The organism is Enterobacter cloacae complex sp. P13B (assembly GCF_014895915.1).
Classification (GTDB): Bacteria; Pseudomonadota; Gammaproteobacteria; order Enterobacterales; family Enterobacteriaceae; genus Enterobacter; species Enterobacter bugandensis.
Genome location: NZ_JADBQN010000017.1, coordinates 1 through 57,671, shown reverse-complemented (window position 1 = coordinate 57,671; position 57,671 = coordinate 1). Strand labels below are relative to the sequence as shown.

Sequence of the window (57,671 nt, the reverse complement as noted above, 5' to 3'; positions counted from 1 at the left end):
GCGTCCGATACGGAAGGCGCAGGCGAAATGTTCCGCGTCTCGACGCTGGACATGGAAAACCTGCCGCGCACGCCGGAAGGTAAAGTCGACTACGACAAAGACTTCTTTGGTAAAGAAGCCTTCCTGACGGTATCCGGCCAGCTCAACGGCGAAACCTACGCCTGTGCGCTGTCTAAGATCTATACCTTCGGCCCAACCTTCCGCGCCGAAAACTCCAACACCAGCCGCCACCTGGCGGAGTTCTGGATGCTGGAGCCGGAAGTGGCGTTTGCCGATCTGAATGACGTTGCAGGTCTCGCAGAAGCGATGCTGAAGTACGTCTTCAAAGCGGTGCTGGAAGAGCGTCCTGACGACATGAAGTTCTTCGCCGAACGCGTAGACAGCGATGCTGTGGCGCGTCTGGAGCGTTTCGTCTCTGCCGACTTTGCACAGGTGGACTATACCGACGCGGTAGCGATCCTCGAGAAATGCGGTGAGAAGTTTGAGAACCCGGTTTACTGGGGCGTCGATCTGGCGTCTGAGCACGAACGCTATCTCGCCGAGAAACATTTCAAAGCGCCGGTTGTCGTTAAAAACTACCCGAAAGACATTAAGGCCTTCTATATGCGCCTTAACGAAGACGGGAAAACCGTGGCAGCGATGGACGTACTGGCGCCGGGCATCGGTGAAATCATTGGTGGTTCTCAGCGTGAAGAGCGTCTGGACGTGCTTGACGCGCGCATGGCAGAGATGGGGCTCAACCCTGCGGACTACAGCTGGTATCGCGATCTGCGCCGTTATGGCACCGTTCCGCACGCTGGGTTCGGTCTGGGCTTCGAGCGTCTGATCGCCTACGTGACCGGCGTGCAGAACGTACGTGACGTGATTCCTTTCCCACGTACGCCACGTAACGCCAGTTTCTGAATTACAAAACTATCAATGGCCAGCGCAAGCTGGCCATTATTTTATTCTGTCGTGTCAGTTTTTGTCAGCGTAAAGTCAGCGTTTTTAAACCACTACCCCGTCACAACCACTACCTGTTACGTTTTGTTTCCGCGAAATATCCAGCCACAAAAAATAAACCCTGATCTTATTGCGCTTTTTACATCCTGAAGTAATAGCACAAATTTCAACCAATTTTTCAGCCATCCAGAAGTCTTTATTGGGTCATAAGAAAAAACGAGTCGTTTAACATTCGTTTATAGGAATTGCCTTTATTCAAATTAAACATAAGGAATTCATATATATAGGAAAAGAGCTGCTGCTTAATTCACTAGGGCACTCTGAAATTTGAGATGGTTCACAAAGTTCCTGAATTTACACATTTAGTTACACATATTTTCTTTCTGTAACTTAATCTTGAGAATTGTAGCACTTTCAGGCTAGCGAAACGCTTCGGTGAATGGAAAGATGCCTGTCAGATACATAAAGACACCTAACTCTCATCAATAGTTCCGGAAATATTTATTGACAGAATTTATTGACGGCAGTGGCGAGTGTCATAAAAAAACCAATGAGGGTAATAAATAATGATGAAGCGCAATATTCTGGCAGTGGTAATCCCTGCCCTGCTGGTAGCCGGTGCAGCAAACGCTGCAGAAATCTATAACAAGAACGGCAACAAACTGGACTTCTACGGGAAAGTTAACGCCGAGCACGATTTTGTGACCTCTGGCGATGACACTAACAACAACGACGCAACTTACGCGCAGATCGGTTTTAAAGGCGAAACCCAGATCAACGATCAGCTGACCGGTTACGGCCAGTGGGAATACCGCTTCATGGCTAACCAGGCTGAGAACACCGCTCAGGCTAACAAAAACCGTCTGGCCTTTGCGGGCCTGAAAGCGGGCGATGCTGGCAGCATCGACTACGGTCGTAACTACGGTATCGTTTACGACGTAGAATCTTACACCGATATGGCGCCGTCCTTCTCCGGGATGACCTGGGGCGGTAACTACGTTGATAACTTCATGACCAGCCGCAGCACCGGCCTGCTGACCTACCGTAACACCGACTTCTTCGGTCTGGTTGACGGTCTGAGCATGGGCGTACAGTACCAGGGCAAAAACGACCGTACTGACGTTAAAACCTCCAACGGTGACGGCGTAGGTTACTCTCTGGGTTACGATTTTGGCGAAGGCTTCGGTGCAATCGCATCTTACAGCAACGCAAACCGTACTCTGAATCAGAAAGCTGACGGCCTGGGCGATAAAGCTGAAGCATGGGGCGTGGGTCTGAAATACGACGCCAACAACATCTACCTGGCAACCACCTATGCTGAAACCCGTAACACCACCCGTACCGGTTCCAGCGGCGATGCTGGTTTTGCTAACAAAACGCAGAACTTCGAAGTGGTTGCTCAGTACCAGTTCGACTTCGGCCTGCGTCCGGCAATCTCTTACGTGCAGACCAAAGGTAAAGACCTGGTTGGCGTAACCAATGCTAACGGCACCTTCTCAGGCGGCGATGCAGACCTGGCTAAATTCATCCAGGTTGGCGCGACTTACTACTTCAACAAAAACTTCAACGTGTGGGCTGACTACTACATCAACCTGCTGGACAAAGACACCGACTACGCGAAAGTGGTTGGCGGTCTGAACGGCAACGACGATATGGCTGCTGTGGGTGTAACCTACCAGTTCTAATCAGAACACCACGTTGTTATATGCATAATGAACAGGGCTTCGGCCCTGTTTTTTTATGCCTGACAGAAAATAATGGCGACTTTTGAAAAGCCGCACGCTTTTCGTCGCAAACGGTTGGCATTTTGTAAATCTCCCGTTAACCTGATAGCGGATTTCACTTCTGTAATCACAATGGAACTTCGTCATGTTTGAGAACATTACCGCCGCTCCTGCCGACCCTATTCTGGGCCTGGCCGATCTGTTTCGTGCCGACGACCGCCCTGGCAAAATCAACCTGGGTATTGGTGTATATAAAGATGAAACCGGCAAAACTCCGGTACTGACCAGCGTTAAGAAAGCGGAGCAGTATCTGCTGGAAAATGAAACCACCAAAAACTACCTCGGTATTGATGGTATCCCTGAATTTGGTCGCTGCACCCAGGAGCTGCTGTTCGGTAAAGGCAGCGCAATTGTGAGTGACAAACGTGCGCGCACGGCGCAGACCCCTGGCGGTACCGGCGCGCTGCGCGTGGCAGCGGATTTCCTTGCGAAAAACACCTCTGTGAAGCGCGTATGGGTGAGCAATCCAAGCTGGCCGAACCACAAGAGCGTCTTTAACTCTGCGGGCCTGGAAGTGCGTGAATACGCTTACTACGACGCGGCCAATCACTCTCTGGACTTTGACGGCCTGCTGGCAAGCCTGAGCGAAGCGCAGGCGGGTGACGTGGTGCTGTTCCACGGCTGCTGCCATAACCCAACCGGTATCGATCCAACGCTTGAGCAGTGGGAACACCTGGCGAAGCTGTCTGTAGAAAAAGGCTGGCTGCCGCTGTTTGACTTTGCTTACCAGGGCTTCGCCCGCGGTCTGGAAGAAGATGCTGAAGGCCTGCGCGCGTTCGCCGCCGTGCATCAGGAGCTGATCGTTGCAAGCTCCTACTCCAAGAACTTCGGTCTGTACAATGAGCGTGTAGGCGCCTGTACGCTGGTTGCGGCTAACGATGAGACTGCCGATCGCGCTTTCAGCCAGATGAAGTCCGTTATCCGCGCTAACTACTCTAACCCGCCGGCACACGGTGCGTCTGTCGTTGCGACCATTCTGAGCAACGATGCGCTGCGCGCGATTTGGGAACAAGAGCTGAACGATATGCGTCAGCGTATCCAGCGCATGCGCCTGCTGTTTGTGAACACCCTGGCTGAGAAAGGCGCTGACCGCGACTTCAGCTTCATCATCAAACAGAACGGTATGTTCTCGTTCAGCGGCCTGACCAAAGAGCAGGTTCTGCGTCTGCGTGAAGAGTTTGGCGTATACGCCGTAGCCTCTGGCCGCGTAAACGTTGCAGGCATGACCCCTGACAACATGGCGCCACTGTGCGAAGCGATTGTCGCCGTCCTGTAATTTGCGCCCACAAAAAAGCCTGCGTTAAGCAGGCTTTTTTTATGCTGGTTACCAGACAGGCATTTCATCCTGAAGGAACGGGTTATGGAGCCGTTCATAGCCCAGCGTCGACATCGGACCGTGTCCAGGGATAAACGTTACGTCATCACCCAGCGGCAATAACTTCTGTTTAATCGACTGAATCAGCTGCCCGTGATCGCCGCGCGGAAAATCGCTGCGTCCTACGCCACCTTTGAAAATCACATCGCCGGAAATCAGCAGACGGGACTGGTCGTCAAAGAAGACGATATGGCCTGGCGTATGCCCAGGACAATGCAACACCTGTAAAGTCACATTCCCTACGTTAACGCGCTCTCCTTCGTTCAGCCAGCGATCGGGCGTCAATGGCAGACACTCATCAAGGCCAAACATGCGGCTTTGGGCGGGTAACCCCTGCAGCCAGAACTCATCTTCTTTTTCCGGGCCAATAATCGGCACACCGTAGTGTTTAGCCAGTTCAGCCGCTGCGCCTACGTGGTCGAGGTGACCATGCGTCAGCAAAATCTGCATCAGCGTCACGCCGCTTGCTGCGACTTCCTGCTTGATTTTCTCAGCGTCACCGCCGGGATCGACAAGCGCGGCCAGTTTGGTTTGCTCGCACCAGATTAATGAACAGTTCTGGGAGAACGCGGTAACCGGAATAATACGATAGTTCATACTGCTCCTGTATTTCGTTATTACCAGTGCCGAACCGGCCCGGTATCAATATGCACAAAGTTGCTGCTGGGGTAATATCCTACACCACCCGCGCGCATAGATAACGCGGCTTTGCGAATATTGGCTAACGAAACGCCTTCAATGTGGAAATCCATTGCCTGTCCCTTCGTGTGGTAGCTTTTTTTCGCTACCCCACGGCTATGGGCGCGCAGTTCATTGTTGGTATCGATTGAGCGATAACCAGAAATAAGCTGCACCGGCTTGCTGGTGCCCAGCAGGCCCTGAAGGCGGAAAAGCTGATCAAACAGTCCTGGGTCGATGGCTTTTACTTTATTCGCGCGGAAATCACGGAAAAAATGGTTGAGTCTTGCTAATTCATCCTGAATATAGCCTCTGCCATCGAAAAACTCCGCTTTTAGCGATTCACCGGTGTGAAGATTGCTGAGCGTTAAAACGCGCGGACGAGGTGTCGAGAGGGTGGCAAATGCTGGCGTCGGTAAGATGGCCGCTGCGCCAAGCGCAACACCACCTAACGCCAGCAGCTTGCGGCGATTAGCGTCAAATTTGTCCATGATAATCAGGTCTACAGGTCAAGGAAATCGTAATATGCTTAGCGCACGAAGGGCACCTTAACTGGCAAAACAGGGTACGTCAAGGCGCCCAACCCCAGTGAATACGCGGCTTACAGCGATATTGGCCCCGATTCACCATAACTTACGACAATCATTTTTCCCGAACTACTTCATTTACCTGATTAATTGTTCCGCTTTTGGCAAAATTTGTGCGCCGGATCGCGCGGTGAGATCATAATTGTAAATATCTGTACGGTACTGCGTGCGACCGTCTTCACCCACAAACGCTGTCAGATAATAAAGATTAACCGGAATGTTGTGGCGAATATTTACGTAGCGCGTATCACCCTGCTTCAGGGCGTCAGAAATACGCGTATCGTTCCAGCCCGCATCCTGCAGCAGCATGTTAGCCAACTCCGAGGCTTTATTCACGCGCACGCAGCCTGAACTCAGTGCCCGGGTATCTTTCTGGAACAAATTGTGGTTCGGCGTATCGTGCAGATAGATAGCATCTGAACTTGGCATGTTGAATTTATAGCGCCCCAGCGAGTTATGCGCTCCGGGAGCCTGCTGGAAGCGGAACGGCAGGTTGGAGGCCGTGATCGTCGACCAGTCGACCATGTAAGGATCGATCGCCTCTTTACTGTTCCAGCCACGCATGACCGTATAGCCGTGACGTTCCAGATAACCCGGATCGTTCCAGACCTTAGGCAGAATGTCCTTACGCGCCAGCGTCGGCGGCACGTTCCACGGCGGATTAACCACCACATTATTTAACGCACTGCTCATCATCGGCGTTTTGCGGTCCGGGCGCCCGACAATCACGCGCGAGGCCAGCTTCTCGCTACCATCCTGATAATAAACCAGTGAATAGGCCGGGATATTGACCATAATGCCGGTAGACAGCGTGCCCGGCAGCAAACGCAAACGCTGAATATTAAGCGCCAGCACCCCGGCCCGCTGCGCAGGCGATACGTTAAGCCAGTCACGCGTTGAGGGTCCAATGACGCCATCGGCTCCCAGCCCCTGAGCGGCCTGGAACTGTTTAACCGCAGCAACCAGCTCGCGATCGTAAGCCTCGGGCTTATTGCTCAGGGTAGTGGCCTTGTTCTCTTTTATGGGCGCTGACGGGCTGACCACCGCGCTTTGCGGATCGTCGCCCGGCAGGGCAATCTTCGGCCCGCTATCAAGAATACCGGAGCGTTTAAGGATCTCGCGCAGGGCTGGCACATCGCTGCTCCACTGACCCGGACGCAGCGTTGCGGTCCCCCGCATTTGCGGCCATGGACGCGAGTCCCCCACCAGCGCGAGGAGCGACTGGTGCATCGTGGCATACTGTGGATGCGCCGGCGCGAGGCTGGCAATGAAGCGCGGCAGGTCGCCGTTATCCAGCGCTAATTGCCACTGGTTAATCACCGACAGGGCTGGCGTCGCCAGCTTATAGGGCCTATCGCTGTACAGCCAGCGGTTGCCATCGACCGGAATACCCGCCACAAACTGCAGGTAGCCCATCATGGCATCGGAAAGGACCACGTCCCGCGCCTGACCGGTGACGGCAGGATCGGTTAACAGCTCAACCCACTTCGTAAACTGCGGCTGGAATCCCGCAATCGCCACTTCCGCCAGCTGTTGCTGGAAGGCGCGCACGGCTTCACGATTTTCCCACATGGGTTTCATATCACGGGCAGCATAAAGCAGCGTGAGCTGATTGATATAGGCAGGCGTGTAGCCTGAAGGCAGGCCTGTCTGGAGCTGCTGGCTGAGCGATTCAACGTCGATGCCTTCCGGCAGCGGCTTAATCCCGGCCATGATGGCCGTTGCCGTAGACTGTTCCAGCGGCTGAGACAATGACGTCGGCTGCGCGCCTGTCGTTGCGGTGCTGTCAGTCGGCACAATTTCAGGCTCGTCGGCCTGGGCGGTTAACAGTGGAGCAAACATCACTGCCAGACATAAACTCAGCGCTGACAGCTGACGACCACATTCTTTCTTTAGCAACATCCCTTGCCCCCTGTTTTCACGACATGCCCATCACGGTGGGGCTTTCTTTTATTATAGGTAGACGACAACTCTGTTGCCTTACCTTATGTAAAGAAGTTTAAAGATAACGCAGCCCTGAACACAAGTTAAGAGAATAAAAAAAGCGGCGCTTCTGCGCCGCTCTTTGTAACAAAACGCCTCAGGAAGCGTCTGCCGTGGTTTCCGGCAATGATTCCGGCGGCTGCGGCGCAAACCCACGCAGCCCGACAACGTGCACGTGTTCGCTGTTCTGGAACACTTTACGCACCAGCTTATAGGTGGTGCCTTTTTCAGGGCTGATGTTTTCCGGTGCCGCAATGATGAGCTGCATATCGAGACGTTCGCAAAGCTCAAACAGCGTGGCAATCGAGCGGGCATCAAGACGCGCCGCTTCATCGAGGAACAGCAGTCGGCATGGGGAGATGTCTTTCCCGCGCAGGCGGCGCGCTTCATCTTCCCAGCTCTGCACCACCATCACCAGAATCGACATCCCGGTACCAATAGCTTCACCGGTCGACAGCGCTCCGGATTCCGCACGCAGCCAGCCGTCTGAACCACGGTTTACCTCAACTTCCATTTCCAGGTAGTTACGATAGTCCAGCAGCTCTTCACCGATGGTTTGCGGCGTACGCTGGCCCATATCAATCTGCGGATTCAGGCGCTGATACAGCTTCGCCAGCGCTTCGGAGAAGGTCAGACGGTTGCTGTTGAACAGATCCTGATGCTGCTCGTGCTGCTCAGAGAGCACTTCCAGCAGCGTCGCGTGGGCTTCACGTACGTTGACGTTAAGACGCACGCTGTTGACCTGACCAAACGAGACGCTCTGCAGCCCCTGGTTCAGCTGGCGGATACGGTTCTGCTCGCGCTGAATGGTTTTGCGAATGATATTCGCCACGCTGCGGGAGCTGATCGCCAGCTTCTGCTCGCGGGAGGTCAACTCTTCCGTCAGACGACCCAGCTCGATTTCCATCTGTTCGATGGCTTCGACCGGATCGTCGGTACGGATAATGTCCTGACGAATACGCTCGCGCAGGTGCTGATAAACCGCAACGAAGAACTGAATTTTACGTTCAGGACGTTTCGGATCCTCTGACATGCGCAGCACATCGCGCAGGTGTTCGTTATCCGCCACCGCCAGACGCAGCGCACCCAGCGCCTTATCCGACATCGAACGCAGCTCATCGGCAGAAAGGTATGCCAGCTCGCGACGGTGCAGGCGACGTTCAACGTTGTTGTCTTTCACCATCCGCATCACAGCGCACCAGCCCGCTTTCGCCGTCACGACCTGCTCGCGCATTTCATGATAGTCGCGCTCCAGCTTGCGCAGGCGGCGGGTCAGGTTATCCATTTCCGCTTCGCAGAAGGTGAGCGCTTTTTCCAGCTGATTACGACGCGCGCGGTTATTGCTGAGCTGGCTATGCAGCTCATCACGACGAATGCGCGCGCGCTCTTCCGCCCCGCTGTCGGCACGAACGCCAATGTCCTGCAGCTCTTTCTGCAGGTCGTTTAACAGCTCTTTCTTGGTGTCGAAGGAGCTTTTCAGCGAAGCCAGCACCTGGTTGTACTGGTTCAGCTGAGCGGAGTGGCTGCGCATCGCTTCGCGAGCGCGGGTACGTTCCACTTCCGCCTGCTCAAGGCGCTGGCGCAGTTTTTCATTCAGGTCGCTGTTACCGCTCAGCATTTCAGCCGAATCGGAGTAGCCGAAGTGCGCACGACGCTGCACCACTTCCGTCAGGGCAAACGCCTGCTGACGCGCTTCGCGCTGCACCTGCTGCGACCAGACATAATCTTCTTTTAACTGCTCGAACTGTTCCGGGTCGCTCTGCAGTACAGACACGACGGGCTCCAGCTTCGCCAGCTGGTTGCCGTGCTGCTGCACGAAACGCGCGGCTTCCTGGGCTTCATCCAGACGTTCCTGGATCTCATCCACGCGGTCGGCCAGCGTGTCATCCGCCAGCAGGTTCAGGCGCGGCAGAATGCGGTTAAGGGCAGCGACGCCCTCTTTCGCCTGTTCGAACTGGACGCGGCTCTGCTGGTTGTCACTTTCATGACTGGCAATCGCGCGCTCCAGCTCGCCACGGCGGGTGTTGAGCTTGCGGATTTCCGCTTCCGGGTCGGCTTCAAACGCCACGCCCAGATGGCTGCCGATAAAGCGGCTGAACGCCTGGTGCAGACGCTGGGTTTTCTGTACGTCAAACGACAGAGTGGCAAAGCGTTCAGACAGCGTTTCACGCTCGGCGTGGAGACTCTCGATGCGGCTTTCGCGCGCGGCGCGGCCAAACAGCGGCAGCTCCGGGAAGCGGGAGTAACGCCACTGGCGATCGGCGATTTTCACTACCACCGCTTTTTCCAGCTCGTCAACGCTGAAAACGCTGTCATCGAACGACTGCGGATCCCCTTCGATCAGATAGAGATCTTCCGGGCAATCTTCCAGCCCTGCGAGCTGCTGAGAAATCAGCGACAGATCCGGCACCACAATTGCGTTGCGGGATGGACCGTACAGCGCGGAGAAGTACGGCGCATCGTCCAGGCCAACGTCATCGTAAATCTCAGACAGCAGTACGCCGCCAAAACGCTCGGCTAAGGTGTTCAGACGCGGATCTTCTGACCCGCCCGGCTGGCTTAAGCGCTCGATTTCTTCATCGACGTCACGCTTGCGGGCACCCACTTCGTCACGTTCAACAATGGCTTCGCGCTCGCGCTCCAGCAGCTGTTGCAGGTATTCGGTCACCTGCTGGCTGGATTCGAACTGCTCGCCGCACTGTTCGCTGAGCTGGTTCAGGCTGCTTTGCGCTGCCAGCCAGACCGGCGCACGCTGCAGGAGCGCCTTCGAACGGGACTGAAGCTGCTCCAGCTCCTGACGCAGCGTCATACGCTGTTCGCTGGCATTTGATACGGTATCGGACAGGGCCGCAATACGCGCTTCCAGCTCCTGATGCAGGGCCTCAAGCTCGTCGAAATCGTAATGTTTACCCTGACGCTTGCAGAACTCGGCCAGCAGACGCTCGGCTTCCTGCTGCTCGCGCAGACGCTGTTCCAGCTCGTTCAGGCGCATACGCAGCGGCTGCACCTGCTCGGCCAGATGGCGCTGGTTGACGCCGTCGCGCAGCAATTCACGGGCAACGTCCCAGGCTTCGCTACGCGCCAGCGGGCCGTTAATCGCAACTACCAGCTGATAAGCCTGTTCAAACTGGCTGTGCGCCGTTTGCGCGACGCTCATTTTCTGTTCAAGCGAGAGCAGTTTCTCGGTGGCTTCCTGCTCTTTGGCCTGGAAGGTGTCCAGCCACTCGTCGGCACTGTCCGGCGTCAGATCCGGCAGATGACACAGCTCTTTCGCACGCTGTAGCGCCTGCAGCGCCTGGTTGTACTGAATCGCACGCGTCTGCTGCACGTCCAGCGCCTGCTGGTAGTCCGCAAGCTGGCTTTTCAGCTCGTCCACTTCCAGCTCGGCGGCTTCGGCGCGGGCTTCGTTCTCTTCCTGCATCTCGGCGGCTTCGGCCACCACTTCATTCTGCTCTTCGAGACGAATTTGCAACTCATCGAGGTCCGCTTCGTAGCGTTCGATCTTTTCCTGCTGACGCAGCGCGGTCTGCACCAGGTTCAGGTGATCGCTGGCGGCCTGGTAGTCGGCTTCCAGATCGCCTTCGGCACCGTTGTGCTCACCCAGCTCGCGCGCCATTTCGACGTGCTTGTACTGCTCGGCCACCAGCTGTTTACGGGAGGTAAACAGCTCGCGGCGATATTCTAATGCCTGATCGAGATGGACGCGGCGCTCGTTGGCGTGGCGCATGTAGTCCGCCGCCACGTAGTTGGTCGCTTCACTGATCAGGTGTTTAAACAGGTCGCGGTCAGACTGGGTAACGCGAATCGCTTCCAGCGTCATGCGGTTTTCACGCAGTGCCGCCTCCATGTCCTGGAAGGCCTTACGCACGCCGCTGTTTTCCGGCAGCAGATAGTCACGCAGGGAACGGGTAATGGCGCTGGAGATACCGCCGTACAGGGACGCTTCGATCAGACGGTAGTATTTACTACGGTCTGAAGCGGTGCGCAGACGGCGCGCTACAACGCCCAGATCGAACATCAGGGAGTGGTAGTCGGTAATGGAGTTGAACTGCTTAAACTGCACCCCTTCGATGGCTTCAAGCTTGTCCTTCAGCTCCTGCAGCGTCAGGACGCGCGCCTGGCGTTCATTCAGCGTTTCCGTCAGCAGCGCGGTCGGCTGTACGGAGGTTGGCAGCCCCTGAATGGCGAACGGTTTGATATCCACTTTACGGTCGCGGCCGGCAACCTGTTGCAGACGTACGCCCACCACCACGCGCTGGTGACGAGAGTTGATGACGTCCAGCACGGAATAACAGACGCCCGCTTTCAGCTTACCGTGCAGGCCTTTATCGCGGGAGCCGCTTGTCGCGCCCGCTTCGGTGGTGTTACGGAAGTGAAGCAGCGTCAGGTCGGGGATCAGCGCCGTTACAAACGCCGCCATGGTGGTGGATTTACCTGCCCCGTTACCACCGGAGAGAGTCGTGACCAGCTCATCCAGATCGAAGGTTCGGGCAAAGAAGCCGTTCCAGTTAATCAGCGTCAGTGAGCGAAATTTACCGCGTTCAATCATTACTCTTCCTCCCCGCTATCCGGCAGATTCTCTTCATGCTCATCATTGAGCTGCAAATGGTTTTCCACCGGCATCGCTTCACCGTCGCGGATCATGCGAAGCTGCGCTTCACGCGCATCATCGCCCGCACGAACGTCGGCGCCGAAGCGGAAGACCGATTCCGTGATGCGGAATTTGCTGCTGTCGTGGCCCATAAACCAGACCATCCCCAGACGGCGCAGACGGTTCAGGGAAGAGCGAACCTTTTCCTGTAATTTCTGACGGTCAAGATCCGACCCCGTCGAACGGTTATTCACCAGCTTAAGCAGTTTGCTCTCATCCGCCAGCGTCAGCAGTTCATCGTACAGCTCCTGCTGGGTGAAGATGCCTTCATTTGCCAGGCGTTCCGGGCTGAGGTAGAGATAGCAAAGAATTTTGCCAACCATCATGTCCAGCTCGGAGAGCACGGAGCGCGGGATCAGGGTCGTGGAACGCGGGCGCAGATAGAAAAAGCCTTCCGGCGCGCGGATAAGCTCCACGTTATAGCGGGCGTAAAACTCTTCCAGGTACTCTTGGAAGTCCATCAAAAAGGCGTGATTATCCAGCTCGTCCAGGCCAATGTGACGACCGGCACGCAGCTGGCTGTCCAGCGCCGGAAATAACGGATTCGCCAGCGCCTGTGCCAGCTTAACTGGCATCACTTGTTCAATATTTGTCAATGACATGCGCCTGTACCTTGGCTCCGTAATCGTTAATTGGCTGCCACTTCGGCGGCAGTCCGGTGAAGTCTGCTTGCGCGATACCCAGGCGCACCGCCTGGTCTACCACAATGCGGGCAACGTCGAAGTGGCGCGCGCGCGGATATTGCGCCAGATAGTCGCGCACCACGAGCCCAAGATCCAGCGGCGCTTGTCTGGTTTTGTAGACGGCGAGCTGTTCTTCGATCATCGCCGCAAGTTGCTCACGAATTTCGTTGAATTCTTCGTACTCCAGATCCGGCGGCAGTTCACCGGTGACCTCTTCATCGCGCAGCGCCATCTCTTCGTCGCGCATATCCAACAGACGATCGGCATTGGCATAGGTCAGCGCCCACGGTGCATCAAAGTAGGTCTGTAACGACTGACGAAGACGCTGAGCAAAGACGCGGTTTTTATCCATATCAATCGCGGTACGGATAAATTTATGCACGTGGCGGTCATAGCCGATCCACAGATCGATCGACTGCTGGCCCCAGCTAATAATGCGGTCAAGTTTGCTCTGCAGATCAAACACCAGACGGTCGATAAAATGCAGATCGTCGTGCGCCAGGGTCGCATCCTGGATGCGCAGCAGGTTGGCCTGCAGCTTGTCCCCTGCGGCCTCCAGCGTATCCTGCAGCTCACGCAGCGTACCGGAGGTTTCTGACAATAAAAGTTCACAGCTGGAAATGGCCGCACGCCAGTCTTTGTTCAGCAGCTGCGCGATATCATCTTTCACCTGCTGCTGCTGCTCGTCCATCAGACGCTGAGTGAGATCGATACTGTCGAAAATCTCGGCCACCGAGTATTTCAGCGGCGCGTAAACGTTGCGGTGCCAGTGGAATTCGTCACCGTTTTCATCGGCCGCGTCGGCGGCACGTTTAAGCTCACCCGCCACGATCGAGAGCTGCATGGAGAGACGCAGCGTGGAAAATTCGCGCTGGCGAATGTAGTAGTCGGTGATGCCGATGCCCAGCGGCGTCAGGCGATAGATGGCGTTTCCTTCCGCCTGCTCGCTGGTAAAGCGGTTCAGCAGACGTTGACGCACCATATCGTTGATTGCGTTATTGGCACGCACGCTAATGGTTTCGCTGGTTTGCTCAAACGCATCACTGACGTGGCGGAACGCATCCACCAGTTCACCCTCGCTCATTTCACCATCCAGCCGTTCGCCGTTCAGCGTGGCAACCGCCAGCAGGAAAGAGAGTCTGTCTACCGGCAGCGAGATGGAGAAATCGTTTTTCCTGGCCCAGGCAACCAGTTCGGGGACTGTCTGGGAAAATTCACTCATAGGTTATCCTTGCATCTGCGGCTTGTGCGCGGTGACGTGAATATAGCGGCCAAGGCTGACGAACGGCTCCTGGCGGCAATACCGCGTTTCTAATTCTGTTAAGGTGTCAAAACAGTCACGCTGTTTGTGTTTTTCACGCAGATAATCATGAAACACCCTGACGCCCGTCTTCCCGACGATCTGCCAGCCAATCTCTTCCAGCCAGCCGTAAACCTGCTGCGGATCGCGCGGATAGTCCGGGGAAAGCGTGCGTTTTTTCTTTTTCGGCATCCCGACCTGAACATAGTCGAAGTTCCCTGCCACCATGTTGTGCATCAGGAAGCCGTTAGCATTGTAGAACATCAGCGACAGCGTACCGCCCGGACGTAACATTGACCACAGGGTTTGTAACACGCTTTGCGGATCGGCAACCCACTCCAGCACCGCATGAAACAATATCAGATCAACCTGGGTTTCCAAATGCTGCGCGATGTCCTGAGCGGCGCATTGTATAAAATGCATGTTGTCGCTCACACCTTTCTCTTCTGCCGCACGCGTCGCGCGGGCGACCATTTCAGCAGAAAGATCGCAAAGCGTGACGTGATGACCGCGTTCAGCCATTTTTATGGCCGTCTGCCCTTCACCACCTCCGGCGTCCAGCACGCGCAACGTTTGGCCGCCAAAGCCCGCCAGAATGGTATCCAGATCCTGCCAGAGGATCGTCTGACGGAGCTGCCCTTTCGTGGTGCCATAAATGTTGCGCGAAAACTTTTCCGCGATGTCATCAAAATTGCGATCCCGCATTGGGAGAGTTCCACTCGCTAACTGCAAAACCGCTATTTTGTCACACCCGCGCGGAGAATGAACCTCTCTGGTGTAATATCACCGGTAATCATCTGCTGTATGGTCAAAAAAGGAACCAAAAAGGATGCTTTTTACCCTTAAGAAATACGTTGGAGGGATGATGCTTCCCCTTCCGCTGCTGCTTGTCATCATCGCGCTGGGGCTGGCGCTGGTGTGGTTTAGTCGCTTTCAGAAGAGTGGCAAAACGCTTATTACGTTCGGCTGGCTGGTCCTGCTGCTGCTGAGCCTGCAGCCGGTGGCGGATGGACTGCTGCGCCCCATCGAAAACAGGTATCCTACGTGGCAGGGAAACCAGAAAGTTGATTACATCGTTGTGCTGGGCGGCGGGTATACCTGGGACCCTGACTGGGCCCCCAGTTCGAACCTGATCAACAACAGCCTGCCGCGGCTAAACGAAGGTATTCGCCTGTGGCTGGCGAATCCGGGATCAAAAATGATCTTCACCGGCGCAGCGGCCAAAACCAACCCGGTGAGTACGGCTGAAGCGGGAGCCAGAATCGCGGAATCGCTCGGCGTACCGCGTTCCTCTATCATCACGCTGGACAGCCCAAAGGATACCGAGGAAGAGGCTGCCGCGGTGAAGCAGGCGATTGGCGATGTTCCGTTCTTACTGGTGACCTCCGCCTCGCACCTGCCAAGAGCGATGATTTTCTTCGAGAAGCAAGGTTTGCACCCGCTTCCCGCACCGGCAAACCAGATGGCCATCAGCGCGCCGCTCAACCCATGGGAACGGGTGATCCCCTCTCCGATGTGGTTGATGCATAGCGATCGCGTCGGCTACGAGACGCTCGGACGCCTCTGGCAGTGGCTGAAAGGCTCGTCAGGCGAGCCAGGGCAAGAGTGATTTAGCCGCCAGATCGAAGTTGGCGCGATTGAAACGTCCGGTGTTGACCAGCTGCGCCACTTCGTCCCAGAGCAAATAAAGCCAGCGACGCCAGAGAAACGCCTCTGCAACGGGCGCGCGTTGAAGGTAGTGCCACAGTAAACCTTCCGCCGCCCCGCTGTCGCTGAGCCTGAACAGCTCATATTCCCGCGGTGCCCAGAGCATGATCCCCGGCCCTAGCATCGCCAGAAGCTGATCGCTGCGGGAGTCTTTGAGCATACTGCGCAGAGTAAAATTGCCGTGGATCAGCACGCAGTTGTCGTTAAAGCCGTCGAACAGCGCCGGTAAGCACTCGCGGGTGCGAAACAGAATACGTTTGTCCTGCATGGTCAAACCGGTATTGTTGAACTGGTTAAGCGTCCCCCACAGCACTTCCACCCGCTGGCGATACCACAGCGGCCACAGGTTTTCCTGGGTGCTGTCAACCGGACCAACAAGCCCGCGGCTATCCTGTCGGTGCCAGGCCAGCAGCGCCTCAACAATCTGATCCTTCAGCTGTTCCCAGCGTTCCGGCGTACGCGCGGGCGCTTCAACCGGCACACCGCGTAAACGCTCAATCAGCAGTACGTCCGGGCCGGGATGTTCCTCGTGGGTCATCACGCCGTACACGGTCGGCATACGGACGGTTCCCTCCCGTGCCAGCATCGACATTTTCCAGGCAAGCTGCCTGGCCACGCCCGGCGACGAGAAGCTTCGTGCCATCAACGGCATCGGGTTGCCCTGGCCGTCATACAACGACCAGAGCGCGGTATCGACCTTTTCACTCACGCATTCGACCCGGCTTAACTTCTCACCCAGCAGATGGCTAAGTTCGGCACGCAGCTGTTCCATATGAGATTACCCCCATTAAGACTACTGCTTTTATAATGAGCGCACAGCGTGAAGATGTCACCCGGAAGAGATCAATTAGGGTAAAGAAAGGGGAATTTGCGGGGAGAGGACATCCCTCCGAAAGGAGGGATGCAGGCGGGATTAGCGCAACTCGGCGCGGACGCGCTCAAGATCTTCTGGGGTATCAACGCCCGTTCCCGGTACTTCGCGGGCAACGGCAACGTGGATTTTTTCGCCATACCAGAGCACGCGAAGCTGCTCCAGCATTTCGATATGCTCCAGCGGGCTCGGCGCCCAGGCTACATAGCGGCGAATAAAGCCGGCGCGATAGCCGTAGATCCCAATATGACGCAGGAAAGAATCACCGATGGTCTCTTTAGAGAGCGCAAAGCGATCGCGATCCCACGGAATCGTAGCGCGGGAGAAATAGAGCGCATAGCCTTCCGCATCCATGACCACCTTCACCGCATTCGGATTAAATGCCTCTTCAGCATGGTGAATGGGCACCGCGAGCGTCGCCATACCGACCTGACGCTGCGCCAGGTTTTCCGCCACCTGACGGATAATTACGGCCGGGATCATCGGCTCGTCGCCCTGCACGTTGACGATGACCGTATCGTCACTAAAACCACATTTCTCAACCACTTCCGCCAGACGCTCGGTGCCGGACTGGTGATCGGCGCGGGTCATGCACACCTCACCGCCTGCGGCCTCAACCGCACGGGCGACATCAGGATGATCGGTTGCAACGATAATGCGGTCGGCACCGGACTCACGCGCCCGCTCAAGGACATGCACAATCATCGGCTTGCCGTTGATATCTACCAGCGGTTTACCCGGCAGACGCGTTGAGGCATAACGTGCAGGAATAATAACAACAAAACTCATGGTTTGCTCTCTTCTGCCACCAGGGAACGGGCTTCATTTTCCAGCAGTACCGGAATGCCGTCACGCAGCGGGAAGGCCAGACTGTCCAGCTTGCAGATCAGCTCCTGTTTGTCCTGGCTGTAGTAGAGTTTGCCGTTGCATACCGGGCAGGCAATAATTTCAAGTAAACGGTGATCCATAGTTCCTCCGTATGGGTAATCACTAAAGCTTAACACATTCCCTTTTCAGGGCGTGCCTGTTTCCCAGCCACTTCGACAGGATGTGAATAACCCGTCAGGTACCCGGCCAAGCGTTACGTCGCGAGCCTCCTGCCAGCGCGCGAACTCGCTAATGGCGGACGTTAACCCTTTTTCCAGGCTCGCCGTGACCCTGATGCCCTCTTGCAGATAAAGGGCAATGATTTCAAGCGTGCCGGTCTTGCGGTGCATTTTGGCATCCATGCGTCCGACCAGTTGTCCCTTGTGCAGCAGCGGTAAAACAAAGTAGCCGTATTGCCGCTTTGGCGCCGGGGTATAGCATTCCAGCCGGTAGCTGAAGTCAAACAGCTGCTCGGCGCGTTTTCTGTCCCAAACCACCGGGTCGAACGGCGACAATACCGCGCTGTGGGTCGCCTGAAGGTTCCCCTCCAGAGCCTCGGGCAGCAGAGGGACAAGATCCGCATGCAGCCACATTTCTCCCAGCGTTTCCACCATAACGGGAACAACTCGCTGTTCGCGCTGCCACATCTCAAGCAGAGGCTTCAGCGCAGGCTGACGGAGGCGGTAATAGTCTGCCAGCCATTGCGGACGGAAAATGCCCAGGCTGCGGGCGCTGTTCTCCAGCATGATGGCCTCGGCCGCCTCCTGAGTAAGCAGATCCCGCTCGTCGTCCCAGTGAGGCATCACGCGATGCGTCAGATCATAAACGCGCTGAAAATTACGCCGTTCAATGACCATGACTTTGCCTGACGTGAACAACCCTTCAAGATGACGCTTGTGCGGCTTCCACTCCCACCATCCGCCTGCACCTTTGCGCGGATGTTCAAAATCGGCGGATCGAACGGGGCCGTTTTCCTGAATATGGCTGATAAGCTGCTCTATTTCGGCCTCATGTTCCTCCATCCACGCCTGCCGGTATTTCCATCCCATCTTTTCCGGAGCAAGCATACGGTGACGTACCAGGGCGAAATCGCTACGGGGCAGGAAGCAGGCTTCGTGGGCCCAGTACTCCATCAGCTCCCCTTTGGAGAGCGCCTCATCCAGCCACTGCGGAGGATAACTCCCCAGGCGGCTAAACAGCACCAGGTAAGGGCTACGGGCGACAATGTTAATGGTGTCGATTTGGAGCAGCGACATGCGCTGGACGGTAGAGAGGATATCGGCAGGCTGCGCGCGGCGACGGGGCTTTTTGAGCAGCCCCTGCGCGGCAAGGTGTAAATGACGTGCGGCTGAAAGCGAGAGTTGCGGTAAAGACATGCGTTTTCCTGTCAGTCAAAGCGCCACCAGAACCGCGTAAGCCTCTACTGCACCAACGCAATCAGTTCCTTGAGCAATTGTTCCGGCTGTTCGCCGCTGAGTTCAGCGTCAACCGGCAGATACCACCAGTTTTCTTTCGCAAAGGCACGGCATTTCACCGCATCTTTTTCGGTCATAATGAGCGTCTGGCCAGGCGCGGTAAGCGCCTCAACCTGCTCTGCCACCAGCGCCTGATGGTCAGCCAGCGGAACGCGTTTTTCCAGCCGGGCGCCACACTGCTCCAGCGTCGCGAAGAAGCGCGGCGGATGACCAATACCCGCCATTGCCACCAGCGAAGGCAGTTCTGCAACCGCCCGGCGTTCACCCGTCACCAGGTTGACCGCCATTCCCGGTAACAGACGCATAGGAATTTCACCCGCCTCGGCTTCACCGCCGTTAACAATCACCGCATCAACGGACTTCAGACGCGAAGCGCGTTCACGCATGGGGCCAGCGGGCAGCCACCAGCCGTTGCCGAAACGACGAACGCCGTCGATAACTACAATCTCTTTATCACGCGCCAGAGCGTAATGCTGCAGGCCGTCGTCAGTGATGATGATTTGTGCCGCGTGTTCAGCAAGCAGGGCCTGCACGGCGTCGCTGCGCACCGGGGAGACCGCAACCGGCGCACCGGTACGCTGGAAAATCAATACTGGCTCATCACCCGCTTCTGCGGTCGTGGTTTCCGCCGACAGCAGCAATGGGTAGTGCGCCGCTTTACCACCATACCCACGCGACACCACGCCGGGGCGGATGCCGCGTTTTTGCAACTGCTCCACCAGCCAGATCACCACTGGCGTTTTGCCGTTGCCGCCCGCCGTGAGGTTACCCACCACGACAACAGGAACCGGCGCGCGCCAGGCACGCTTGATCCCCAGACGGTAAAACAGGCGAATAATGCCGCTCACCAGGCCGTACAGCCAGGAGAGCGGCAAAAGCAGCAGCCACAGCGGGGATTCACCGGACCAGATGCGTGCAATCATTCGCCGAACTGCATCTTATGAAGCTGGGCGTAAACGCCACGATGTTCCAGCAGATCGGCATGGCTTCCGCGTTCAACAATGATGCCGTCCTCAACCACGACGATCTCATCTGCCTGCTCAATAGTGGACAGACGGTGCGCAATCACCAGCGAAGTACGGTTCTTTTGCAGTTCATCCAGCGCCGACTGAATCGCGCGTTCAGATTCCGTATCCAGTGCAGAAGTTGCTTCGTCCAGGATCAGTATCGGGCTATCGCGCAGCAGCGCGCGCGCAATGGCGATACGCTGGCGCTGACCGCCGGAGAGCAGTACCCCGTTTTCACCGATTATCGTGTCCAGACCGTTATCCATCTTGTTGATAAAGTCCATTGCATACGCCATACGCGCGGCGTTCTCAATCTGCTCGCGGCTGTACTCATCAGTGCGTGCATAAGCAATGTTGTTGGCAACCGTATCGTTGAAGAGATGCACGTTCTGAGAAACCAGCGCAACCTGGTTACGCAGCGACTGCAGGGTGTACTCCCGCAGATCGTGACCATCCAGCAGGATCTCACCTTCGTTAATATCGTAGAAACGAGTGATGAGGCTCGCAATGGTGGATTTACCGGAGCCGGAGCGGCCTACCAGCGCAACGGTTTTACCTGCCGGAATCGTCAGGTTGATATTGCGCAGAGCCGGCGTTTCGCGGCCTGGATAGGTGAAGGTCACGTTGCGGAACTCCACGTCGCCACGCGCGCGCTCTACCTCGCGTGTACCTTCGTCTTTTTCCTGTTCAGAATCCAAAATGCTGAACAGCGTCTGGCAGGCGGCCATCCCGCGCTGGAACTGGGCGTTCACGTTGGTCAGGGATTTCAGCGGGCGCATCAGGGCAATCATCGAGGAGAAGACTACGGTGATAGTACCCGCCGTCAGCGTCTCCATTACGCTCGGGAAGCTTGCCGCATAAAGAACGAACGCCAGCGCCAGTGAGGCAATCAGCTGAATGATCGGGTCAGAGATGGAAGAGGCCGAGACCATCTTCATCCCCTGCAGACGCATTTTGTTGCTGACTTTGTCAAAGCGTTTGGTTTCAACTTCCTGACCGCCGAAGATCAACACTTCTTTGTGCCCTTTCAGCATCTGTTCTGCGCTGGTCGTCACCTGCCCCATGGTGTTCTGCATATTCTTACTGATATTGCGGAAGCGCTTTGAGACGACGCGGATAGCAATGGACACGACCGGTGCCAGCACGATAAGGATCAGCGAGAGCTGCCAGCTGTAATAGAACATCATTGCAAACAGACCGATGATCGACGCTCCTTCGCGCACGACGGTAATCAGCGCGCTTGAAGAGGAGGAGGCAACCTGCTCTGAATCGTAGGTAATACGAGACAGCAGCGTCCCGGTGGATTGCTTGTCAAAGAATGAGACCGGCATGCCCATCATGTGGCTGAACAGACGACGGCGCATGGTCATAACCACTTTCCCGGAAACCCAGGAGATGCAGTAGCTGGAGATATAGCTGGTGATACCACGTAAGATCATCAGCCCGATAACCACCAGAGGCATCCATAGCAACACTGAGCGATCCGTTTTACCAAAACCGTCGTCCAGTAACGGTTTGAGGAGCGATAACATAAAAGTATCGCTGGCTGCGTTGAGGATTAACGCTACACCCGCCACGATCAGGCCTGCTTTAAAGGGTGCAATCATCGGCCAGAGTCGGCGGAAGGTTTGCCACGTGGAGAGATCTTTGTCGTTATGCATTCAAAAAACCAGCATTTGTTGAAATAGCCGCATATTCTACCCGTTATCTACGGGCGCGCCAAACCACTGATGATACCAAGGGGGTAAAAATTGATCCCGCACGCGCCGGATTTGCCAGCGATGGTGCGAAAATGTCACCGATATTTGCCCGGAATGGGGGGTATCGTGCCAGATATATCCCTCTTTTCGATAGCGCCGGACTACTTTAGCCGACGGGAATCGCCATGCGTTATAGCGGGCCGCTGAATCCAGCGCAATCTCCCCTTCCAGGCGCTGTACCAGCGGCAATGAAGACGAGGTATTGCTGCCGTGATGAGGTACCTGTATGAGTGTGGACGTCAGATATTTCCAGTAATGGCTAAGCATAGCCTGTTCTGCCTGTGCTTCAATGTCTCCCGTCAGCAGAACGCTCTGCTCGCCGTCGTCAATTTTTACCACGCAGGAGTGATTGTTACCCTGAGCCGGATAATTTTCAGTGGGCCAGTGGACGGTGAACGTTAACCCCTGCCATTGCCATCTTTGCCCGCGAAAGCAGGGACGATGCCCAGTCTGGTGCAACGGACTTCTTACCCACATTTCAGGCCATGTTTTTTGCAGCGATACAAGGCCTCCCGCATGGTCGAGATGCTCATGGCTCAGAATGACGCCTTCCGGATGCAGATGATGCCAGCGCAGCCATGGAATAATTAACCGCTGTGCACTATCCCCGCCCGGCCAGGCAAGCCCGGTATCGTAAAGAATGGCTTTTCCCTGTCGTTCAATAACCATTGCCAGCCCCTGCCCCACGTCCAGCATATGGAGCGTCCAGGCGTCGCTTTTCGCCGTTCGCCAGAGGGGAGAAGCCAGCAAGACACTTCCCGCCAGACAAACTGCAGGAACGGTTTTCCAGGCGCGGAAACGCCAGCCGATGAGGATAAGCCACGGCAGTAACGTTATGTACTGCCAGCGCTGGTCCACACTCTGCCAGCCGTCTGGCAGGCGCATCAGCAACCAGAACAACCCGGCAAGCGTCTTATCGGCTGCATACCAGATGCCGCTTTCCAGCCCCTCCAGCGGCAGCAGATGAAGCAGCATGCCGAGTAAAATCAGCGGTACGTAGACAAACGTCACCAACGGCACGGCAAAGAAATTGGCGATCAACGATGAAATGCTAAAGCCATGGAAAATCAGAACCTGTAGCGGCATGAGAAGTAACAGCATGCCGACCTGCAGATAGACCAGGTTCAGCAGCGGACGTATCCGGCGAGCCCACTGCCAGTGAGGAAGCGGCAACCACTGAAACCAGAAAATCAGCGCGGCGACGGCAAATGCAGACAAAAGCAGACTCTGCGAAAGTATGGCTAAGGGATCGCTTATCAGGATCGCCGCGACACAGCAGATCCACACCTGCCATGGAGACCATTGCCGGGAACCGATCCGCAGCGCCGCCAGTACAGCAAGTGCGATGACCGTGCGTAGCGCGGGGGGTTGCAGACCTGTCAGCCAGGCATAGAAAGCAGCAAAGAATACCCCTGCCAGCAGAGGCATCTGCCAGTTGACCCGATGGCAAGGTAATAAAAACTGAAGCCCGCGCACAAGAAACCAGACGATGGAGGCCGCCAGCGCGATATGCAGACCCGAAATCGCCATCAGATGCAGCGTGCCGGTCTCACGCATCAGGTCTTTTATTTCCCTGGGGACATCCAGACGTTCTCCCATGCCCAGCCCGAGGATAACCGCGCCCCAGCGATAAACTGAAAGTCGGTTTTGCAGCGATGTCAGGTATTGCGCTCGCAGGCTGCAGCGTCCATCGATGAGTTCTGCATGGGTAAAACGCCCACTTAGCATTTGATGGCGGGCAATAGCGCTGCGCTGGGGGTCATACCCTCCGTCGTTCAGTTCGCCGTGTACAGGCCTGAGCCGGAGCGTCATCGCCCAGCGCTGACCGGCACACGCTTTCTGCGGCAGATAATGACCATAAAGCGTTACGCCCGTTGACGCCCACCAGCGCTGGCCATCAACGGTGAGTATTTTTCCCTGATGCACAGTGGCACCATCAGTCGCGGCGATCTCCACCTCGGCCTGTATGGCACCTGCGGTTAAATGCTGCATCGGCCAGACGCTCTCTTGCGCGGCCAGAATGCCCCACACGCAAAATAACAGCGTCATCCCCACATACTTCAGCCGTACGTTTTGGCGTGCGGCCAGTGCAACCCCGCCAGCCATCATTATCCAGATGGTATAACGCGATGGCAGTTCAGGTAACCAGAGTAACGGGGCTATCGCCAGAATGGCGCAGATACCTAAAGCGGGAATTCCCATTGCTACCTCCCTGTTTCTGGGTGGCAGTATGCGGGCAGATCGAGCGGGGTGTCAGGCGTGAAAAATGCAATCTACAACAAGCGCTGCATGGTTTTTAGCGCGTTGCAGAAAACGCAACTTAAAATGCGAGACACCTTCAGAATGAAAGTGACGGAGACAAAAAAAGCACCCGCAGGTGCTTTCTTTCGAACCCAGTTTAACCGGCTGGCTAAACTCAGTTGCCGTAAATATTGGCGCGATCGCGCAGTTCTTTACCCGGCTTAAAGTGTGGAACGTACTTCCCTTCCAGCTCGACTTTATCACCAGTTTTCGGGTTACGCCCGGTACGTGGAGCACGATAGTGCAGAGAAAAACTACCGAAACCGCGGATTTCAATGCGCTCGCCCTGGGCAAGAGTGGAGGCCATATGCTCCAGCATCTCTTTTACGGCATCTTCCACTGCCTTGGCAGGGATATGCGGTTGCTGACTGGCAAGTCTTTCAATCAATTCTGACTTGGTCATGATTCCTCCGGTTCCTTTCAAACCAATTAGCTGAACAGCTCATTAAACAAGGGCGGCCGTAGCCGCCCTTTGTTATTGATTACAGGACGAATCCTGCAATCTGTCAAGTCTGCTCATCATCCTTCGCGCTGTAAATGCGTTACAGCTCAAATGATGCTGAGAACCTGATATTACTCGCCTTTAGCTGCTTTGAAAGCTTCAGCCATTGCGTTGTTAGAGAAGTTTGCATCTTCCTGTTTGTTAACAGTTGCGATTGCATCTTTCTCATCAGCTTCGTCTTTAGCACGAACAGACAGGCTGATTGCACGGTTCTTACGGTCAACACCGGTGAACTTAGCTTCAACGTCGTCGCCTACGTTCAGAACCAGAGTGGCATCTTCAACGCGGTCACGTGAAGCTTCAGAAGCGCGCAGGTAACCTTCAACGCCGTCAGCCAGTTCTACGGTTGCGCCTTTAGCGTCAACTGCAGTCACTTTACCGTTTACGATTGCGCCTTTCTTGTTCAGTGCAACCCAGTTGTTGAACGGATCTTCTGCGAGCTGTTTAACGCCCAGGGAGATACGCTCACGCTCTGCGTCAACCTGCAGAACAACTGCAGCGATTTCGTCGCCTTTTTTGTATTCACGAACTGCTTCTTCGCCTGCAACGTTCCAGGAGATGTCAGACAGGTGAACCAGGCCATCGATGCCGCCGTCCAGGCCGATGAAGATACCGAAGTCAGTGATAGACTTGATTTTACCTTCAACACGGTCGCCCTTGTTGTGGGTTTCCGCGAACTGCTGCCATGGGTTGTTTTTGCACTGCTTCAGGCCCAGGGAGATACGACGACGTTCTTCGTCGATATCCAGAACCATCACTTCCACTACATCACCAACGTTAACAACTTTGGATGGGTGGATGTTTTTGTTGGTCCAGTCCATTTCGGAAACGTGCACCAGGCCTTCAACGCCTTCTTCGATTTCAACGAAGCAGCCGTAGTCGGTCAGGTTGGTTACGCGACCAGTCAGTTTAGTACCTTCTGGGTAACGCTTAGCGATAGCTACCCATGGATCTTCGCCCAGCTGTTTCAGGCCGAGGGATACACGAGTACGCTCGCGGTCGAACTTCAGCACTTTAACAGTGATTTCGTCGCCCACGTTCACGATTTCGCTTGGGTGCTTAACGCGTTTCCACGCCATGTCGGTGATGTGCAGCAGGCCATCAACGCCGCCCAGGTCAACGAATGCGCCGTAGTCAGTGAGGTTCTTAACGATACCTTTGACTTCCATGCCTTCCTGCAGGTTTTCCAGCAGCTGATCGCGTTCTGCGCTGTTTTCGGATTCGATAACGGCACGACGGGAAACAACAACGTTGTTACGCTTCTGGTCCAGCTTGATTACTTTGAACTCAAGCTCTTTGCCTTCGAGGTGCAGGGTGTCACGGACTGGACGAACGTCTACCAGTGAACCTGGCAGGAACGCACGAATACCATTCAGCTCAACAGTGAAGCCACCTTTAACTTTGCCGTTGATAACACCGACCACAGTTTCAGCTTCTTCGTAAGCTTTCTCCAGCGTGATCCATGCTTCGTGACGTTTAGCTTTCTCACGAGACAGCAGGGTTTCGCCGAAGCCGTCTTCTACTGCGTCCAGAGCAACGTCAACTTCGTCACCAACCTGGATTTCCAGCTCGCCCTGGGCGTTTTTGAACTGCTCAGCCGGAATGGCGGACTCAGATTTCAGACCGGCGTCAACCAGTACTACGTCTTTGTCGATAGCAACAACAACACCGCGAACGATGGAACCCGGACGGGTTTCGATTTCTTTTAAGGATTCTTCAAACAGTTGAGCAAAAGATTCAGTCATGTTTAATCTTCAGGTTAATATTAACGTCCACCTGGCTCCGTGCCGGATGGGGTTGTTTCACATACCCGCCGTCAATCCATTGCAGCGGGGGTACTGCTAAATCGGGCGCGATTACGCGAGTGCCAGTTTTTGGCGCGCATATTGTAGCGCTTTTTCAATCACTTGCTCAATAGTTAAACTGGTTGAATCCAGAACTAATGCATCTTCTGCAGGAACAAGCGGTGCGACGGCGCGGTTACGATCGCGGTCATCGCGCTCTTTTATCTCGGATAAAAGGCGATCAAAGTTAACACTAAACCCCTTTTCCTGCAACTGAAGCATACGGCGTTGAGCACGTTCTTCCGAAGAGGCGTCAAGGAAGATTTTTACTGGCGCATCAGGGAAGACCACGGTTCCCATGTCGCGTCCATCAGCGATCAGACCCGGGGCTTCACGAAACGCTCGCTGGCGACGCAGCAGCGCCTCGCGAACGCGTGGGAAAGCCGCCACCTGGGAGGCCGCATTAGCGACTTCCTGCGTACGGATTTCGCCGCTCACGTCTTCCCCTTCCAGAATCACTTCCAGGTTGCCATCGGTGGAAACAAAACGCACATCCAGATGCGCAGCCAGCGGTACCAGCGCTTCTTCAGAGGCGACATCCACGTGATGATGCAGCGCAGCCAGCGCCAGCACGCGATAGATTGCTCCCGAATCTAAAAGATGCCATTGCAATGCTTCCGCCATCGCTTTGCACAGAGTACCTTTCCCTGCGCCACTCGGCCCATCAATGGTGATTACCGGGGCAACTGCCGTCATCTTTTTCTCCTTAAATAAGGCATACCGTTAACATGAACGCCGCGCATTATACGCGCCAACGTGCGCAACTGTTACCTTTGCGTGCAAATTACGGAATGATAGAAGCAGAGTGTAGAAGAAATGAGCGGGAAAGATCGTCAGGAAGCGTAAGGAAATGCCGCATCAGGTGATGCGGCAAGACTTCATCATGCCAGGGTGCTAATGCGCGCCAGCTGTTCGAAATAGTCCGGGAAGGTTTTCGCCGTACATTTCGGATCGAGAATGGTCACAGGGGTATCGGACAGCGCCACCAGCGAGAAACACATCGCCATACGGTGATCGTTATAGGTCCCGATTTCAGCAAAGTTCAGTTTTGCCGGAGGGGTAACGCGAATGTAATCTTCGCCCTCTTCTACCTCAGCGCCGACTTTACGCAACTCGGTTGCCATCGCGAACAGGCGGTCCGTCTCTTTTACGCGCCAGTTATAGATGTTGCGCAGCGTGGTGGTGCCTTTGGCAAACAGCGCCGCCGTGGCAATGGTCATCGCCGCATCCGGGATATGGTTCATGTCCATGTCGATGGCGTTCAGCTCACCGTGGGTACAGGAGATGAAATCATCCCCCCAGGTGACAACCGCGCCCATTTTTTCCAGCACGTCAGCAAAACGAATATCGCCCTGCACGCTGTTGCGGCCAATGCCGGTCACTTTTACCGTACCGCCTTTAATCGCGCCAGCGGCAAGGAAATAGGATGCGGATGAAGCATCGCCTTCAACCAGGTAGTTGCCCGGCGACTGGTACTGCTGCGCGCCGCGAACCACGAAACGCTGAAAAGACTGGTTTTCAACCTCAACGCCGAAGGTTTTCATCAGATGCAGCGTAATATCAATATACGGTTTGGAGACCAGCTCACCTTTAATCGTGATAACCGTATCCTGCGGGGCCAGCGGCGCGGTCATCAGCAGCGCCGTCAGGAACTGGCTGGAGACGCTGCCGTCAACCTCGACGGTACCGCCGGTAAAGCCCCCGCGCAGACGCAGTGGCGGGTAATTTTCCTGCTCCAGATACTCAATCTGCGCGCCGCCCTGACGCAGGGCATCTACCAGATGGCCGATCGGACGTTCCTTCATGCGCGGCTCGCCGGTCAGCACGATGTTATTGCTCCCGAGGCACAGGGCTGCCGCCAGCGGACGCATCGCGGTACCCGCGTTACCCAGAAACAGCTCAAGCTCGTCACTCGCCTGCAGCGCGCCGCCGTTGCCGGTCACTTCGCAGCGGGTACGATCGTCAGAGAGTGTGTAATGAACGCCCAACGCTTTCAGCGCATTGAGCATATGGCGCACGTCATCGCTGTCCAGCAGGTTGGTGAGGACGGTGGTGCCGTTTGCCAGAGCTGCCAGCAGCAGAGCGCGGTTCGAGACACTTTTTGAACCAGGCAGATTGATGGTGCCATCTACCCGCGCGATAGGTTGTAACGTCAGGGATTCCATGAAAACTAAACTCTCAACTCAACATAATAAAAACCCCGCAGGGACGCTGCGGGGGTGAAAAACAGCAAATTAACCGTGACGACGTTCGAAGTCGATCATGAAATCGGTCAGGGCCTTAACGCCTTCCAGCGGCATGGCGTTATAAATGGAAGCACGCATCCCGCCAACCACACGATGGCCTTTCAGCGCGTGCAGACCCGCTGCGAACGACTCTTCCAGGAACACGCTGTCCAGGCTGCTGTCTGCCAGCTGGAACGGTACGTTCATGCGGGAACGGTTCGCTTTCGCTACATCGTTACGGTAGAAATCGCTCTTGTCGATCGTGCCGTACAGCAGCTCGGCTTTTTGCTGATTGATCTTGTCCATCTGCGCCACGCCGCCGTTTTGCTTCAGCCATTTGAAGACCAGCCCGGAAAGGTACCAGGCAAACGTTGGTGGGGTGTTGAACATGGAGTCGTTGTCATTCAGGATGGTGTAATCCAGGATTGACGGGCAGGACTTATGGGCTTTACCCAGCAAGTCTTCACGCACGATGACGATAGTCAGGCCCGCAGGACCGATATTTTTCTGCGCGCCCGCATAGATAACGCCGTAACGGCTGACGTCTAGTGGCGCAGACAGAATGGTGGAGGAGAAGTCGGCGGCAACCACAACGTCTTTGCCGAAGTCTGGCGTCTCGTCGATGGCAATCCCGTCAATGGTTTCGTTCGGGCAGTAGTGAAGGTAGGCGGCGTTATCAGAAAGCTGCCACTCGCGCATTGGCTTCACGGCGCGCAGACCGTCAACGGTCACTTTGGCGTCAATAACGTTCGGCGTGCAGTATTTGTGCGCTTCTTTTACGGCGCTTGCCGCCCAGTAACCCGCGTCAACGTAGTCAGCCGTCGTTTTGTCGCCCAGGATATTCAGGGGTACGCCAGCAAACTGGCCGCGTCCACCGCCGTGACAGAACAATACTTTGTAGTTCGAGGGAATGTTCAGCAGATCGCGAAAATCCTTTTCTGCCTCTTCCGCCACCTGAATAAACTCTTTACCCCGGTGGCTGATTTCCATCACCGACGTACCCAGACCGTTCCAGTCACACAGCTCCTGTTGAGCCTGTTTGAGCACGTCTGCCGGTAACATTGCCGGACCTGAACTGAAATTAAAAACTTGAGCCATTTCCCCTCACCACGCTAAAAGCCATAAGTTATAACTGTGGATATCGGTTTTATCATTCAGTGACACGCGCCGCAATGTCTAAAACTTATGACCGGGGAAATGTGCCCTTCGTCACACAAAACAATCTGCCGCCTCGTCGTCACAAAACCGACAAAATCGCTGTCAGACGAGGCGTTTAGCCCGGCTAACCTTTGTCCATTCCGGATTTGCACAACGAGGGCATAATTGATGATCGCCTGCATGCATCCCCACAACATGACTACATTTTATACATGCATACTCCCCGGTTTCAGGTATCACCCTGAACCGTTCTACTAACATATCCGGCAGGATACACAGGCCGGGCTTAACGTCGTCATCAGCATAGTAATAGACGCTGATTTGCCCATTGGTTTCCATAATAGCCAGCCGCACCTGCCCGAGCTGTTCAACGCTATTCAGGCGCAGCTCCATGAAGAACTCAAACTCGGTCATATTGGCGCTTTGCACATTTTCCCAGGCCAGTTGACCGTCCTCGACAATAACGACCGGTTTCCCTTCAAGCAGATCTTCCAGCTTTTCACTTTTTGACATCAGCCACATCACCAGCCGGTAAAGCAAGGCGAGGGAAACAAAAACGATAAACACCGGCACCATCGGCACGTCGTCATAAAACGCGACGTCCCCCGCCGCCGAGCCCAGCGTCAGGATGATCAGCACTTCAAACAGCGACATCTGACGAACGCCACGACGGCCGGTAATTTTGAGAAACAGGAAGACGAGTACGAAGGTATACAGGCTGCGCAGCGCCACTTCGCCCAGAAATTCAGGTGGAACTTTATCAAACGCCATCCGCTGGAGATCAAATGCTTTCATTTTTCTATGCCTTAACAGTCAGTTACTGCTACTAAGCATAGCCCAGCCATTTATTTTCGCCGGAGATAGCACCCGTCACGCAAAACCCGTATCATTGCGCGCTTTACGTACGATAAAAGTGAACGCCATGACTCAAACGTTTATCCCCGGCAAAGACGCCGCTCTGGAAGATTCCATCGCTCGCTTCCAGCAGAAACTGACCGACCTGGGCTTTAACATCGAAGAAGCCTCCTGGCTCAATCCGGTGCCTCACGTCTGGTCCGTGCACATTCGCGACAAAGACTGCGCGCTCTGCTTTACCAACGGTAAAGGTGCGACGAAAAAAGCGGCACTGGCCTCTGCGCTGGGTGAGTATTTTGAGCGTCTGTCCACCAACTATTTCTTCGCTGACTTCTGGCTGGGTGAAACCATCGCCAACGGCCCGTTCGTTCACTATCCGAACGAAAAATGGTTCCCGCTGACCGAAGACGATGAACTGCCGGAAGGCATTCTGGATGGCCGTCTGCGTGCCTTCTACGATCCGGAAAACGAACTGACCGCCAGCATGCTGATCGATCTGCAGTCTGGGAATGAAGAGCGTGGGATCTGCGCCCTGCCGTTCACCCGTCAGTCTGACGAGCAGACCGTCTATATCCCGATGAACATCGTCGGCAACCTGTATGTGTCCAACGGTATGTCCGCCGGTAACACCCGCAATGAAGCGCGCGTGCAGGGCCTGTCTGAAGTGTTCGAGCGTCACATTAAAAACCGCATCATCGCTGAATCCATCAGCCTGCCTGAAATTCCGGCAGACGTGCTGGCGCGCTACCCGGGCGTGGTGGAATCCATCGCGAAGCTGGAAGCGGAAGGTTTCCCAATCTTTGCCTATGACGGCTCGCTGGGCGGTAAATATCCGGTTATCTGCGTCGTGCTGTTTAACCCGACTAACGGAACCTGCTTCGCCTCCTTCGGCGCGCATCCTGACTTCGGCGTGGCGCTGGAGCGTACCGTGACCGAGCTGCTGCAGGGCCGTAGCCTGAAAGATCTCGACGTGTTTACGCCGCCAACGTTTGACGATGAAGAAGTGGCCGAGCACACCAACCTCGAAACCCACTTCATCGACTCCAGCGGTTTGATCTCCTGGGATATGTTCAAGCAGGACGCGGACTATCCGTTCGTGGACTGGAGCTTTGCCGGTACCACCGAAGAAGAGTTCGCTACATTGATGGCAATCTTCGACGCCGAAGATCAGGAAGTCTACATTGCCGACTACGAACACCTGGGCGTTTACGCGTGCCGCATCATCGTACCTGGCATGTCCGATATCTACCCGGCGGAAGATCTGTGGCTCGCAAACAACAGCATGGGCGCGCACCTGCGTGAAACCCTACTCTCCCTGCCGGGCAGCGAGTGGGAAAAAGAAGATTATCTCAACCTGATAGCCCAGCTGGACGATGAAGGCCACGATGACTTTACCCGCGTGCGCGAGCTGCTGGGTCTGGCGACCGGGAAAGACAACGGCTGGTACACGCTGCGCATCGGTGAACTGAAAGCGATGCTGGCCCTCGCGGGCGGCGATCTGGATCAGGCTCTGGCCTGGACAGAATGGACCATGGAGTTTAACCAGTCGGTCTTCTCCGCCGAGCGCACCAACTATTACCGCTGCCTGCAAACCCTGCTGCTGCTTGCACAGGAAGACGATCGCGAGCCACTGCAGTACCTGAACGCTTTCGTACGTATGTACGGTGCTGAAGCGGTTGAAGCCGCCAGCGCGGCGCTGAGCGGTGAAGAGCCGTTCTACGGTCTGCAGGCGGTTGACAGCGATCTGAAAGCCTTCCCGGCGCATCAGTCTCTGCTGAAGGCCTATGAAAAGCTGCAGAAAGCAAAAGCCGCTTACTGGTCAAAATAAACGCATATAACATTAACGGCAGTAGGCGTATTCAATCGTCTGGGCTATATTACGGGGCAATTTCATTGCCCCGTTTTTTATTCTCTTCGGCAATGATTGTTGATTGTAATAATAAAGTTAAACACGGGTAAATATAATAATATTTGCCTGGGCTTTATTGTTACTTTTTATGGTAAATACTCCATATTAATTAACTGTTTCGAAGGGGGCCGAACGAAAAAATTCAACTCTTTTCATAACTTTTAAAATTTATTTTTATACGGATAATCAAATACTTACACCGCATTTGTTGTAAAACCATACATACTGCGGGCCTATAAGCCAGGCGAGATATGATCTATATCAATTTCTCTTCTATAATGCTTTGTTAGTATCTCGTCGCCGACTTAATAAAGAGAGAGTTAGTGTGAAAGCTGACAACCCTTTTGATCTTTTACTCCCCGCCGCGATGGCAAAAGTTGCCGAAGAAGCGGGTGTCTATAAAGCAACGAAACACCCGATGAAGACGTTCTATCTGGCGATCACCGCTGGTGTGTTCATCTCTATCGCTTTCGTCTTCTACATCACCGCCACCACCGGTACTGCCGGAATGCCTTTCGGCATGGCCAAACTGATTGGCGGCATTTGCTTCTCACTGGGTCTGATTCTCTGCGTCATTTGCGGCGCCGACCTCTTCACCTCAACGGTGCTGATTGTTGTCGCGAAAGCCAGCGGAAGAATTACCTGGGGTCAACTGGCGCGCAACTGGCTTAACGTCTACGTTGGTAACCTGATTGGCTGTCTGCTCTTTGTTCTGTTGATGTGGCTCTCTGGCGAGTATATGACCGCCAACGGTGGCTGGGGGCTTAATGTCCTGCAAACCGCTGACCACAAAATGCATCACACATTTATCGAAGCCGTTGCTCTCGGCATCCTCGCAAACCTGATGGTCTGCCTGGCTGTATGGATGAGCTACTCGGGTCGTAGCCTGATGGATAAAGCCATGATTATGGTTCTGCCGGTTGCGATGTTTGTTGCCAGCGGCTTCGAGCACAGTATTGCGAATATGTTCATGATCCCGATGGGGATTGTTATCCGCAACTTTGCAAGCCCGGAGTTCTGGACCGCAGTTGGTTCATCCCCGGAAAGTTTCTCTCACCTGACTATTATGAATTTCATTACTGATAACCTGATCCCCGTCACTATCGGGAACATTATCGGTGGGGGTCTGTTAGTTGGGTTGACATACTGGGTCATTTACCTGCGTGGCGGCGACCATCATTAATGGTTGTCTCAGGCAGTAAATAAAAAATCCACTTAAGAAGGTAGGTGTTACATGTCCGAGCTTAATGAAAAGTTAGCCACAGCCTGGGAAGGTTTTGCGAAAGGTGACTGGCAGAATGAAGTCAACGTCCGTGACTTCATTCAGAAAAACTATACCCCGTATGAAGGTGACGAATCCTTCCTGGCTGGCGCAACTGACGCGACCACCAAGCTGTGGGACAGCGTAATGGAAGGCGTTAAACTGGAAAACCGCACTCACGCGCCAGTTGATTTTGACACCTCCGTTGCATCCACCATCACTTCTCACGATGCTGGCTACATCAACAAAGCCCTTGAGAAAATTGTTGGTCTGCAGACTGAAGCACCACTGAAACGCGCCATCATCCCGTTCGGTGGTATCAAAATGGTTGAAGGTTCCTGCAAAGCGTATAACCGCGAGCTGGACCCAATGCTGAAAAAAATCTTCACCGAATACCGCAAAACCCATAACCAGGGCGTATTCGATGTTTATACCAAAGACATTCTGAACTGCCGTAAATCTGGCGTTCTGACTGGTCTGCCAGATGCCTATGGCCGTGGCCGTATCATCGGTGACTACCGTCGCGTTGCGCTGTACGGTATCGACTTCCTGATGAAAGACAAATACGCGCAGTTCGTTTCCCTGCAGTCTGACCTGGAAAACGGCGTAAACCTGGAAGCGACTATCCGTCTGCGTGAAGAAATTGCTGAACAGCACCGCGCGCTGGGTCAGATCAAAGAGATGGCGGCTAAATACGGCTGCGATATCTCTGGTCCTGCGACCAACGCTCAGGAAGCTATTCAGTGGACCTATTTCGGCTACCTGGCCGCTGTTAAGTCTCAGAACGGTGCAGCAATGTCCTTCGGCCGCGTATCCACCTTCCTGGATGCGTACATCGAACGTGACCTGAAAGCAGGCAAAATCACCGAGCAAGACGCTCAGGAAATGATTGACCACCTGGTCATGAAACTGCGTATGGTTCGCTTCCTGCGTACCCCAGAATATGATGAGCTGTTCTCTGGTGACCCAATCTGGGCAACAGAATCAATCGGCGGTATGGGCGTTGACGGCCGTACGCTGGTTACCAAAAACAGCTTCCGCTTCCTGAACACCCTGTACACCATGGGTCCTTCTCCGGAGCCAAACATCACCGTTCTGTGGTCTGAAAAACTGCCTCTGAACTTCAAGAAATTCGCCGCTAAAGTGTCCATCGACACCTCTTCTCTGCAGTACGAGAACGATGACCTGATGCGTCCGGACTTCAACAACGACGACTACGCTATCGCTTGCTGCGTGAGCCCAATGGTTGTTGGTAAACAAATGCAGTTCTTCGGTGCGCGTGCAAACCTGGCGAAAACCATGCTGTACGCTATCAACGGCGGCGTTGATGAAAAACTGAAAATGCAGGTTGGTCCTAAGTCTGAGCCAATCAAAGGCGACGTGCTGAACTATGACGAAGTCATGGAGCGCATGGACCACTTCATGGACTGGCTGGCTAAGCAGTACGTGACCGCGCTGAACGTTATCCACTACATGCACGACAAGTACAGCTACGAAGCCTCTCTGATGGCGCTGCACGACCGTGACGTTATCCGCACCATGGCGTGTGGTATCGCAGGTCTGTCCGTTGCGGCTGACTCCCTGTCTGCAATCAAATATGCGAAAGTTAAACCAATTCGTGACGAAGACGGCCTGGCCGTAGACTTCGAAATCGAAGGCGAATACCCGCAGTTTGGTAACAACGATTCTCGCGTTGATGACATGGCGGTTGACCTGGTAGAACGTTTCATGAAGAAAATTCAGAAACTCACTACCTACCGTAACGCTATCCCGACTCAGTCTGTTCTGACCATCACCTCTAACGTTGTGTATGGTAAGAAAACCGGTAACACCCCAGACGGTCGTCGTGCTGGCGCGCCATTTGGCCCAGGTGCTAACCCAATGCACGGTCGTGACCAGAAAGGTGCTGTAGCTTCTCTGACCTCCGTTGCTAAACTGCCGTTTGCTTACGCGAAAGATGGTATCTCTTACACCTTCTCTATCGTGCCAAACGCGCTGGGTAAAGACGACGAAGTGCGTAAAACTAACCTCGCGGGTCTGATGGATGGTTACTTCCACCACGAAGCGTCCATCGAAGGTGGTCAGCACCTGAACGTGAACGTGATGAACCGTGAAATGCTGCTCGACGCGATGGAACATCCTGAGAAATATCCTCAGCTGACCATCCGCGTATCTGGCTACGCAGTACGTTTTAACTCCCTGACGAAAGAGCAGCAGCAGGACGTTATCACCCGTACTTTCACTCAGTCCATGTAAGTGGAATTGACTGAAATCACGCGTTAAAAAGCGTACAATAAAGGCTCCACGCAAGTGGGGCCTTTTTAACACCCTCGCTTCACCAGTCTCTTTTGTCCGCTATCTATACTTTATGGATAACAGCCAAAACAGACTCGACATAGCCTTTGAGCTGTGCAACTACACTGGCCCCCGGATGGGCCAAATTCGGAGATATCACCGCAATGTCAACTATTGGTCGCATTCACTCCTTTGAATCCTGTGGCACCGTCGATGGCCCGGGGATCCGCTTTATTACCTTTTTCCAGGGCTGCCTGATGCGCTGCCTGTACTGCCATAACCGCGACACCTGGGACACGCACGGCGGTAAAGAAGTCACCGTGGAAGATCTGATGAAAGAGGTGGTGACCTACCGCCACTTTATGAACGCATCCGGCGGTGGCGTGACCGCGTCCGGCGGTGAAGCTATTCTTCAGGCTGAGTTTGTCCGCGACTGGTTCCGCGCCTGCCATAAAGAAGGCATTCATACCTGTCTCGACACCAACGGCTTTGTACGCCGCTACGATCCGGTCATTGATGAACTGCTCGACGTGACCGATCTGGTGATGCTCGATCTCAAACAAATGAACGATGAGATCCACCAGAATCTGGTTGGCGTTTCTAACCACCGTACGCTGGAGTTTGCCAAATACATCGCCGATAAAGGCATCAAAACCTGGATCCGCTACGTTGTTGTTCCCGGCTGGTCAGATGACGATGACTCCGCGCATCGCCTGGGTGAATTTACCCGCGACATGGGCAACGTCGAGAAAATTGAGCTTCTGCCCTATCACGAACTGGGTAAACATAAATGGGTGGCGATGGGCGAAGAGTACAAGCTTGATGGCGTGAAGCCGCCGAAAAAAGAGACGATGGAACGCGTGAAAGGTATTCTTGAGCAGTACGGCCACAAGGTCATGTATTAAAGAGAAGGCCCGGTAAGAACCGGGCCTTTTTATATTCTATTTAAAGACGCCGTTAATTACGGAGGTCACAATCGCCGTACTCAGCGCAATTAAGACCAGATCGTCCCCGACCACGCGCCATTCATAGCCCGGGTAGGAAGGAAGCTGGCCGAGCATAGAGGCTGGTACGGTCTTCTTCGCAATGCCCGGAGGAAGCGGTTTACCGCGTGCGAGGTTTTTCGCAATCCCCGGAGGCAGAGACTCATAGCCCGTTAAGCCATAATTCAGTGCCAGGTGGCGGGCATGATCGAAGCTCACGCGAGCGTCGACGTCATTACCGACATCTTTGCTGTTTTTGAAGCTCTTATCCGATTTTCCAGGGTTTTCCTTTCCGCTATTTTGCTTATTACCATGGTTACCGGAATTACCAGAATTCCCGTTACCATGATTGCCGCCATTACCTTGTCCGCCACTGTTTCCATGACCACCGCCATTCCCGTTTCCAGGATTCGCCATGACCGGAGCCGTTGCAAACGTTAAAGACAACACTACGGCAAGTGCGGTAGTGGAAAAACGACGTATAGACATGATTGTTGCCTTTTGTGGTAGAACTCATTTGAATTATCGCCAGGCGGGGAAAACAAACAATGCGTAAAAGTCTTATATGTGACAGGGACAAAAAAGCCTGTCATCGACAGGCTTTTATTTAATCAGGCGTGCGCCACAGGGGTTGGATGCTCGCCCGCTTTGCGCAGCATCATCAGGAGATAAATAAACGACACGCAGGCAATCATGATAAACAGCAAATTGTCGGAATAATTCTGCATCAGCATCGCGGTAAATGTCGGTCCCAGCAGGCTACCGATGGTATAGCTTAATAATAGCGCCTGGTTCATTGCCACGAGCTGGTGATGTTCTACTTTCTCACAGGCCCACGCCATCGCGACCGGGTAAAGCGTGAATCCTGCGGCCCCGAGAATAAACAGTGCAGGCGCCATCGCGGCGTTACTGAGCATCGCAAGGCATCCCATGATCACCACGAAGACCTGAACGCGCAGCACCAGCAGACGACCAAAACGGTCCGCCAGGCGGCCAATCGGCCATTGCCCCACAATACCCGCACTGACCATCACCGCCATCCAGAAACCAATTCCGGAATCGCTGACGCCCTGATGATTCAGGTAGAGCGGCATCAGGCCATAGAGCGAGCCCAGTACAATTCCCGAAATAATGCAGCCGTTTACGCCCAGACGCGCCTGACGGAGTCTCAACATCGGCCAGACGTGGGTCGCTTCCTGATGTTCGCTGTTCTGGTTCACAATGCGCGTAAAGAGCAGCGGCAGGATCGCGGCCAGCACCATGCCGGTTACCCACGGCAGTACGCTCATCAGGTCGGTTGGCAGTTTGCTGACCATCAGTTGACCCAGAACGGTACCGACGTAGTAAACCATCATATAGGCCGCCAGAAGACGTCCGCGGTTGCGGGAGGTACCGCTACACATCAGCGCGCTTTCAACCACCACCCAAATCATCGCGCAGCCGACGCCGGCGATAAAGCGCCATGCCATCCAGCTCCAGAAGCCCACCATCAGACCCAGACCGGCGCACCCGGCAGCGAAAATCAGCGAGGCCAGATAATAGCTGCGATTAAAGCCAAAACGCTTAATCAGGCTACCGGTTAATAATGTGCCCAACAGGTTCCCGGTAAAAAAGGACGAGCTGACCATACCCACCTGCCAGGTCGGTAAGTTTTCATGGGCGAGCCACAGCGGGACGAGCGTGTTTAACACGGCGATCGCCAGGGTCAACAGAAGCAGGCCACAGAGCAACAGGAGCACTGGCCGGGTATAGGTGGTCATGGATTAAAAACCGTGAGGAAGTTCAGATTTCGTGCGCATCATGCCACTGGCAAAAACAAAGTCAATCCACAGATTTAACCGGCTCGCACAATATGTTCCCTGTCGATTTAAAAAACTTATCCTGCTAATGCAGCGCCTGCTATAGATATTAATTATGTGTCTGTTTTTATTTATCAATGACCGAAATTAAAACAAAACGACAGTCGAAAAATTTCATGAATGAAAAAAGAAAAGCCGGGCGCTATGTCCCGGCTTTTTATAACGAAAAATGAAATTAGCTGGCGATAGCCATACCGACCGTCATATGCAGGCCGTAAAACACACCGCGACCAATTAACTCCCCTGCCAGCACCAGCACAAAAGCCAGTGACAGGAGCGGCAGTGCAGGCTGATAACCTTTAAGCTGAGGGGCGATCCAGCACGCCAGCGCAGCTGCCAGCAACACCACACGCCAGGCCATCAGCGAACCGTAGTCCGGCACCAGCGCAGAAGCCTGCTGGATAGAGCTGTGAATGGTTGCCAGCTCGGCCCCCTGCATCAGGGCGACCATCGCGCTCACCACCAGCGCCAGCAGCGAAACGGCTGGCAGCAGACGCATTGCCCAACCGTTTACCCCCGCCACGCGCAGCAGCAGGTAGCCCAGCAGCGGCCCGCCGATAAACATCGTCAGGAAGAAACTCATCGGCGTCCAGACACTGTACCAGGTTGGAACGGTATCGATGGTGTTATAGACGCGCACCATCATCCACACGAACACCACGCCCAGTACCATGGTGACGATCAGCCACAGGCTGCGCAGGCCCGCAGGCAATTTTTTCAACGCAGCCAGCAGCCACCCCAGCCCGCCGACGGCAAAGAAGATTGCCCCGCTGGCAATTTCGTTACTGAGCGACGATGCCCCCACGCGGTTCAGGGAGTTGAACGCGCGCATCGGTGAGCCCAGGTGCAGCGTAGAGGCGATAAATCCAATCCCCATCAGCACCCACAGGCCAAACATGCTCAACACTAAACGCTGCTGCTGTTCGGCATTGAGGTTCCCTTTTAACAGCGCCAGCGCCAGAACAATAAAGCCGCCCACTACGCACTGCCCAAAGACCGTGAAGATCATCAGCGGCCATTCATGCCATCCACTTCCCATCTCACACCTCCTTCGGATTTGCCAGGTAGCCGGTGGTGTCACCCGTCGGACGGCTGTTGGCGTTAGGTTTAATGACAATACTCGGCTTGGTGAAGTGCGCTGACGGCAGCGGTGCCACAGCGGCAAGCTGACCGTGTTTCTGACGCAGCTCTTCTATCGGACCAAAATCCAGCGCGCGCAGCGGGCAGGACTCGACGCAGATTGGCTTTTTGCCGTCCGCTACGCGGCTGTGGCAGCCGTCGCACTTGGTCATATGTCCTTTGGCGGCGTTGTACTGCGGCGCGCCGTACGGGCACGCCATATGGCAGTAGCGACAGCCGATGCAGACATCTTCATCCACCACCACAAAACCGTCCTCCCGCTTGTGCATCGCCCCGCTCGGGCACACCTTGGTGCAGGCCGGATCTTCACAGTGGTTACAGGCAATCGACAGGTAATAGGCAAAGACGTTCTGATGCCAGACGCCGTTATCTTCCTGCCAGTCGCCCCCGGCGTATTCGTAAATGCGGCGGAAGCTCACGTCCGGGGTGAGATCTTTATAATCTTTACAGGCCAGCTCGCAGGTTTTGCACCCGGTGCAACGGCTGGAATCAATGAAAAATCCATACTGGGTTGTCATCGGTTACTCCTTAAACCTTTTCAACCTGGACAAGGTTTGTGTGAGACGGGTTGCCTTTCGCCAGCGGCGACGGACGCTGCGTGGTCAGGACGTTAATACTGCCTGCCTGGTCGATGCGGTTGGCATCCGGGCTGTACCAGGCCCCTTCCCCCAGTGCCACTACGCCAGGCATCATGCGCGGTGTCACTTTGGCTTCAATGTGTACCTCGCCGCGACCGTTAAAGATACGCACGCGATCCCCGTTACGGATACCACGTGCTTTGGCATCCATCGGGTTGATCCACATCTCCTGGCGGCAGGCGGCCTTCAGTACGTCAACGTTGCCGTAGGTGGAGTGCACGCGCGCCTTGTAGTGGAAACCGGTCAGCTGCAGCGGGAATTTCGCCGTCAGCGGATCGTTATAGTTTTCGAACCCCGGCGTGTAGATCGGCAGCGGATCGATAACATCTCCTTCCGGCAGCTCCCAGGTAGACGCGATTTTTGCCAGCGCTTCGGAGTAGATTTCGATTTTGCCCGACGGCGTGGTCAGCGGATTCGCCTGCGGATCTTCACGGAACGCTTTATACGCCACGTGATGCCCTTCCGGGTCACGCTGCTTGTACATGCCCTGCTTGCGGAAGGTGTCGAAGTCCGGCAGGTCTGGAATGGCTTTACGAGAGAGCTCGTGCAGATGGCGCATCCACCCTTCCTGAGTACGCCCTTCGGTAAACTGCTGTTCGACGCCCAATCGCTTCGCCAGTTCGGAGGTCATCTCATAGATGGTTTTGCACTCGAAGCGCGGCTTGATGGCCTGGTCGGTAAAGATCACGTAGGACATGTTGCCGCAGGAAGCGTCCAGCGCGAAATCCATCTGCTCAGACGCGGTGCAGTCCGGCAGCAGAATATCGGCATATTTTGCCGAGGAGGTCATGTGGCAGTCGATCACCACAATCATCTCGCACTTCTTGTCGTCCTGCAGAATTTCATGGGTGCGGTTGATTTCCGAGTGCTGGTTGATAAGGCAGTTGCCGGCGTAGTTCCAGATCATCTTGATCGGCACATCCAGCTTGTCTTTGCCCCGAACGCCGTCGCGCAGCGCGGTCATTTCCGGGCCGCGCTCGATCGCGTCAGTCCACATAAACATGGAGATGCTGGTCTGAACCGGGTTATCCAGCGTCGGCATCCGCTCAAACGGCACTTCATAAGAACCTTCGCGCGCGCCGGTGTTACCGCCATGAACGCCGACGTTGCCGGTCAGAATTGAAAGCATGGAGATAGCGCGGGTGGCGATTTCACCGTTCGCATGACGCTGCGGTCCCCAGCCCTGGCTGATGTAGGCCGGTTTAGCTGAACCAATCTCACGCGCCAGCTGAACAATGCGCTCGACCGGAATACCGGTGATGGTGGAGGCCCACTCCGGCGTTTTCGCTACGCCGTCGCTGCCCTGGCCGAGAATATATGCCTTGTAGTGACCATTGGCAGGGGCACTGGCTGGCAGCGTTTTCTCGTCATAACCGACGCAGTATTTATCAAGGAACGGCTGATCGACGAGGTTTTCAGTAATCATCACCCACGCCAGCGCGGAAACCAGTGCCGCATCGGTACCGGGACGAATGGGGATCCACTCATCTTCGCGCCCGGCACCGGTGTCGGTATAGCGCGGATCGATAATGATCATGCGGGCATTAGATTTGGCGCGGGCCTGTTCGAGGTAGTACGTCACCCCGCCGCCGCTCATGCGGGTTTCGCCCGGGTTGTTACCGAACAGGACGACCAGCTTACTGTTTTCGATATCGGACGGGCTGTTGCCGTCGGCCCAGCCGCCGTAGGTGTAGTTCAGACCTGCGGCAATCTGTGCGGAAGAGTAGTCGCCGTAGTGGTTGAGATAACCGCCGCAGCAGTTCATCAGACGCGCGACCAGCGTTTTACCCGGTGGCCAGGAGCGAGTCAGCGTGCCGCCCAGCGTCCCGGTGCCATAGTTCAGGTAGATGGACTCGTTGCCGTACTCTTTGATCAGGCGCTGCATGTTGGTGGCGATAATGTCGTAGGCTTCGTCCCAGCTAATGCGCTCAAACTTCCCTTCCCCACGCTTACCGACACGCTTCATTGGGTATTTCAGACGATCCGGGTTGTAGACGCGGCGACGCATGGAGCGACCGCGCAGGCAGGCGCGAACCTGGTGTAACCCTTCGTAGTTATCGTCCCCGGTGTTGTCGGTTTCGACATACTTAATTTCGCCATCCACCACGTGCATACGCAGCGGACAACGGCTACCGCAGTTTACGGTACACGCACTCCACACCACTTTTTCCGGAGCTGCGGCTGCGGATAGTGCGTCCGCCGCCGACGCCAGCCGGGTAAAAGGGAGCGTGAAGGCGCTGCTGGCTACAGCCAGGCCGCCTATTGCCGTGGTTTTCATCAACCCACGGCGAGTGACCTCGGCAGCCATTAACGCTTCAGGCGCTTTGATTTTCATAGAGACTCACTTTGGTTGCTCACAAAGAAAAAAGAGGCGGCACGAACCGCTATATAGTTTTGTAAATAACGAATTACTTCGTTATCAGCGTCTTATGCTGACTTTCATTCGGAGGAGTATTACTACTTTAGAGGGAGGGGGTATTGCGTAGTGTCAATTCATAGGCATAAAAAAAGCGCCCGAAGGCGCTTTTTTGTTGTGAGGCAAAGAATTAGCCGATGTACTGCTGGCCTTTCATGTATGGACGCAGCACTTCAGGGATCTCGATGCGGCCATCTGCCTGCTGGTAGTTTTCCAGCACGGCAACCAGCGTACGGCCAACAGCCAGACCAGAACCGTTCAGGGTATGCACCAGACGGGTTTTCTTGTCAGATTTGCTGCGGCAGCGTGCCTGCATGCGGCGCGCCTGGAAATCCCAGACGTTAGAGCAGGAGGAGATTTCACGGTAGGTGTTCTGTGCAGGCACCCAGACTTCCAGGTCGAAGGTTTTGCAGGCACCAAAGCCCATGTCACCGGTGCACAGCGCCATGCGGCGATACGGCAGGCCCAGCAGCTCCAGCACTTTTTCCGCATGGCCAGTCATCTCTTCCAGCGCGTCCATGGATTCTTCCGGACGGACAATCTGCACCATCTCGACTTTGTCGAACTGGTGCATACGGATCAGACCACGGGTGTCGCGACCGTAAGAACCGGCTTCTGAACGGAAGCACGGAGAGTGTGCCGTCAGCTTGATTGGCAGATCGTCTTCGTCAATGATCTCATCACGCACGAGGTTGGTCAGTGGCACTTCCGCGGTTGGGATCAGCGCATAGTTGCTGCTGTCTGCTTCTTCATCCAGCGGACGGGTATGGAACAGATCGCCGGCAAATTTCGGCAGCTGGCCCGTACCGTACAGCGTATCGTGGTTAACCAGATACGGAACATAGGTTTCGCTGTAGCCGTGCTGCTCGGTGTGCAGATCCAGCATGAACTGCGCCAGGGCGCGGTGCAGATGGGCAATCTGACCTTTCATTACTACGAAGCGAGAGCCGGTCAGCTTAACCGCAGCGGCAAAGTCCAGGCCCGCGTGCATTTCGCCCAGCGTCACGTGATCGCGCACCTCGAAGTCAAACTCGCGAGGCGTACCCCAGCGCTTCACTTCAACGTTGTCGTTCTCGTCTTTGCCGACAGGCACGCTGTCGTCAGGAATGTTCGGGATAGCCAGAGCGATGTCACGAATTTCGGCCTGAAGAACGTCCAGCTCCGCTTTCGCCTGATCCAGCTCTTCACCCAGCTTGTTCACTTCCAGGCGTAATGGCTCAATATCTTCCCCGCGCGCTTTCGCCTGGCCAATGGATTTCGATCGAGAGTTACGCTCTGCCTGCAGATTTTCAGTTTGTACCTGCAGTACTTTACGACGCTCTTCAAGAGCGCGCAGCTTATCTACATCCAGCTTAAAGCCCCGGCGTGCCAGTTTTTCAGCGACTGCGTCTGGCTCATTACGCAGCAGATTGGGATCGAGCATGCTTATCCTGTGCTTATCGAATTAAAATAGGAAATGTGACCACAGCCTGCGGTCACAAGGATACAATTGCCAACATTACCGCAACGATTGAACTAACGGTAGCGTTTTATAGGGCTATTTTGATCCTGTCCGGCGAGCCAGGTGAGCTTTTCACCAATCTTGCCTTCAAGACCTCTGTTTGTGGGATGATAATAGCGCGTTTGTGCCATCTCCTGCGGGAAATATTCCTCCCCGGCGGCGTAGGCGTTAGGCTCATCATGGGCGTAGCGATACTCCTGCCCGTAACCCATCTCTTTCATCAGTTTGGTTGGCGCATTGCGCAGATGAACCGGCACATCGTAGTCCGGGCGCTCGCGCGCATCCGACATCGCCGCTTTGAACGCGGTATAGACCGCATTGCTTTTCGGCGCGCAGGCCAGATAGACAATTGCCTGCGCAATGGCGCGTTCGCCTTCCGCCGGGCCTACGCGGGTGAAGCAGTCCCAGGCTGAAAGCGCAACCTGCATGGCGCGCGGGTCGGCATTGCCAACATCTTCTGACGCAATCGCCAGACAGCGGCGCGCAACATATAGCGGATCGCCACCTGCGGTAATGATACGTGCGTACCAGTAGAGCGCCGCATCCGGCGCGCTGCCGCGCACCGACTTATGCAGCGCCGAGATCAGGTCGTAGAAACGGTCGCCTTTATTATCGAAACGCGCGCTGCGCTCTCCGGCAATTTCCGTGAGCAGTTCAGGCTTCAATACGCGCTTGCCCGCATCGTCCACTTCGGCCATATCGGCCATCATTTCGAGCGTGTTCAGCGCGCGGCGCGCATCGCCGTTGACCAGCTCCGCAATCGCACGTCGCGTGTCGTCAGGCAGAACGATATCCTGCCCGCCGTAACCGCGCGATTTGTCGTCCATTGCCTGGGTCAGAACCTTTTCGATATCTTCTGTGGTCAGGGATTTAAGCAGGTAGACGCGGGCGCGGGACAGCAGCGCCGAGTTGAGTTCAAACGACGGGTTTTCGGTGGTCGCACCAATGAAGAAGATCGTCCCGTCCTCAATGTGCGGCAGGAAAGCATCCTGCTGGCTCTTGTTGAAGCGGTGGACTTCATCGACAAAGAGAATGGTGCGGCGTCCGGCATTACGGTTCTGACGCGCGCGCTCGATCGCCTCGCGGATCTCCTTCACGCCAGACGTTACCGCCGAGATGCGCTCAACGTCCGCGTTGGCATAGCGGGCGATCACTTCAGCGAGCGTGGTTTTTCCGGTACCGGGGGGCCCCCAGAGGATCATGGAGTGCAGATGCCCCGCCTCAATAGCGCGCGGCAAGGGTTTCCCCGCAGCCAGCAGATGCTGCTGACCGATGTACTGCGCTAAATTTTCTGGCCGCATACGGGCGGCCAGAGGTTGAAACGCATTATCTGAAAAATCGAGCGACAGGTTGCTCACTCACGCCTCTTACTTATTGCGTTGGTCGTCCACCGTTACGCCCTGCGGCGGGGTAAAGGTGAATTTCGATGCGTCAACGGCGCCGTTTTGCTGAGACTTAAGCTGGTAGCTGCTGCGCTGATCGTCCTGCTCAACCGCGCCGAACTGATTAATGGTACCGTTGGTGCTTACGTTGATGGTGAACTGCTTCAGATTGCCGTTGCTGCCTTTCGGCGTCAGGACAAACTCATCACCGTTCTGTTTAATGTTGTACTGCTGCCAGTCGCTGGTCTGGTTGCGGGCGATCAGCATAAACGGCGTATTGCTGGTCGCGTCTTTCAACCAGGTCGCAGTGGCCTGCTCAACAAACGGGTTGAAGAACCACAGGGTTTTACCGTCAGAAACCAGGATGCTCTCATCCGGCTGGGTCATGTGCCAGTTAAACAGATTGGGGCGTTTCACCCACAAATCACCCTGTCCTTCCTGCACCGCGTTGCCGCTGCCGTCCGTCACTTTTTGCGTGAAGCTGGCGTGGAAGCTGCTTACTTTATCCAGTCGGCTTTTAAGGTCGCTGGCTGCATCAGCCCAGACGCTGCTGGCTACAAAACTGGTGAGTAATGCACAGGCGATGGCGATTTTTTTCATTGTTATTCCTTAAAATACGTCTTCCCGAAATGGGGTTTCCGTTTCTATTCTGGACCTGCCCGAAGGCAGGCGACAGAAGAATATGCTTAATTTTTGCTGATTTACCCTTCTTTGCAATCGCTGAAGGTTAATCAAACGGCGGCGGAGCCAGCACTTCACGGTTACCGTTGTGCCCCTGCTCGCTCACAATGCCCTGCGCTTCCATCTGCTCGATGATGCGCGCCGCGCGGTTATAGCCGATGCGGAACTGACGCTGCACGCCAGAGATGGACGCTTTGCGTTTTTCAGTAACGAAATTAACCGCCTGGTCGAATAACGGATCCAGCTCTTCGCCGCCGTCAAAGCCACCGCCGCCGCCTTCGCTTTCGCTGTCGGAGGTAATGCCGTCAACGTACTGCGGACGTCCGCGCGCCTTCCAGTCCTGCACCACGGCGTGTACTTCCTGGTCGCGAACAAACGCGCCGTGTACGCGCACCGGAGAGGTGGAGTTCGGACCGGAGTACAGCATGTCACCCATTCCCAGCAGCGACTCAGCGCCGCCCTGGTCAAGAATGGTACGGGAGTCGATTTTGCTCGAAACGGTAAACGCAATACGGGTCGGAATATTCGCCTTAATCAGACCGGTGATAACGTCCACGGACGGACGCTGGGTCGCCAGCACCAGGTGAATACCTGCCGCACGCGCTTTCTGTGCCAGACGCGCGATCAGCTCTTCCACTTTCTTCCCGACGGTCATCATCAGGTCGGCGAATTCATCCACCAGCACGACGATATAAGGCAGTTTCTCCAGCACAGGATGCTGGGCATCCATGCTGTCACCCGGCTTCCAGTATGGGTCCGGAATCGGACGCCCCATGCGCGCCGCCTCGGCGATCTTCTCGTTATAACCGGCCAGGTTACGCACGCCCAGCGCCGACATCAGCTTGTAGCGACGCTCCATTTCATTGACGCTCCAGCGCAGGGCGTTGGCGGCGTCCTTCATGTCGGTGACCACTTCCGTCAGCAGGTGCGGAATGCCTTCGTAGACCGACAGTTCGAGCATTTTCGGGTCGATCATGATGAAACGCACGTCTTCAGGCTGCGCTTTGTAGAGCATGCTAAGGATCATGGCGTTCACGCCGACCGATTTACCGGAACCGGTGGTACCCGCTACCAGCAGGTGAGGCATTTTCGCGAGGTCTGCCACTACCGGGTCGCCGGCGATATCTTTACCCAACACCACGGTCAGCGGAGATGGGTTATCGCGGAACTTGGTGTTATCCAGCACTTCACGCAGGTAAACGGTCTGACGTTTCTTGTTCGGCAGCTCAAGGCCAACGTACGGTTTACCCGGAATCACTTCCACCACACGTACCGCTACGGTCGACAGAGAACGCGCCAGGTCGCGGGAGAGGTTAGAAATACGCGCGGCTTTGACGCCCGGCGCCAGGTTCAGCTCGAAACGGGTGATCACCGGACCCGGCGAGTAGTTCACCACGTCCGCCTTGATGCGGAAGTCTGCCAGACGGGCTTCCACCAGACGGGCCATCTGCTCCAGGGCAAACGTATCAACCGGCTCGACTTCAGCCGGTGGCGGCGTCAACAAATCCAGCGAAGGCAGCGGCGTGCTCGGACGCTGCAGCGGACGGCTATCACCGTTACGCATCAGCAGTGGGTGAATCAGGCTCTCCTGCGGCTGCGGCTGCGGTGCTGGCTGCTGGTACTGCGGCGGCTGCTGTTGTGGCTGCTGCGGTTGCGCATACGGCTGCTGAACAGGTTGCTGCGGCTGCGCGTAAGTCTGTGCCTGCGGCGCTGGCGGCTGACGCACAGGCTCTGCTTCAGGCATCACGCTTGGGGTGAACAGCGGCTCGCTCGGGCCATCATCCACCAGATCTTTCATCGGCGAGAACTCGAAATCCGATAATGAGAACGGGTTCGCACCAGCTGGCTGTTCACCGGAATAGCGCTGCTGCTGGGTAGCGGCAAACTGACGCGCCAGTTCAGCTTCTGCCGCATCATCGTCGTCTTCCAGCGCAGGTTCGTCATGCTGATAGTCTTCACCGTAGCGCTGATTCTGCTGCGCGGCGAACTGGCGCGCCAGCTCGTCCTGCTGCATTTCATCAGCATCATCTTCGTAGTCCGTCCCACGCGCTTTCTCTTCGGCCATCCGCTGGGAAGGCAGCTTGATCCCATAGGAGGCAAGCTCACGACGGGTTGGAACGCGAACGCGGTTAGGGCGAGGCAGTTGAGGACCAATTCCCTCTTTCACCTGCGGACGCGGCGCACCGCCCGTTGCCAGGCTAAAGACAGGTGCCGCCGCCGCTGCGGCTGCGGTAGCCTGCTTCACGCTTTCCGCTACGGGGGCAACAGCAGGCGTCGGGTCGACCGGTGGAACCGAAACCGACGGGGCTTTTGGAGCAGGATCCTGCACCGGTTCAGGCACAGGCTGATACCATGCCGCCAGCTGTTCGCGCTCACGAGCACGGCGTTCTTCAACTTCTTCAAAATAGTACATTGGCGGACGAGACGGTTTCACCTCTTCCACCACCTCAGGTTCAGGCTGAGGCTCGACATAAGGCTGCACAGGTTCAACCGGTTCAGGCACGTACTCCTGATAAGGCTGGGCCACAGGCTGTTCAGAGTGCGGCTGTTCATACTCAGGTTGCGGCGGCTGATAAGGCTGCTGCCACTGCTCCTGCTGCACGGGGATATAGCTCTCTGGTTCCGGCGCGATAACAGGCTCCGGCGTGTGGATACCCGGCGCGGTCTGCCAGGCAACCTGAAGCTGCTGAATAGCGGATTCCGGAGGCGGAACCGGCGCGGATGGCATCACGGCTTCGACAGGCGCGGCATACGCCTGTGATGCTGTCGTTGCGGCTGCGGCCGCGGCAACCGGCGCGGTAACGGTATGGCCGTTAAGCAGCGGATCGTATTCATCGAAATCACCCGGCATCGCACGGTTGCCGGAGAAAAGCACATCATCAGGATCGACTGCACTACCCGCTGCGCGGTACTCCACCTGCTCGTCTTCATCCATACGCTTACCGGAGAAGAGCGCCGCGTCGGTTTTACGTCCAAGCGGGTTGGCAAATTTTTCAGCAACGCGCTGGCGACGCGCCAGGGCACCACGCAGAATACGGGCACGACGAGATTCACGACGTTGCACCGGCGCATCGTCTTCCTCTTCGTACTCATCTTCATATTCTTCTTCATCGACCCACGTGTCGTCGCGGCGGGTACGGTTGCTCGCGAAGGTCAGGATCGTCAGAATAAAGCTGCCGATCTTCTCGGCAATGCTCACCCATGACCAGCCGGTAAACAGCGTCAGCCCGGCCGCCCAGATGCAGAGCAGCGCCAGCGTGCCGCCGCTGCTGTGAAGCATCGGCTGTAGCGCAGAGCTCAGCAGGCTGCCAATCACCCCACCGGAGGCGAAGTACCAGATATCATCGGCATTAATCGCCGCCAGCCCGCAGGAGGTGAGGATCAGCGCCAGGGCGCCAATCAGGCGCAGGGAAACCGCAAAATAGTCGATGTAATCATCGTTCTGACGATGACGCCATGCAAACCAGCATCCGCCAATGATTATGACGGGAATGGTGTAGGCCATCACACCGAAAATGAAAAAGAGCGTGTCCGCAAGCCAGGCTCCGGGTACGCCGCCTAAATTATGGATAGGCTCATGCCACGCGGTTTGCGACCAGCTGGGATCGGAGGGGTTGAAACTGAGTAAGGCTGCCATCAGCCAGACGGCAAAAAGGGCAATAACGATCAGCAAAGCCTCGAGGAGACGACGTCCGCTGCTTAGCTTCGATAGTGTGACTTCTTTGTCTTCAGTGTATTCCTGGCTCAAGAAAGGCTCTCCAGGTATCAGGCATATCCTGCCTGTTTGCTAAAACGGACAACAGCGCCGGGGCTCCCCGGCACTGTTGCTGTATGGATTAACAGGAGTGTAATCAAACTACGCTGATTTTGCACCTGTTCCGTGTTAGCGCGTCTTAATAACTAGACGATTGCTCTGTTTGACCTCTTCCATCACCACATAGGTACGGGTGTCGTTCACGCCTGGCAGACGCAGCAGGGTTTCCCCCAGCAGCTTACGGTAGGCGGACATATCAGGCACACGGGTTTTCAACAGGTAGTCGAAATCACCGGACACCAGATGACACTCTTGAATTTCTTCAAGTTTTTGTACAGCGGCGTTAAATTGCTCAAACACATCCGGCGCACCACGATTCAGAGTAATCTCAACAAATACCAGAAGTGAGGCATCCAGATAATGCGGGTTCAGCAGAGCCGTATAGCCCTGAATAAAACCCTGTCTTTCCAGTCGGCGCACACGCTCAAGGCACGGCGTCGGGGAAAGTCCCACACGTTTTGAAAGCTCGACGTTGGAAATACGCCCATCCTTTTGCAATTCATTAAGAATGTTACGATCGATACGGTCGAGATCTTTGCCAGGGCGCTTCTTGCTATCTACCATTATTATTGTCTCTCTGTATTCCTTCCCTACTCCTGCCTGGACCCTGTGCACATCACTGTTCAGAGCCTGTACCCGTTAGTCATCACATCGCCTGGTTATGTATTAGACGCGATGCGGATTCGGGTTCTGTTGGTAAGAAGACCGCTGCCCGAAGGCTGTCACCGACATCACGTATGGCGTCTGTCCACGCCATGCGTAGATTTCACTGACACGGTAAAAATGGCATTTACGTGCATGCCTATGCGGCATACTGTTAACGCGGTTTTTTTTCTTCCTTGAATGTTTTCGCAAATGCGCAGGGGATTGTCAAAGCAAAACATCGTTTTTTAGTACAAGATGCCGGATATTCATTACGGGGGGGTATTAATCCTCATTTTACTGCTTTATAAACGAGCGGTTTTCAGTAGAAAACGTGACGTAACGGCACTGGATTCATCGGGCGCAGCTATTGCATATATCGAAAGCAAAATCCCAGTGCTCTTTTTTTACGGCAACAAATTCCCTACAATCCAGCCCATTGCCTGCCAACAACAATGGGGATCTCATGGGCACGACCAAACACAGTAAGTTGTTAATCCTTGGTTCTGGACCTGCGGGATATACCGCGGCGGTCTATGCTGCACGCGCAAACCTGCAGCCGGTTCTGATCACCGGCATGGAAAAAGGCGGTCAGTTGACCACCACCACGGAAGTGGAAAACTGGCCGGGCGACCCGAACGATCTGACCGGGCCGCTGCTGATGGAACGCATGCACGAGCATGCCGCCAAATTCGAAACCGAAATCCTGTTCGACCACATTAATAAAGTGGATTTGCAGAACCGTCCGTTCCGCCTGACGGGTGACAGCGGTGAATACACCTGCGATGCGCTAATCATTGCCACCGGCGCCTCTGCCCGTTATCTCGGCCTGCCGTCTGAAGAAGCGTTCAAAGGCCGCGGCGTCTCTGCCTGTGCGACCTGCGACGGTTTCTTCTACCGTAACCAGAAAGTGGCGGTTATCGGCGGCGGTAATACCGCGGTGGAAGAAGCGCTGTACCTGGCGAACATTGCCTCTGAGGTGCACTTAATCCACCGTCGTGACACCTTCCGCGCCGAGAAGATCCTCATTAAGCGCCTGATGGATAAAGTGGCGAGCGGCAACATCGTGCTGCACACCAACCGTACCCTGGAAGAAGTCACCGGCGATCAGATGGGCGTTGCGGGTCTGCGCATTCGTGATACCCAGAACACCGATAACGTCGAAACGCTGGAAGTGGCGGGCCTGTTTGTGGCAATCGGCCACAGCCCGAACACCGCGATCTTCGAAGGCCAGCTGGAGCTGGAAAACGGCTATATCAAAGTGCAGTCCGGCATTCACGGTAACGCGACCCAGACCAGCATCCCGGGCGTGTTCGCTGCCGGTGACGTGATGGACCATATTTATCGTCAGGCGATCACCTCTGCGGGCACCGGCTGTATGGCCGCGCTGGACGCTGAACGCTACCTCGACGGACTGGCTGAACAAGGTAAATAATCTTTACAAGTCAGTAACAAACGTAAATAAAGGCGGCCACAGGTCGCCTTTATTTTTGCTCGCGTGTAACATGCAGATGTCTAATTTCTTATAACGTCACCTGCAAAATACGCAATGGAAAAAACCCGTCAACAAGAGTTAACACGCTGGCTGAAACAGCAAAGCGTTATTTCCCGCCGCTGGCTTACGATCTCCCGTCTTCTGGGGTTCGTTAGCGGTCTGTTGATTGTTGCCCAGGCATGGCTGCTGGCCCGCATTCTTAATCACATGATCATGGAGAACATTCCCCGCGAAGCGCTCCTGCTGCCCTTTATTGTTCTGATCCTGGTTTTTGTCCTGCGCGCCTGGGTGGTGTGGCTGCGTGAACGTGTCGGCTTCCACGCCGGACAGCATATCCGCTACGAGATCCGTCGTCAGGTGCTCGACCGCCTGCAGGAAGCCGGGCCCGCGTGGATCCAGGGTAAACCGGCCGGAAGCTGGGCGACGCTGATCCTTGAGCAGATCGACGATATGCACGATTACTACGCGCGCTATCTTCCGCAGATGGCGCTGGCGGTTTTTGTGCCGCTGTTGATTGTTATTGCCATCTTCCCGGTTAACTGGGTGGCGGCGCTGATCCTGCTGGGGACCGCTCCGCTGATCCCGCTGTTTATGGCGATGGTCGGCATGGGTGCGGCTGATGCCAACCGCCGCAACTTCCTGGCGCTGGGCCGGCTGAGCGGACATTTCCTCGATCGTCTGCGCGGGATGGAAACCCTGCGTATTTTTGGTCGCGGTGAAGCGGAAACCGAGAACATTCGCCAGGCATCACAGGACTTCCGCCAGCGCACGATGGAAGTGTTACGCCTGGCGTTCCTCTCGTCCGGCGTGCTGGAATTCTTTACCTCGCTGTCGATTGCCCTCGTGGCGGTTTATTTCGGTTTCTCCTATCTCGGCGCGCTGGATTTCGGCCACTACGGCACGGCGGTGACCCTCTCTGCCGGTTTCCTCGCGCTCATCCTGGCTCCGGAGTTTTTCCAGCCGCTTCGCGACCTGGGGACCTTCTATCATGCCAAAGCGCAGGCCGTTGGCGCGGCCGACAGCCTGAAAACCTTCCTGGAGACGCCGCTGGCGCACCCGGAGCGCGGTGACGTGGCGCTAAACGCTAAAGAGCCGGTAACCGTCGACGCGAGCGATTTCTGCATTCTCTCGCCGGAAGGAAAAGTGCTGGCTGGCCCGCTGAACTTTAGCCTGACCGCCGGAAAACGCGTGGTGCTGGTCGGCACCAGCGGTTCAGGGAAGAGTTCGCTACTGAATGCGTTATCCGGTTTTATGGCCTACACCGGTTCGCTGCGGATAAACAAAACTGAACTGCGTAATCTCGATCCCGACGCCTGGCGTAAGCAGCTCAGTTGGGTCGGACAAAACCCTCAGCTACCTGCTTCCACGCTGCGCGAAAACGTGCTCCTGGCACGCCCGGATGCTCGTGAAGATGAACTGCAGTCCGTTCTCGACCGCGCGTGGGTCAGTGAATTTCTGCCGCTGCTCCCGCAGAGTGTCGATACCGTGGTAGGCGATCAGTCTGCCGGGCTGTCTGTCGGCCAGGCACAGCGCGTGGCCGTCGCCCGTGCGCTGCTGAACCCGTGCCAGCTGATGCTGCTGGATGAGCCTGCTGCCAGCCTGGATTCACACAGCGAGCAGCGCGTCATGGCGGCCCTGAGCGCCGCTTCCCTGCAGCAAACCACCCTTATGGTTACCCATCAGTTGGAAGGCATTGCTGACTGGGATGAGATCTGGGTGATGGAAAACGGTCATATTGTTGAGCAAGGCAATTACGCCGCTCTTGTTGCCGCGCAGGGGCCGTTCGCCGCCCTGCTGGCGAACCGTCAGGAGGACATCTGATGCGCGCTCTGCTGCCTTATCTTGCGCTCTATAAACGCCACAAGTGGATGCTGACGCTGGGGATCGTGCTGGCGATTGTCACGCTGCTTGCCAGCATCGGCCTGCTCACGCTTTCCGGCTGGTTCCTGTCGGCCTCCGCCGTAGCTGGGTTCGCCGGATTATACAGCTTCAACTATATGCTGCCGGCGGCAGGCGTGCGAGGTACCGCCATTACCCGTACTGCCGGACGCTATTTCGAGCGGCTGGTCAGCCACGACGCGACGTTCCGCGTCCTGCAGCACCTGCGCATTTACACCTTCAGCAAACTGCTTCCCCTCTCCCCTGCCGGGCTGGCGCGTTTTCGCCAGGGCGAATTACTGAACCGTGTCGTTGCGGATGTCGACACGCTGGACCACCTTTACCTGCGGGTGATCTCCCCGATAGTGGGCGCGCTTGTGGTGATTGTGGTAGTTACGCTGGGGCTGTCCGTTCTGGATGTTCCCGTTGCGCTGACGCTGGGCGGGATCATGCTGCTGACGCTTATCATTCTGCCGCCGCTGTTTTATCGCGCCGGGAAATCCACCGGGGAAAACCTGACGCGGCTGCGCGGGGATTACCGCCAGCAGCTGACCTCCTGGCTTCAGGGCCAGGCAGAGCTAACCATTTTTGGTGCCAGCAAGCGCTACCGTGCCCGAATGGAAAGTACGGAGCTGAACTGGCATGAAGCCCAGCGCCGCCAGTCGGAACTGACGGCCTTCTCGCAGGCGCTGATGGTGTTAATCGGCGGCGTGGCGGTGATCGCCATGCTGTGGCTGGCATCCGGCGGGATTGGCGGTAATACCCAGCCAGGCCCTCTTATTGCACTCTTTGTTTTCTGCGCGCTGGCCGCATTTGAGGCACTGGCCCCGGTGACGGGCGCTTTCCAGCATCTTGGACAGGTGATCGCCTCTGCCCTGCGCATCACCCAGATTGCCGAACAAAAGCCTGAAGTCACGTTCAGTGCCGGGCAAACCACCGTGCCTGAGCAGGTGGCGCTGACGCTTGATAACGTGACCTTCGCCTATGACAAACAGGCGCAGAACGCGCTGGAGGGTATCAACCTTTCCGTTAATGCAGGGCAGCGGATTGCGATCCTCGGCCGTACCGGCTGCGGTAAGTCGACGTTGCTGCAGCTGCTGACGCGCGCCTGGGATCCACAGCACGGTCAGATTCGTTTTAATAACACGTTGCTGACTGATTTCAGCGAGCAGGCCCTGCGCAAGACCGTGAGCGTTGTTCCACAGCGCGTGCATCTGTTTAGCGCCACCCTGCGCGATAACCTGCTGCTGGCCGCGCCAGAGGCTTCGGACGATGATCTTCGCGCCGTACTGGAGCAGGTCGGACTGCAAAAGCTGCTTGAGGACGAAGGACTGAACAGCTGGCTGGGAGAAGGCGGTCGTCAGCTTTCCGGCGGAGAGCTGCGCCGTCTGGCCATTGCGCGTGCGCTGCTGCATGATGCACCTCTGATGCTGCTCGACGAACCTACAGAAGGGCTTGATGCGACAACCGAGAGTCAAATCCTTGATTTACTGGCAAACGTTATGGCAGGAAAAACCGTCCTGATGGTGACGCACCGCCTGCGCGGGCTGGCAAGTTTTGATCGGATAATTGTGATGGACAACGGACACATTATTGAGCAAGGTAGTCACGCAGAGCTGTTGACGAAACAGGGTCGCTACTACCAGTTCAAACAGCGTCTGTAGACTATATTTGTAGCGTCCTCACTCGCGTACTGGAGTTTTGCTGTCATGCGCCTGGTCCAGCTTTCTCGTCATAACATCGCGTTTCCTTCGCCGGAGGGAGCGCTGCGTGAGCCCAACGGGCTGCTGGCCCTTGGCGGTGACCTTAGCCCTGCGCGGCTATTAATGGCCTACCAGCGCGGCATCTTCCCGTGGTTTTCTCCCGGCGACCCGATTTTATGGTGGTCTCCCGACCCGCGCGCCGTGCTGTGGCCAGCGCAGTTCCATCTGAGCCGCAGCATGAAGCGTTTCCATGCAAAATCCCCATATAGCGTCACGCTGAATCACGCCTTTGGGCAGGTGATCGAAGGCTGTGCCGAAGATCGCCATGAAGGGACGTGGATCACCCGCGATATCGTCAACGCCTACCACCAGCTCCATGAGCTTGGCTACGCCCACTCCATTGAGGTTTGGGAAAAGGGGGAACTGGTTGGCGGCATGTACGGTGTGGCGCAGGGGACGCTGTTTTGCGGCGAATCGATGTTCTCCCGTGCGGTTAACGCCTCGAAAACCGCGCTGCTGGTCTTCTGCGAGGCCTTTGCCCAGCGCGGCGGACGCCTGATCGATTGTCAGGTGCTCAACGAGCACACGGCCTCTCTCGGTGCAGTTGACATCCCGCGACGACAGTATATCGAGCATCTGGACGCCTGCCGTCAGGAGAAGCTCCCGCGCGACTTCTGGATCCCCAGAACGCTCTTTATGCCCAATGCTTAAATGTTTTCCGCATATTTTTTGTGAGGGTGTTATAATTATGCCGCAGAGTAGCTTCTGCCTGTTGCCCCGCCGCCGTTTGGGACCCTCGCTTCAGATAACGTCCTGACGTTTATCCTGTCGTCTCCCCTTTACGAATGCGCTTCCTGTTCGGTTGTACCGTGACGCTTGGGCAATGCGCCGAAACTGTTTTGCTGCGTTTTAATCGCGCAATTCTTTACTTAATTGATGAATTTCGGCATTATCTTGCCGGTTCAAAACTTGGTAGTGATACCCCAGAGGATTAGATGGCCAAAGAAGACAATATTGAAATGCAGGGTACCGTACTTGATACGTTGCCTAATACCATGTTTCGCGTAGAGCTGGAAAACGGTCACGTGGTAACTGCGCACATCTCCGGTAAAATGCGCAAAAACTACATCCGCATTTTGACGGGCGACAAAGTGACTGTTGAACTGACCCCGTACGACCTGAGCAAAGGCCGCATTGTCTTCCGTAGTCGCTAATTTTTTCGCCTGTAATGGCAGATGAATATTAAATAAGGCCGGGATATTCCCGGCCTTATTTTTTAGTGGTGCTGTTGATTATTTGAACAATTAGTTGGCCGTTCGTTCCAGCTTAAGGGCTGTCTGTTCGACAGTGCACGGTGCGACGACTGTTAGGCCTTATTTTCTATTTTGCTGAGCTGCGTGTGCGGCAGTGCACTACTCCCGGTACTGTCGGTTAATTCGATTGAATTTCTAAGCTGTCTGTAAGGCAGTGCACAACGTCGTTCATGCTGAAGATTCGCTGGTAATTTTCTAAGCTGCCT

At 55.5% G+C, this 57,671-nt stretch carries 43 protein-coding genes (1 of these 43 running past the window's edge); 13 read left to right on the top strand and 30 right to left on the bottom strand.

From position 1 onward, the window contains the following. The 3 genes from asnS to IM273_RS09400 all read left to right on the top strand — a co-directional run. Window positions 1-903, top strand: the 3' portion of a protein-coding gene (asnS, locus tag IM273_RS09410; protein WP_028012584.1) for an asparagine--tRNA ligase. It extends 498 nt beyond the left edge of the window; only the last 903 of its 1,401 coding nucleotides appear in the window; its start codon lies beyond the left edge, outside the window; the stop codon is at window positions 901-903. Window positions 904-1,508: 605 nt separating this feature from the next. Next, window positions 1,509-2,627, top strand: coding sequence for a porin (locus tag IM273_RS09405; RefSeq protein ID WP_048999379.1), 1,119 nt, complete (start codon window positions 1,509-1,511; stop codon window positions 2,625-2,627). Between the two features lie 184 nt (window positions 2,628-2,811). Further along, window positions 2,812-4,002 (top strand): amino acid aminotransferase, encoded by a 1,191-nt coding sequence (locus IM273_RS09400; RefSeq protein WP_028012582.1) that lies wholly within the window; start codon window positions 2,812-2,814, stop codon window positions 4,000-4,002. A 48-nt stretch (window positions 4,003-4,050) separates the two neighbouring features. Here IM273_RS09400 and IM273_RS09395 read toward each other — a convergent pair whose 3' ends face one another. From IM273_RS09395 to cmoM, 7 genes are all read right to left on the bottom strand, one after another. Continuing rightward, on the bottom strand, window positions 4,051-4,698 hold the full coding sequence (locus tag IM273_RS09395) for an MBL fold metallo-hydrolase (RefSeq protein ID WP_048999378.1): 648 nt from the start codon (window positions 4,696-4,698) through the stop codon (window positions 4,051-4,053). Window positions 4,699-4,718: 20 nt separating this feature from the next. After that, window positions 4,719-5,270, bottom strand: a complete 552-nt coding sequence (locus IM273_RS09390) for a YcbK family protein (protein WP_048999377.1) — start codon at window positions 5,268-5,270, stop codon at window positions 4,719-4,721. Window positions 5,271-5,444: 174 nt separating this feature from the next. Then, window positions 5,445-7,268: a L,D-transpeptidase gene (gene ldtD / locus IM273_RS09385; protein WP_193051767.1), complete on the bottom strand. Its 1,824-nt coding sequence runs from the start codon at window positions 7,266-7,268 to the stop codon at window positions 5,445-5,447. A gap of 178 nt (window positions 7,269-7,446) precedes the next feature. Next, complete coding sequence (gene mukB / locus IM273_RS09380) at window positions 7,447-11,898, bottom strand: chromosome partition protein MukB (protein ID WP_193051768.1); 4,452 nt, start codon at window positions 11,896-11,898, stop codon at window positions 7,447-7,449. Beyond that, complete coding sequence (mukE, locus tag IM273_RS09375; protein WP_008499954.1) at window positions 11,898-12,602, bottom strand: chromosome partition protein MukE; 705 nt, start codon at window positions 12,600-12,602, stop codon at window positions 11,898-11,900. The genes mukB and mukE overlap by 1 nt, the downstream gene beginning before the upstream one ends. Next, complete coding sequence (gene mukF / locus IM273_RS09370; protein WP_193051769.1) at window positions 12,583-13,905, bottom strand: chromosome partition protein MukF; 1,323 nt, start codon at window positions 13,903-13,905, stop codon at window positions 12,583-12,585. The genes mukE and mukF overlap by 20 nt, the downstream gene beginning before the upstream one ends. Window positions 13,906-13,908: 3 nt before the next feature. Further along, window positions 13,909-14,688 carry a tRNA uridine 5-oxyacetic acid(34) methyltransferase CmoM gene (gene cmoM, locus IM273_RS09365; RefSeq protein WP_047368216.1) on the bottom strand — a complete coding sequence of 260 codons (780 nt, stop codon included), beginning with the start codon at window positions 14,686-14,688 and terminating at the stop codon, window positions 13,909-13,911. 124 nt (window positions 14,689-14,812) lie between these two features. Between cmoM and elyC the strand changes: the two genes are divergently transcribed. Next, a complete protein-coding gene (gene elyC, locus IM273_RS09360; protein WP_059356805.1) occupies window positions 14,813-15,592 on the top strand; it encodes an envelope biogenesis factor ElyC in 780 nt (259 codons plus the stop codon). On the opposite strand, the gene IM273_RS09355 is transcribed toward elyC, so the two are convergent. The 13 genes from IM273_RS09355 to IM273_RS09295 form a co-directional block, all read right to left on the bottom strand. Further along, window positions 15,569-16,462 carry a YcbJ family phosphotransferase gene (locus IM273_RS09355; RefSeq protein ID WP_028012574.1) on the bottom strand — a complete coding sequence of 298 codons (894 nt, stop codon included), beginning with the start codon at window positions 16,460-16,462 and terminating at the stop codon, window positions 15,569-15,571. The genes elyC and IM273_RS09355 overlap by 24 nt on opposite strands. Window positions 16,463-16,603: 141 nt before the next feature. Continuing rightward, a complete protein-coding gene (gene kdsB, locus IM273_RS09350; RefSeq protein ID WP_028012573.1) occupies window positions 16,604-17,350 on the bottom strand; it encodes a 3-deoxy-manno-octulosonate cytidylyltransferase in 747 nt (248 codons plus the stop codon). After that, complete coding sequence (ycaR, locus tag IM273_RS09345; RefSeq protein ID WP_006174474.1) at window positions 17,347-17,529, bottom strand: protein YcaR; 183 nt, start codon at window positions 17,527-17,529, stop codon at window positions 17,347-17,349. The genes kdsB and ycaR overlap by 4 nt, the downstream gene beginning before the upstream one ends. Window positions 17,530-17,574: 45 nt before the next feature. Next, window positions 17,575-18,804 carry a winged helix-turn-helix domain-containing protein gene (locus IM273_RS09340; RefSeq protein ID WP_193051770.1) on the bottom strand — a complete coding sequence of 410 codons (1,230 nt, stop codon included), beginning with the start codon at window positions 18,802-18,804 and terminating at the stop codon, window positions 17,575-17,577. Window positions 18,805-18,848: 44 nt separating this feature from the next. Continuing rightward, window positions 18,849-19,826: a tetraacyldisaccharide 4'-kinase gene (gene lpxK, locus IM273_RS09335; RefSeq protein ID WP_047368212.1), complete on the bottom strand. Its 978-nt coding sequence runs from the start codon at window positions 19,824-19,826 to the stop codon at window positions 18,849-18,851. Next, the gene (gene msbA / locus IM273_RS09330; protein WP_028012570.1) at window positions 19,823-21,571 is read right to left on the bottom strand and encodes a lipid A ABC transporter ATP-binding protein/permease MsbA; all 1,749 of its coding nucleotides are present in this window, start codon (window positions 21,569-21,571) and stop codon (window positions 19,823-19,825) included. Before msbA ends, lpxK begins: the two co-directional genes overlap by 4 nt. A 36-nt stretch (window positions 21,572-21,607) precedes the next feature. Next, window positions 21,608-23,872 carry a ComEC family protein gene (locus tag IM273_RS09325; protein WP_193055542.1) on the bottom strand — a complete coding sequence of 755 codons (2,265 nt, stop codon included), beginning with the start codon at window positions 23,870-23,872 and terminating at the stop codon, window positions 21,608-21,610. A gap of 214 nt (window positions 23,873-24,086) precedes the next feature. Continuing rightward, entirely contained in the window at window positions 24,087-24,374 is a 288-nt protein-coding gene (gene ihfB / locus IM273_RS09320; protein WP_008499965.1) for an integration host factor subunit beta, read from the bottom strand. Between the two features lie 170 nt (window positions 24,375-24,544). Beyond that, a complete protein-coding gene (gene rpsA, locus IM273_RS09315; protein WP_008499966.1) occupies window positions 24,545-26,218 on the bottom strand; it encodes a 30S ribosomal protein S1 in 1,674 nt (557 codons plus the stop codon). Window positions 26,219-26,329: 111 nt separating this feature from the next. Further along, on the bottom strand, window positions 26,330-27,013 hold the full coding sequence (cmk, locus tag IM273_RS09310) for a (d)CMP kinase (RefSeq protein ID WP_013097305.1): 684 nt from the start codon (window positions 27,011-27,013) through the stop codon (window positions 26,330-26,332). Between the two features lie 185 nt (window positions 27,014-27,198). After that, window positions 27,199-28,482 (bottom strand): 3-phosphoshikimate 1-carboxyvinyltransferase, encoded by a 1,284-nt coding sequence (gene aroA / locus IM273_RS09305; protein ID WP_193051771.1) that lies wholly within the window; start codon window positions 28,480-28,482, stop codon window positions 27,199-27,201. Between the two features lie 69 nt (window positions 28,483-28,551). Next, entirely contained in the window at window positions 28,552-29,640 is a 1,089-nt protein-coding gene (serC, locus tag IM273_RS09300; RefSeq protein ID WP_028012567.1) for a 3-phosphoserine/phosphohydroxythreonine transaminase, read from the bottom strand. Between the two features lie 162 nt (window positions 29,641-29,802). Then, complete coding sequence (locus IM273_RS09295) at window positions 29,803-30,495, bottom strand: DUF421 domain-containing protein (RefSeq protein WP_028012566.1); 693 nt, start codon at window positions 30,493-30,495, stop codon at window positions 29,803-29,805. A 127-nt stretch (window positions 30,496-30,622) separates the two neighbouring features. Here IM273_RS09295 and ycaO point away from each other — a divergent pair, with 127 nt between their 5' ends. The 4 genes from ycaO to pflA all read left to right on the top strand — a co-directional run bounded on the left by ycaO (window position 30,623) and on the right by pflA (window position 36,925). After that, a complete protein-coding gene (gene ycaO / locus IM273_RS09290) occupies window positions 30,623-32,383 on the top strand; it encodes a 30S ribosomal protein S12 methylthiotransferase accessory factor YcaO (protein WP_049136587.1) in 1,761 nt (586 codons plus the stop codon). Between the two features lie 406 nt (window positions 32,384-32,789). After that, the gene (gene focA / locus IM273_RS09285) at window positions 32,790-33,647 is read left to right on the top strand and encodes a formate transporter FocA (RefSeq protein WP_028012564.1); all 858 of its coding nucleotides are present in this window, start codon (window positions 32,790-32,792) and stop codon (window positions 33,645-33,647) included. Window positions 33,648-33,698: 51 nt separating this feature from the next. Then, the gene (gene pflB, locus IM273_RS09280) at window positions 33,699-35,981 is read left to right on the top strand and encodes a formate C-acetyltransferase (protein ID WP_023332542.1); all 2,283 of its coding nucleotides are present in this window, start codon (window positions 33,699-33,701) and stop codon (window positions 35,979-35,981) included. A 203-nt stretch (window positions 35,982-36,184) separates the two neighbouring features. Further along, window positions 36,185-36,925, top strand: a complete 741-nt coding sequence (pflA, locus tag IM273_RS09275) for a pyruvate formate lyase 1-activating protein (protein ID WP_028012563.1) — start codon at window positions 36,185-36,187, stop codon at window positions 36,923-36,925. A 36-nt stretch (window positions 36,926-36,961) separates the two neighbouring features. On the opposite strand, the gene IM273_RS09270 is transcribed toward pflA, so the two are convergent. The 10 genes from IM273_RS09270 to lrp form a co-directional block, all read right to left on the bottom strand. Further along, window positions 36,962-37,492, bottom strand: coding sequence for an anti-virulence regulator CigR family protein (locus IM273_RS09270; protein WP_047368209.1), 531 nt, complete (start codon window positions 37,490-37,492; stop codon window positions 36,962-36,964). Window positions 37,493-37,614: 122 nt separating this feature from the next. Then, window positions 37,615-38,763 carry an MFS transporter gene (locus IM273_RS09265; protein ID WP_193051766.1) on the bottom strand — a complete coding sequence of 383 codons (1,149 nt, stop codon included), beginning with the start codon at window positions 38,761-38,763 and terminating at the stop codon, window positions 37,615-37,617. Window positions 38,764-39,037: 274 nt separating this feature from the next. Continuing rightward, the gene (locus tag IM273_RS09260; protein WP_193051765.1) at window positions 39,038-39,901 is read right to left on the bottom strand and encodes a dimethyl sulfoxide reductase anchor subunit family protein; all 864 of its coding nucleotides are present in this window, start codon (window positions 39,899-39,901) and stop codon (window positions 39,038-39,040) included. Between the two features lies 1 nt (window position 39,902). After that, window positions 39,903-40,520: a DMSO/selenate family reductase complex B subunit gene (locus tag IM273_RS09255; RefSeq protein WP_014883208.1), complete on the bottom strand. Its 618-nt coding sequence runs from the start codon at window positions 40,518-40,520 to the stop codon at window positions 39,903-39,905. 10 nt (window positions 40,521-40,530) lie between these two features. Further along, window positions 40,531-42,975 (bottom strand): dimethylsulfoxide reductase subunit A, encoded by a 2,445-nt coding sequence (dmsA, locus tag IM273_RS09250; protein ID WP_028012559.1) that lies wholly within the window; start codon window positions 42,973-42,975, stop codon window positions 40,531-40,533. A 211-nt stretch (window positions 42,976-43,186) separates the two neighbouring features. Further along, window positions 43,187-44,479, bottom strand: a complete 1,293-nt coding sequence (serS, locus tag IM273_RS09245; RefSeq protein ID WP_008499983.1) for a serine--tRNA ligase — start codon at window positions 44,477-44,479, stop codon at window positions 43,187-43,189. A 92-nt stretch (window positions 44,480-44,571) separates the two neighbouring features. Then, on the bottom strand, window positions 44,572-45,915 hold the full coding sequence (gene rarA, locus IM273_RS09240; protein ID WP_045630019.1) for a replication-associated recombination protein RarA: 1,344 nt from the start codon (window positions 45,913-45,915) through the stop codon (window positions 44,572-44,574). A gap of 9 nt (window positions 45,916-45,924) precedes the next feature. After that, entirely contained in the window at window positions 45,925-46,539 is a 615-nt protein-coding gene (lolA, locus tag IM273_RS09235) for an outer membrane lipoprotein chaperone LolA (protein ID WP_028012557.1), read from the bottom strand. Window positions 46,540-46,666: 127 nt separating this feature from the next. Next, window positions 46,667-50,368 (bottom strand): DNA translocase FtsK 4TM domain-containing protein, encoded by a 3,702-nt coding sequence (locus tag IM273_RS09230; RefSeq protein WP_193051764.1) that lies wholly within the window; start codon window positions 50,366-50,368, stop codon window positions 46,667-46,669. A 135-nt stretch (window positions 50,369-50,503) separates the two neighbouring features. After that, the gene (gene lrp, locus IM273_RS09225; protein WP_000228469.1) at window positions 50,504-50,998 is read right to left on the bottom strand and encodes a leucine-responsive transcriptional regulator Lrp; all 495 of its coding nucleotides are present in this window, start codon (window positions 50,996-50,998) and stop codon (window positions 50,504-50,506) included. Between the two features lie 544 nt (window positions 50,999-51,542). Here lrp and trxB point away from each other — a divergent pair. The 5 genes from trxB (at window position 51,543) to infA (ending at window position 57,366) form a co-directional block, all read left to right on the top strand. Beyond that, entirely contained in the window at window positions 51,543-52,511 is a 969-nt protein-coding gene (gene trxB, locus IM273_RS09220; protein WP_028012555.1) for a thioredoxin-disulfide reductase, read from the top strand. Between the two features lie 114 nt (window positions 52,512-52,625). Then, the gene (cydD, locus tag IM273_RS09215) at window positions 52,626-54,392 is read left to right on the top strand and encodes a cysteine/glutathione ABC transporter permease/ATP-binding protein CydD (RefSeq protein WP_193051763.1); all 1,767 of its coding nucleotides are present in this window, start codon (window positions 52,626-52,628) and stop codon (window positions 54,390-54,392) included. Then, window positions 54,392-56,113: a cysteine/glutathione ABC transporter ATP-binding protein/permease CydC gene (gene cydC, locus IM273_RS09210; RefSeq protein WP_193051762.1), complete on the top strand. Its 1,722-nt coding sequence runs from the start codon at window positions 54,392-54,394 to the stop codon at window positions 56,111-56,113. The genes cydD and cydC overlap by 1 nt, the downstream gene beginning before the upstream one ends. A gap of 45 nt (window positions 56,114-56,158) precedes the next feature. After that, a complete protein-coding gene (gene aat / locus IM273_RS09205) occupies window positions 56,159-56,863 on the top strand; it encodes a leucyl/phenylalanyl-tRNA--protein transferase (protein ID WP_028012552.1) in 705 nt (234 codons plus the stop codon). Between the two features lie 284 nt (window positions 56,864-57,147). Beyond that, entirely contained in the window at window positions 57,148-57,366 is a 219-nt protein-coding gene (gene infA, locus IM273_RS09200) for a translation initiation factor IF-1 (RefSeq protein ID WP_002211347.1), read from the top strand. The last annotated feature ends 305 nt before the right edge of the window (window positions 57,367-57,671 follow it).

Coding starts and splice junctions, on each gene's coding strand:
- ycaO (WP_049136587.1), top strand. CDS start 30,623: ATGACTCAAACGTTTATCCCCGGCAAAGACGCCGCTCTGGAAGATTCC.
- IM273_RS09340 (WP_193051770.1), bottom strand. CDS start 18,804: ATGTCTTTACCGCAACTCTCGCTTTCAGCCGCACGTCATTTACACCTT.
- lrp (WP_000228469.1), bottom strand. CDS start 50,998: ATGGTAGATAGCAAGAAGCGCCCTGGCAAAGATCTCGACCGTATCGAT.
- IM273_RS09295 (WP_028012566.1), bottom strand. CDS start 30,495: ATGAAAGCATTTGATCTCCAGCGGATGGCGTTTGATAAAGTTCCACCT.
- kdsB (WP_028012573.1), bottom strand. CDS start 17,350: ATGAGTTTTGTTGTTATTATTCCTGCACGTTATGCCTCAACGCGTCTG.
- cmk (WP_013097305.1), bottom strand. CDS start 27,013: ATGACGGCAGTTGCCCCGGTAATCACCATTGATGGGCCGAGTGGCGCA.
- cydD (WP_193051763.1), top strand. CDS start 52,626: ATGGAAAAAACCCGTCAACAAGAGTTAACACGCTGGCTGAAACAGCAA.
- mukE (WP_008499954.1), bottom strand. CDS start 12,602: ATGTCATTGACAAATATTGAACAAGTGATGCCAGTTAAGCTGGCACAG.
- serC (WP_028012567.1), bottom strand. CDS start 29,640: ATGGCTCAAGTTTTTAATTTCAGTTCAGGTCCGGCAATGTTACCGGCA.
- mukB (WP_193051768.1), bottom strand. CDS start 11,898: ATGATTGAACGCGGTAAATTTCGCTCACTGACGCTGATTAACTGGAAC.
- trxB (WP_028012555.1), top strand. CDS start 51,543: ATGGGCACGACCAAACACAGTAAGTTGTTAATCCTTGGTTCTGGACCT.
- lolA (WP_028012557.1), bottom strand. CDS start 46,539: ATGAAAAAAATCGCCATCGCCTGTGCATTACTCACCAGTTTTGTAGCC.
- IM273_RS09390 (WP_048999377.1), bottom strand. CDS start 5,270: ATGGACAAATTTGACGCTAATCGCCGCAAGCTGCTGGCGTTAGGTGGT.
- dmsA (WP_028012559.1), bottom strand. CDS start 42,975: ATGAAAATCAAAGCGCCTGAAGCGTTAATGGCTGCCGAGGTCACTCGC.
- aroA (WP_193051771.1), bottom strand. CDS start 28,482: ATGGAATCCCTGACGTTACAACCTATCGCGCGGGTAGATGGCACCATC.
- pflB (WP_023332542.1), top strand. CDS start 33,699: ATGTCCGAGCTTAATGAAAAGTTAGCCACAGCCTGGGAAGGTTTTGCG.
- rpsA (WP_008499966.1), bottom strand. CDS start 26,218: ATGACTGAATCTTTTGCTCAACTGTTTGAAGAATCCTTAAAAGAAATC.
- IM273_RS09260 (WP_193051765.1), bottom strand. CDS start 39,901: ATGGGAAGTGGATGGCATGAATGGCCGCTGATGATCTTCACGGTCTTT.
- elyC (WP_059356805.1), top strand. CDS start 14,813: ATGCTTTTTACCCTTAAGAAATACGTTGGAGGGATGATGCTTCCCCTT.
- IM273_RS09255 (WP_014883208.1), bottom strand. CDS start 40,520: ATGACAACCCAGTATGGATTTTTCATTGATTCCAGCCGTTGCACCGGG.
- IM273_RS09355 (WP_028012574.1), bottom strand. CDS start 16,462: ATGGAACAGCTGCGTGCCGAACTTAGCCATCTGCTGGGTGAGAAGTTA.
- aat (WP_028012552.1), top strand. CDS start 56,159: ATGCGCCTGGTCCAGCTTTCTCGTCATAACATCGCGTTTCCTTCGCCG.
- cydC (WP_193051762.1), top strand. CDS start 54,392: ATGCGCGCTCTGCTGCCTTATCTTGCGCTCTATAAACGCCACAAGTGG.
- ldtD (WP_193051767.1), bottom strand. CDS start 7,268: ATGTTGCTAAAGAAAGAATGTGGTCGTCAGCTGTCAGCGCTGAGTTTA.
- IM273_RS09405 (WP_048999379.1), top strand. CDS start 1,509: ATGATGAAGCGCAATATTCTGGCAGTGGTAATCCCTGCCCTGCTGGTA.
- mukF (WP_193051769.1), bottom strand. CDS start 13,905: ATGAGTGAATTTTCCCAGACAGTCCCCGAACTGGTTGCCTGGGCCAGG.
- msbA (WP_028012570.1), bottom strand. CDS start 21,571: ATGCATAACGACAAAGATCTCTCCACGTGGCAAACCTTCCGCCGACTC.
- IM273_RS09325 (WP_193055542.1), bottom strand. CDS start 23,872: ATGGGAATTCCCGCTTTAGGTATCTGCGCCATTCTGGCGATAGCCCCG.
- cmoM (WP_047368216.1), bottom strand. CDS start 14,688: ATGCGGGATCGCAATTTTGATGACATCGCGGAAAAGTTTTCGCGCAAC.
- infA (WP_002211347.1), top strand. CDS start 57,148: ATGGCCAAAGAAGACAATATTGAAATGCAGGGTACCGTACTTGATACG.
- lpxK (WP_047368212.1), bottom strand. CDS start 19,826: ATGATTGCACGCATCTGGTCCGGTGAATCCCCGCTGTGGCTGCTGCTT.
- IM273_RS09270 (WP_047368209.1), bottom strand. CDS start 37,492: ATGTCTATACGTCGTTTTTCCACTACCGCACTTGCCGTAGTGTTGTCT.
- IM273_RS09395 (WP_048999378.1), bottom strand. CDS start 4,698: ATGAACTATCGTATTATTCCGGTTACCGCGTTCTCCCAGAACTGTTCA.
- pflA (WP_028012563.1), top strand. CDS start 36,185: ATGTCAACTATTGGTCGCATTCACTCCTTTGAATCCTGTGGCACCGTC.
- IM273_RS09265 (WP_193051766.1), bottom strand. CDS start 38,763: ATGACCACCTATACCCGGCCAGTGCTCCTGTTGCTCTGTGGCCTGCTT.
- serS (WP_008499983.1), bottom strand. CDS start 44,479: ATGCTCGATCCCAATCTGCTGCGTAATGAGCCAGACGCAGTCGCTGAA.
- ihfB (WP_008499965.1), bottom strand. CDS start 24,374: ATGACCAAGTCAGAATTGATTGAAAGACTTGCCAGTCAGCAACCGCAT.
- ycaR (WP_006174474.1), bottom strand. CDS start 17,529: ATGGATCACCGTTTACTTGAAATTATTGCCTGCCCGGTATGCAACGGC.
- IM273_RS09400 (WP_028012582.1), top strand. CDS start 2,812: ATGTTTGAGAACATTACCGCCGCTCCTGCCGACCCTATTCTGGGCCTG.